This is a genomic window from Martelella radicis, assembly GCF_014196625.1.
GTDB lineage: Bacteria > Pseudomonadota > Alphaproteobacteria > Rhizobiales > Rhizobiaceae > Martelella > Martelella radicis.
On record NZ_JACIDZ010000017.1, the window covers coordinates 1 to 56303 of the forward strand.

The window sequence follows — 56303 nt, forward strand, 5'->3', positions numbered from 1 at the left end:
CCGCTCAAAACATGCGAGGGAAGGTTGGAACATGGGTCAATTCTCAATGGAAATATCAGGCCACACCGGGTCAGTTCTCAGTGGCAATCAACAAAATTTTCTCACTGCCTCGCTATGTTGATCCACCGAAAGGATTGGATGTTTACAACACCGCCACATACCTACCGATAACCTTCGAGGACACGCAAAAAGCAACCGCCCATCCTATGGCCCACTTAGTGAAAACGAGGCTCCTTACGCCATGGTGTCCGGCTCTCGTCGTTGAACGATACTTTTATCCGCACCTGCCGGCTCTGGAATCTGCAGCCGAATGTCGCCAAAAGCTCGGTTCTTCTCCAATGTTAGGGACGCAGATTGGCTACTACGCGGATCGTATCGAGGTTTTTGATAGAGAATGTTCGCTTGACTTCGATGCGCTTCAGGATGCCCCTACCGACACAATCCGCTTTGTATCCTTCATCGACAAAACCGATGCATTCAGTATGGCCCAGCAAGATTTTGTGCGCATAATGGCGATCAACCTCAAGCAGACGTTCCGGAGCAACAGTTTCGAAATTGTCGAAATCATAATCAAGGATGAAGGTGGCAAGACGCCCCATTACGATCTATTTCTTCAAGAGCATCGGCGCAACTTGCTTCTCAACAGCCAACCCGGAGACAGTTTTGGCAGTCTGCCAAAGTCTTTTTCTGTTTTGATCGGTACGCCGAGCACCGATGGTAATAAACGGGCGCAGATACTCATGTGCTTTGATCTGTTTAAGGGATGTGTATACGGTCACCAACTTCCTCACGAATTCAGCGCGCACCGCACTGTCAGACAACACCGTCTCAGCGAGCGAAACAATACAATCTTTCAGAGCAATATAAAATATCTCACCCATACGCTTATGGCTCTTACGGGGTATTGTGCGCCAAAAGCATCCTCCCGCAGCTTCGACATGAGAGGCCGGGAAGATATAGATTTAGCCTCCGCCTATGTCATGCTTGGAAAACACGCTGTCGTCGTCACCGTTGCCGACGAGAAAGGCTCACGCGCCGAAAAGCTTGCTCTCAAAGCTGCGGACCACATGGCCCTGCGCGGCTATCCGCACGTCATGACACTGCTGATAGACAGACACGACAAGGATGCCGATGTGGTGGAAGTCCATATCGCCGATGAATATTGCTATTACGGACACTCAGCGGAAAAGCTGGAAAACCGCGACGACGACGAATTCGCTATTGGCATATGCATTGACATAGAAAGAGCCTACAAAGCCACTCAAGCGCTGAGCAGCCTGCTGCCGGAAAACCACCCTGATCTAACCGTCGACAATTACGTCAAGCCCAGACTGTTTAACGACCCGCAGCGCCAGATGGGCTTTCTCGAAAAAGAACGCCCGAAGAGTTGATCGTATCGGTCGCAATTCTTCAAGTCAGAGAATACGCCCCACATAAGCTAAGTGCTTGTTATACTTTAGAATAGTATCGCACCTAAGGTACTGATTGTTCAGCGCTTTTTGCATGTTTCCATATTGGAATGCTATCATAGGTATATGAAAGGGCAAAACAATACACGCATAAGAACCAACGCTTCTGCCTCAGATACACCCACACAGTCTACCGATCTAACGGACTTTGGCAAAGACTTCAGGTCCTCTCAAGAGAAAGGTAGATGCCGTGGAGCACGATAAGACCACCAAACGTTTCAACGGAGCTGCCCGCCCGACTGTTCAAGTCGATGTTGGACTATATCAATCTTACCTCGACAACACCAATATGAGCCAAGCGCAGAAAGAAGAATTTCTGCAAGCAATGTGGTCGATCATCTTGGGTTTTGTCGATCTTGGATGGGAGGTGCATCCTGTTCAAGAAGCCTGTGGGCAGAATGACGAAACGAACGATCCACCGCCCGAAAGCAAGCCAGAGCGGCTATACTCGGAGAACTCGAAGATTGCTGAAACATTTAACAACGCGCCCGAAGTGGAATAACCGTAGCGCGAGAAAGGAGGAGTCTTGGAAAAAGTGAAATTACAGCCGGAAATGGTGCCAAAGGCGTTGATTTACTGCCGTGTGTCGTCAACGCGGCAAAAAACTGAAGGTGGCGGGCTCGAAAGCCAGGAACATCGATGCCGTCAATATGCGAGTTCTAAGGGGTATGACGTCGAAGCGGTGTTCCCCGATGACGCATCCGGTGGCGGAGATTTCATGAAGCGGCCCGGCATGGTGGCGCTTCTTAGCTTCCTAGATGCCCAGCCCGGCAAAAACTATGTCATCATCTTCGATGACCTGAAACGCTTCGCCCGCGATACCGAATTCCACATCAAGCTTCGCCGGGAATTTCAGAAGCGCGGTGCGCGGATCGAGTGCTTGAACTTCAAACTGGACGATGAAACGCCCGAAGGTAAGTTCATCGAAACGATCATCGCTGCTCAAGGCGAGCTCGAGCGCGAACAAAATCGTCGCCAGGTTATCCAAAAAATGCGTGCAAGGGTCGAAAAGGGCTACTGGGTCTTTCATGCCCCTGTTGGCTATCGCTACGCCTCTGACCGTATTCACGGCAAGCTGATGGTGCATGACGAACCGTTGGCCTCCATTGTTCGAGAAGCATTGGAAAGCTACGCAATGGGCCGATTCCGTTCTCAGGCAGAGGTCAAACGCTTCCTTGAGGGTAAGCCGGATTTTCCCAAGGACTTGCCAAATGGCGAGGTTCGCCTATGGAAAGTCACGAAGATGCTCAAGCAGCCAATCTATGCGGGCTATATCGAGGTGCCCAACTGGAACATCAGTCTACGTAAAGGTCACCATGAGCCACTGATCAGCTTTGAAAGCTATACGCGCATTCAGGAAAATCTTGATGCAGGGGCAAGGCCCGCAGCTAGAAAAGACATCAATGCTGACTTTCCCTTACGCGGCTTTGTCCACTGCGATGATTGCGGCAAACCCATGACAGCAGCCTGGAGCAAAGGCTGCCGTAAGCATTACGCCTATTATCTCTGCGACACCCGAGGCTGCGAGTCAAAGCGCAAGTCGATCCCGCGCGCGAAGATCGAAGACGGTTTTTCGGAAGTTCTCAAGCGGATGCAACCGTCAAAGAGCTTCTTTGCACTCGCGAAGAGGATGTTCATCGATGCATGGGAAATGCGATTGGCCGAAGCTCATTCGGCAAAGCAGACGCTCGTAAAGCAGCTCAAGGATGTTGAGGCCCAAATCGAGGGGGTTTTGGATCGGCTTGTTGAAGCGAACAGTCCATCGGTGGTTTCGGCGTATGAGAAACGTATTGAACGGCTGGAACGTGACAAGATCATTCTGGCGGAAAGGGTCGAAAACTACATCCCGCCCAAAGGGAGGTTGGAAGAGTTTATCGAACTCTCCCTTCAGTTCCTATCAAGGCCTTGGGATATATACGAAAATGGGTCTCTTGCCGTGAAGCATACAGTGCTCAGATTGGCATTTTCAGAGCCTCTACGCTATAGCCGGGAGAACGGTTATCGAACTACAGAAACCACCTTTCCATTCAAGGTGTTAGCTGGTTTCAACAACCAAAATGATGAGATGGTGCTGCTAGAGAGATTTGAACTCTCGGCCTCTCCCTTACCAAGGGAGTGCTCTACCCCTGAGCTATAGCAGCCCGACTTCGGCCTTGCGAAGCGCGCCCGGCACTGTTTGGTGCAGGCAAGCGGCCTATTGCCATAGCTCCGCTTCAAGTGCAAGACGGGAAACACATTTCTTTTCTCTTATCCGCATTTCGGCGGAAAGCATGCTTTGCGAGAAGGTGGCGAGATGGACAACGCCGATCCACAGAAGAAGAAACCGGATGCCGCGACGCAGCGTCGGGAGCGGGCGGCGCAGAAACTGCGCGAGAACCTGATGCGGCGCAAACAGCAGTCGCGCGCCCGGCGCAAGGGCGCCGCCGACGAGACCGACGGCCTGCCCGCCTCCCGGCAAAAGGACGAAGGCTGAAAACTGCGATCGCTGGACTCCCGGTATTTTAGCGCTCCGGAACATAGACCTGCCATTTTTCGCTGCTTTGACCGGTGCACTCAACAACTTGTCAACCATTGCGATTGATCATGGCCGACGTTTCGTTTAGACGCGCCTAAGCTTTCAAGAAGAGGCCGGGTCCAACCCGGAAAATGTGGAATGGATCAGATCAGAGTCGTCGGCGGCAATCCCCTGAAGGGCGTCATTCCCATTTCCGGCGCGAAGAATGCGGCGCTTCCCCTGATCATCGCCTCGCTTCTGACCAGCGACACGCTGACGCTCGAGAACGTGCCGCATCTGGCCGACGTCGAACTTCTGATGCGCATTCTCGGCAATCACGGCGTCGATATCTCCGTCAATGGCCGGCGCGAGCGCCAGCAGGACGGTTATGCGCGCACCATTCATTTCAACTGCCCGACGATTACCGACACCACGGCCTCCTACGACCTGGTGCGCAAGATGCGCGCCTCCTTCTGGGTCATCGGTCCGCTTTTGGCGCGCGAGGGCATTGCCCGGGTCTCATTGCCCGGCGGCTGCGCCATCGGCACGCGCCCCGTCGACCTCTTCATCGACGGGCTGAAGGCGCTTGGCGCGGAAATCGAGATCGAGCAGGGCTATGTCGAGGCCAAGGCGCCGAAGGGCGGTCTGATCGGCCGCCATTATGTGTTCCCGAAGGTCTCCGTCGGCGCCACCCACACGCTGATGATGGCGGCAACGCTCGCCAACGGAACGACCGTGCTGGAAAACGCCGCGCGCGAGCCGGAAGTCGTCGACCTTGCCAATTGCCTGAAGGCCATGGGCGCGAAGATCGAAGGCGCCGGCACGCCGACCATCACCATTGACGGCGTCACCTCGCTTTCCGGCGCCCGCCACACCGTGCTTCCGGACCGGATCGAGACCGGCACCTATGCCATGGCCGTCGCCATGGCCGGCGGCGAAGTAACGCTGGAAAACACCGATGCCGCGCTTTTGAGTTCCGCCATCGAGGCAATCAGAGCCGCAGGCGCCGAGATCACGCCGACGGAAACCGGCATTCATATCGTCGGCCACGGCGACGATATCCGCCCGGTCGATATCACCACCGAACCCTATCCGGGCTTTCCGACCGATTTGCAGGCCCAGTTCATGGGCCTGATGACGCGGGCCAAAGGCACGTCGCGCATCGTCGAGACAATCTTCGAAAACCGCTTCATGCATGTTCAGGAACTGGCCCGTCTTGGCGCCGACATCTCGCTTTCCGGCCAGACGGCGACCATCAGGGGCGTGAAAGAACTGCACGGCGCGCCGGTGATGGCGACCGACCTGCGCGCCTCGGTCTCGCTTGTCATCGCCGGCCTTGCGGCCAAGGGCGAGACGACCGTGTCGCGGGTCTACCACCTTGATCGCGGCTTCGAGCGGCTGGAAGAAAAGCTCACGCGCTGCGGCGCGGTCGTCGAGCGGATCAGCGACTGAGGCCGCTCACGGCATCATTTTCCTGTCGACACGGGCATTCCCGGCACCACAATGGTTGCGAAACGGCGGCTATCGCCTTATCTCGGTTAAAAACCTCGAACCCGCCGGGAAATTTGTCATGTCCACCGATCAGCTGAAACTCATGGCGCTGGATGAAGAAGACCTCGCCATCATCTCGGCGCATGTCCAGGATGCCGTGTTTCTGTCGAAGGACGTGACCTTCTCCAGGGTGGCGGGCCAGTTCCAGCTCCTGTGCAACCGGTTCGTCTGGGAAAACAAGCGCGGCTTCTTCAAAAAGCCCGAACGGCGGCGCGCGGCGCTGGTGTTCAAACGGGTTACCGCCGTGCGCAGCATCGGGCTCGACCGCAAGGCCGACGACGAAGTCTCCAACCTGCTTTCGGTGACATTCGAAAAGACCGGCGAAGGCCCGGAAGGCTCTCTGATCATCACCCTTTCGGGCGGCGGCGAGATCGTCGCGGATGTAGAATGTATCGAAGTGCTGCTGGCCGATCTTTCGGCAAGCTGGGAAGCGCGCGGCAAGCCGCATCATCCGCGCTGAGGCAGCGCCTGTTTTTTGACCGGAATGAATTCCTACCTGATTGAGTGAGGCAAGCATGGCCATCTGGCTCGATACAGCCGCCGACGATTTTGAAACCGCCTTTACGGCGCTCTTGTCGATGAAGCGCGAAGTCTCCAAGGATGTCGGCGATACCGTCGATGCGATCATCGCCGATATCCGCGCAAACGGCGATACTGCGCTTGCCGCCTATTCGGCGCGCTTCGACGATGTTGATTTTTCCGATCCCGCCACGCCGATGAAGGTTGGCACGGAGGAGATTGAGGCCGCAATCGCCGCCGTCGACCCGAAGGTCATCGACGCGTTGCGGCTGGCCGAGGAACGGATCCGCAAGCACCATGCCCGCCAGCTTCCGCCGGATGATTCCTATGAGGACGAGATCGGCGTTACCCTTGGCCATCGCTGGACGGCTGTCGAGGCCGTCGGGCTCTACGTGCCGGGCGGGACTGCGAGCTATCCAAGTTCGGTGCTGATGAATGCCGTGCCGGCCAAGGTCGCCGGCGTCGAGCGCGTCGTTATGGTCGTGCCGGCGATGAAGGGCAAGATCAACCCGGCAGTCCTGGCTGCGGCCAAGATCGCAGGCATCACCGAGATCTATCGGATCGGCGGCGCGCAGGCGGTGGCCGCCCTCGCCTACGGCACGGAAACCATCGCCCCGGTCTCCAAGATCGTCGGCCCCGGCAATGCCTATGTCGCGGCCGCCAAGCGCGCCGTCTTCGGCACGGTCGGCATCGACATGATCGCCGGCCCCTCCGAAGTGCTGGTGATTGCCGACGGCGACAACAATCCGGACTGGATCGCCGCCGACCTTCTGGCCCAGGCCGAACATGACACCGCCGCCCAGTCGATCCTGATCACCACGGACAAGGCGCTCGGCGAGGCTGTCGAGAAGGCGGTCGAACGGCAGCTGAAGACCCTGCCGCGCGGCGAGATCGCCGGGGCGAGCTGGCGCGACTATGGCGCGATCATCTCTGTTCTTGATCTCGATACCGCGCTTTCGCTTGCCAACCGCGTGGCGCCGGAACATCTGGAGCTTGCGGTCGATGACCCGGAAGCGCTGATCCCGAAAGTGCGCAATGCCGGCGCGATCTTTGCCGGGCACTATACGCCCGAGGCCATCGGCGACTATGTGGGCGGCTCCAACCACGTCCTGCCGACCGCCCGTTCGGCCCGGTTTTCATCGGGCCTCGGCGTTCTCGATTTCATGAAACGCACATCCATCCTTCGTCTGGGGCCCGAACAGCTGAATAGACTTGCGCCATCGGCCATTGAGCTTGCAGAATGCGAGGGTCTGGGCGCGCATGCACGATCGGTTGCCATCCGCCTCAATCGCAAGGAATAGACATGACGACGGGCGAATACAGGCTGAGTGACGTTGTTCTCGATGAGAGCATCGGCCGCGCTTCGCCCGATGTCGAGCATGAGCGTGCTGTCGCCATCTTCGACCTGCTCGAGGAGAACCACTTCCACCCTGTCGGTCATCCGGGCGGCCCTTACAAGCTGACGCTCTCGATCATCGAAAAACGGCTGATCTTCGACATCACGCTCGAAAACGGCGACAAGGTTGCGACCCACATCCTGTCGCTGACCCCGTTCAGGCGGATCGTGAAGGATTATTTCATGATCTGCGAGAGCTATTACGAGGCGATCAAGACGGCGAGCCCGAGCAAGATCGAGGCGATCGACATGGGCCGGCGCGGGATCCACAATGAAGGCTCGCAGACCCTTCAGGACCGCCTCAAAGGCAAGATCGAACTCGATTTCGATACGGCGCGGCGTCTCTTCACGCTGTTCTGCGTGCTCTACTGGCGCGGCTGAGCCCTTGCGTCGCAGGCCATCGAACGACACGTGAACAAAAAACGACGGCGGGAGCAAACATGGTTCACAAACGTTGAACTATTGTGTAGGTTTCGCCGCAATTCAGCAGCGCCGCGCGTTTGTTTTCAAGCGCAGCCGATACGCTGCAGATCATTGAAGCAACAGTGTCCCCGTCTGTCATGCCGGCAATCGGCCGGGCGGGGATTGAAGCGTTCGGGCCGATCCCGGACGCAGAGAAGAAAAGAAACGAACTAAATGGCTAAAGAAGAAGTACTGGAATTTCCGGGCGTCGTCGTCGAGCTTCTGCCGAATGCGACATTCCGGGTGAAGCTTGAAAACGACCACGAGATCATCGCCCACACCGCCGGCCGCATGCGCAAGAACCGTATCCGCGTTCTCGCCGGCGACAAGGTTCTGGTGGAAATGACCCCCTACGACCTGACCAAGGGCCGGATCACCTATCGCTTCAAGTAGAAGCGCTTGCCTCCTTTCAAGCGTTCGGGAACGGGTTTGACCGTGGCAAAGACAAAACTTGTCCTGGCATCGGCTTCTCCGCGCCGGGTGGACCTTCTGGCCCAGATCGGCGTGACGCCCGACCGGATCTTTCCCGCAGATATCGACGAAACGCCCGCCGCAAGGGAGATGCCCCGGCTTTTGGCCGGACGGCTGGCTCGCGACAAGGCCGGCGTTGTCGCCGAAGCGCTAGGCAATGACGCGGCATGGAGCGGAGCCGCGGTTCTCGCCGCCGATACGGTGGTTGCCGTTGGACGGCGTATCCTGCCGAAGGCCGAGAGCCAAGAGGAGGCGATCTCCTGCCTTTCTCTTCTTTCGGGCCGCAATCACCGCGTATTCACGGGTCTTTGCGTCAGGATCGCCGGTGAGGCAACCGAAAGCCTGCGCATCGTAGAAACCCGCGTCAGCTTCAAACATCTTTCCGAAAGGGAGATCGAAGCCTATCTCGCCTCCGGCGAATGGCGGGGCAAGGCTGGAGCCTATGCTATTCAGGGGCGCGCGGCGGCCTTCATCGAACATCTCGTCGGCTCATATTCGGCCGTGGTTGGCCTGCCGCTTTACGAAACGCAGACACTGCTTTCCGGCCGTGGCTATGACATACAGGAACGTTGGAGCGAAGATGGGCACTGACAACGACGCCCGCGTCGAGCCTTTGAGAAAACCCCGCAAATGTCCGGAATGCGGGCGTCCCTCCACGCGGGAGAACTACCCGTTCTGCAGCGACCGATGCCGCCAGCTCGATCTTTCGCGCTGGCTTACCGGATCCTACGCCATTCCCGTCGCCGAGGACGAATCAAAACCAGGTGACGAAGATCAATAGGAAGCAACCATTAGTGGTGCAGATTCCTATCGCTTTCATTTTCCGGTGAATTTTCCCGTTCGCACAGCACCCTGACTACAATTTATGATCGTTTTTTGAAACGAACTGCTCTATACTTGTAGCCAGGGAGGTTCTCGTCCAGCGGACGGGAACAGGAACGACAAGGGAGCGAGGCAGTGAGACGGAAAATCTCAAGCCGCCGGGATTCTGCCGCCACGACAGCGGATGCCAACGTCATCGACGTGCCGGAATTTGATTTCGGCAATCGATTGCGCGCCATGACCAGATGGGGCGCGGACGAGGCGAGGATCATCTATCTTTCAAAACATGCGCGAAACAAAAGCACGAACTGGGCCCTCTGGCTGACCATTTTCGGCAGTCTGTGCTTCTTCGCGGCAAGCCTCGTCGGCCTCTTCGCGCTGGTGAACATTTTCATCGGCGCGCCAAGCTGAATCAGGAAAAGGGCCCTGCTCTAGGATCGAGGCTCAATCATCTCGCCCACCGGATTATGATTGCGGCGATGACGATAGCTGAAGCGAAGTTGGCGGCAAGTTTGTCGTAGCGCGTTGCGACGTGCCTCCAATCCTTCAAACGGCAGAGCATTCCTTCGATGACGTTTCCGGCTTTGCAGGCGGGCCTGCCGAGCGATGCGCCTTTGCTGTCGTGATGTCGATCGCCTGGAATTCGCTTGCACCCATCGCGGTCAAGGCTGCCAGGATGCGGTGCCAGATACGTCGGCCCGACCATCGGTGAAAGCGATTGTCGTTGGCGGCCCGTATTGTGATGGACAATCCTGCCACCGGCAACCTGACTGAAGGACATGGCTGATGCCGCTGATGACACGGCGATCATCGACACGACGCGCGCCAGCAGCATTCTCGGGCAGCAACGGCTCAATCACCGACCATTGCTCATCACTCAAGCAGAACCCGTTTTTCGTAGTCAAAGCCTCCGTTCGGGGCGTTGAATCAGAAATACAACTCTATTCAATAGCGTGGTTGGGTTTTTATCCTGAGGCTGGCCAAGGCGATACGGCCCGGGGGTCTGGGTAAGTCGCAGGCACGGCATCGGACTTTGATGTTCGGCTCAGACCTCGAAAATGCCGAAGCCCTCGATTTCCTTCACGAGATCCAGATGGGGCCAGCGGTCGCTGTCATGCAGGATGATCAGGCGGCTGAGATCGCCTTCGATCGCCTTGTTGATGTTGTCGATGGCTTTCAACTGATCCCATGTGCTGCCGGCGGCATTAGCCAGCGGCGCGTAGACGCCGTCATTGTTGTGCCCGCAGATATTGCGCTTGCCGTAGATGCAGTCGCCGGCAACCACGACCCGTCCGCGTTCCGTTTCAAGAATGACGAATTGCTGGCCGAGCGTGTGCCCCTCACCCAGACGCAGATCGAGACCGGGAAAATAGTCGTCATGATCACCGTCCACCAGATTGAGCCGGTGCTCGAGCGAGGCGTCATAGGCCGTGCGGATATCGTCCGGGTTGATGATTTCGCTCAGCACGGCGAATTGCGGCGGCAAAGCGAGAATCTCCATCCAGCTCAGATATTCCTTCTTCTGCAGATGAATCTTCGCCTTCGGATAGGCGCCGAGCCCGCCCATATGGTCGAAATGGGCGTGGCTGAGCACAACGTCGGTCACGTCGTCAGGCTCGACGCCCAGTTCGGCAAGCATGGTCAGTGGCGAAATCCAGTGGGGTATCCCGAATTTCTCGGCGAAGGCGGCGCCGCTGCCCTCACGCAGGAAGCCGGTATCGATCAGCACGACCTTGCCAGCGCTGCGAGCCAGAACGAAGGAAAACGGCAGATCGACAACCCCGCCGTCATGCGCGCCGTGAATGATCCCGGCCACAAGCTGGTCCTTGGAGCGCGCATATTCGATAACGTGGACATCCCAGAGCGTATTGGTCATTCGAATCTCCTTTATGGTTCAGCTTTCGGCAAGAGACCGGCCGAGGCTCGAAAGCCCTACGGCCACGATCAGAATCGCGCCCTGCAGCACATATTGCGAAAAGGTCGGCGCCCCGAAAATGTTGAGGCCATTGAAACCGAACGCGATGATGAGAGCGCCGATCACCGTGCCGAAGATATGGAATTCGCCGTCGCGCAACGTCGCGGACCCCAGGAATACGGCGGCAAAGGCCGTCAGCAGATAGCTGTCGGCAGCACTTGCCGTTCCCGAACCGAGCCGTGAGGCGAGCAGGATGCCTGTCAGCGAGGCACACATGCCGGAGATGACGAAGCCGAGGATCTTGATGCGATCGACCGAAATGCCGGCCAGACGCGCGGCCGCCGGATTGCCGCCGACGGCCTGGATTTCCTGGCCGACGGGCGTGTGTTCGACCAGCACCCAGAGCGCCAGAACGACAAGCACCATGAAGACGATATTGTTGGGAATGCCGAACAGCCAGCGTCCGAGCGAGATGTCGAGGAAGGCGTCCGGAACGCCGGAAACAATCGGCACGCCCGCGGAATAGGCAAAGGCAAGCCCCGTCAGAATGGTGCCGATGCCGAGCGTCGCGATCACCGAATTGACCTTGAGCTTGGTGACCACCAGCCCGTTCACCAGACCAACCAAGGCGCCCGCGGCGATCACCACGATGATGGCGACCGGGATCGGCAGCCCGGTGCTGACGATCAGGCCCGTCACCAGAATGCCATGCAGGCTCGCGGCAAAACCGACGGAAAGGTCGAGCTCGCCGACGATGACCGCCATCGTCAACCCGCTGGCGATGATCATCGTCAGCGACGCCTGGTTCAGCACGTTGGTGAAATTGTAGACCGTCGGAAAGGCGTTGGGCGAGAGAAACGAAAACAGCACGATCATCGCGAAGAGGCCGATAATGGTGGCGTAACGCGCAAAGAAGCCCAGTCGCGCCTTGGCCTGGGCGGAAAGTCTGCGGTTGCCCGCATTGGTATCAGTCATCTGATCATTCCTGAAATTATGACGCCTGAGCGTAACTTGCCTCGATGATGGCGTTGCGGTTCATCTCTTCGCCGGTAAGCTCCCGCGTGATCAGGCCTTCGACCATCACGAGCACACGGTCGCATAGATCGGGCAGCTCATCAGGCTCGGAAGAGATCACAAGCACCGCCATGCCTTCTGCGGCCAGATCGCGGATAAGCCGGTGAATTTCACCGCGCGCGCCGATATCGACGCCCCTTGTCGGCTCATCGAGAATGAGCACGTCCGGCCGACGCAAAAGCCAGCGGCCGATCACCACCTTCTGCTGATTGCCGCCCGAAAGCCGGCCCACCGGCGTATCGACGCCATCCGTCTTGATCGCGAGATCGCGGATGATTTCCTCGCTTTTCGTCCGGCGCTTACGATAATCGATCAGCGGCAGAGCCGGAGATCGTATGATATTGGAAAGATTGGCGATCTGCATGTTGAAGGCGAGGCTTTTGGTCAGGAGCAAAGCCTCGGAGCGCCGTTCCTCGGGCACGAAGCCCAGCCCCTTGTGAACCGCCTCGCTCGGCGAACGCGGCGCGAAGGGGATGCCGTTCAACTCCATCTTCCCGCCGTCAACCCGATCAGCGCCGTAGATCAGGCGCGCAAGCTCGGAGCGCCCTGCCCCGACGAGACCGCCTATGCCCAGCACCTCGCCCTTCCTGAGGCTGAAATCAACGCCCCTGACCCTGGGCAGGCGCTTGAGCCCGCTGACGGAAAGCGCGACCGGACCGTCGATCGCATGCCGTTCCTCGCGCACCAGCGGCTCGACGGCGCCGCCGACAATCGCCTCCACAAGATTTTCCCTGGTCAGCGTCTCGCCTTCAAGGCAGGCGACCGACCGGCCATCGCGAAACGCCGTGACCCTTGAGCAGAGCCGCATGATTTCATCCAGCCGGTGCGACACGTAAAGCACCGCTACGCCGGAACGCGACAGATCCTCGATGATCGCGAACAGCCGCTCCGCCTCATTGGCCGAGAGCGATGCGGTCGGCTCGTCCATCACAATCAGGCGGGCCTTGCGCACCAGCGCCCGGCAGATGTTGACCAGCCAGTTTTCCGCCGTCGACAGGGTTTTGACATTGGTCGAAAGCGAAGCCTTGAGGCCGACGCGCGCGGCAATCGGCGCAATGTCCTTTTCGATCGCCGCCCAGTCGACCCAGCCAAAGTGGGTCTTCTTGGGCAGGCCCAGCATGATGTTTTCCATCACGGTCATGGACGGGATGAAGGCAAGTTCCTGATGAATGAAGTTCATTCCAAGATCGCTTGCCTGGTGCGGCGTCGCCACCTCGACGTCCCGCCCGTCGATCCGGATCCGACCGCCATCGGCGCGGGTCAGGCCGGCAAGAACCTTGATGACGGTGGACTTGCCGGCGCCATTGGCGCCGACGAGGCCGTGAACTTCGCCGGCGCGCAGCGTGAGCGAAACGCCCTTGAGCGCATGGACGCCGCCATATGACTTGACGATATTTTCAGCTTCCAGAAAGACTGCGTGTTCTTCTGAATTTTGTTTTGCGCTTTCCGCTTTTAAGTCAGTCATTTGAACGGCCCCTGCCGGTCCTTCCTCAATTGCCGTAGGCGTCGGGATGCTCCTTCAGGAACGTCTCGATATTGTCCTGCGTGACCAGAATGGCCGGAACCTCGACCGCTTTCGGCTCCCAGGCGTCGCCTTCATCGATGATCTTCTCGAGCAGCATCACCATATCATAGCCTTCGGTGTAGCTGTCCTCCCAGGCGGTGGCGGTCATGTGGCCGCGACGGATATTCTCAAGCGCCTGGGCATTGCCGTTGACACCATAGACCTCGACATCGGTGCGCCCCTGCTGGCGCAGCGGCCCGATCGCGCCAATGGCCGGATCGTCCCAGCAACCCCAGATCGCCAGGTTCTCGTCCCCGGGCGGACGCGATGCGAGCCAGGCATTGGCATATTGCGCGCCGTCTTCCAGATAGCCGGGAATACGAACTTCGTTCTTGGTCACATTGATATCGGGATAGTCCTTGAGCTTTTCGTCAAGCAGGACTTCGCGATTGCGGCAAACCTCGCCGGTGCGATAGGTCAGCGCCAGAATGTCGCCCTTGCCGTTGAGATCCGCGATCATCTTGTCGATCACCGGCGCGGCGATCGGCGCGCCTGAACCATTGGTCGAGGCAACCGAGCGGCCAAGACCGCCGCCCCAGGTAACGACGGGGATGCCGGCGCTGTCGGCGGCGGCAAGACCTGCCCCGATCGACGAATAGGGAAACACCATGTCGATGATCGCGACGGCGCCGCGGCCGGCGAAGTTCTGGATCGCGGAATTGGCCTGGTCGGCGCTGCCCGCCGCATCGACGACATCCACATCCCATCCCAGTTCTTCGGCAGCCGCCTTGGCGCCGTTGATGTAGCGAACATTGTTGGCCTCGTTCGCTGCGATCGAGACGATGCCCAGAAGCTTGCCGTCATCGGCCAGGCTCGGCGACGCCGTCGCCACAAGCGCGCTTGCGACAAGCGCCGAGAAGATTGCGGTTTTCATGTTTTCCTCCCTTGGGTCTCCACCCTTCGCTCTGGCGAACGCCAGAAAAACGTTTCGCCAGATAAGCCCAAAATTATCTTTCGGGCAAGACTGAATTGAAGAAAAACCTTTCGAATACGCTGAACTTGCTCTATTTATCGATTTGATTTTATCAGCGAACCGTTTTGCGGAGGCCAATTTGGCGAACATCAAGGACGTTGCAAAGGCTGCCGGCGTGTCACCGGCTACGGTATCCGCCGTCGTCAACGACACGGCCTATGTGAGCCCGGCCCTGCGCGCCCGCGTCCTCGAGGCCGTCGAGAGCCTCAACTACTCGCCGATGTCGGCGGCCCGCAACCTGAAGCGCGGTCGCAGCCAGCTGATCGCGCTCGCGGTTGCCGATCTGCAGAACCCGTTCTTCTCCCGCATGGTCTGCGCCGCAGAGTCCGCTGTCAGTGCCTGGGGTTACAGCCTCGTCGTCTTCAACAGCGACGAGAAGCCTGAAAACGAGCGCACCATCCTCGGCAGGATCCGCTCGCTGTCCTGCGACGGCGTGATCCTCGTCCCGATCGGCAGTCCGGAGCGCTATCAGCAGTTCTGGCGCGACCCGGCCGCGCCGCCGCTCGTTCTCTTCGGCCGCGAGATCGGCGACAATCGCTTCGATGCTGTCACGCTCGACAATGTTCTGGCCGGGCGACGGGCGACGCGCTACCTGCTGGATCTCGGCCACCGCAGGATCGGCTCGATCACCGGCCCCACCTTCTTGAGCACCGGCGCCGGTCGATTGCAGGGCCTCATGCAGGCCATGGAGGAGCGCGGCTTGAAGCCCGATCCTGCACATATCCGGTCCGGCGATTTTCGCGAGGAAATCGCCTATTCCGTCGCCATGGAAATATTGCAGAGACCCGATCGCCCGACGGCGCTTTATGTGGCCAACGGCCTGATGGCGCTCGGCACGATGCGGGCGATCAACGATCTCGGCCTCAGTTGTCCGGAAGATATTTCGATCGCCTCCACCGACACCTTGCCCGGCGTGGGGGGCTTAAGGCCCCGCCTCACCCGCACGGAACATCCGATGGGGGACATGATTGACCAGGCGGTCCGGTTCCTGATGGAGCGGATCGGCAATGAGGACACGCAGATCCAGGGCCGCCGGGTGACCTTCCCGCCGGAGCTTCTGCTCGGCGACAGTTGCGCGCCGCCTCCTGCGGAAAAATGACGCGCGGTGGCGGGCCGGCGCGAAGCAGCTAGCGCTGATCGATGGCTTGCCGCGTTACCGCCTCCAGCAGATCCATGAGGCCGGAATTGTGCCTTGCGGCCATCTCCTGATCGCCATCGGCAATCGCCCGCAACGTGTCGGCATGGCAGACCGCGGCCTTGGAAAAGGAATGCGTGTCGGAAATGAAGGAAAACCAGAACCGGCGCGACAGGTTGTGAATGACGTTGATCTGGCTTTGTAGAAACCGGTTGTTGGCCGCCTCCGCCTCCAGCAGGTGGATCGCCTTGTTGATCGCCAGGTAGCGGGACCGATCAGCCTCCGCGATCGCGCTTTCCAGCCGGTCGGCGAGCGAACGCATCTCTTCACGCTGGGCATCGCTGGCGCGCTTGCAGGCAAGGGTGACGACGAGGTTTTCCAACGGACGCCGCGTTTCGAGGAGCTCGAGCTGTTTCGACACGTCAACGGCGGTCACCAATATGCCGCGTCTGGGCAGGATCTCGACGAAGCCCTCGAACTTCAGTCTTTGCAGCGCCTCGCGCACGGGCGTACGCCCGCAATTCAGTTCGCGGGCGATCTCGCTTTCGGACAGAAGCTCGTGCGATTTGAGCGCGCCCGTGACGATCTGGTTCTGAATCGTGTCATAGGCGACATCCGTCATGGAACCGTTTGCCGACGTTTTTTCCACTCTCGTCTCCTTCGCCCCCTAAGGCAGTGCGATTTGCCAGAACATAGCGGTTGACTTCGTTATCCGCAACAGATAGTCATCAGATCAACATGTAATATATCAGACGGTTGTGGAGGAGGAACCATGCCTGTTTCGATGGACACGCGAGAGCGCCAGCGGCTCGATTGCGACCTGGTCGTCATCGGCGGCGGCGCCGCAGGCGTGACGGCCGCGACAATTGCCGCCCGCAATGGTCTTTCCGTCATCATCGTGGAGCGTCACGGCTTTTGCGGCGGCGGCGCGGTTGCCGGGCATTCCGGCACGATCTGCGGCCTTTACGAGGCGAGCGACAATCCTGAAAACGGGCCCATCCCGGCGGTCTTCGGCTTTGCCGGCGAATTCGTCTCGCGCATGGAAGATCGCGGTGGCCTCGGCGAACCCGTGCGCTACGGCAAGACCTTCACCCGCGTCCACGACCCCATCGTGTGGCGGGAGGTTTCCGACGATCTTCTGAGCGAGGCGGGCGTGACGGTCATCTATCACGCCGTCGCGACCGAGGTGCTGATGGAGGGCGACCGGATCGAGGGCGTTCATGTCTGGACCAAGGAGGGCCCCCTCGACATCCGCGCCAAGCGCACCATCGATGCCTCCGGCGATGCCGATCTCGTCGCCATGGCTGGCCTTCCGAGCTTCATCGGCGACAATGGCCGCGTTCAGAATCCGACCATGATCTTCCGACTGCAGGGCGTGGATGTCGCAGCGTTCCGCGCCGCTTATGGCGAGGACACGATCATGCCGCCGGAGGTTTCGGAAATGATCGTCACGGCAAATCAGAGCGGAGACTACGCCCTGCCGCGCGCCAAAATCTGGCTGTTCCCGACCACGCGGCCCGGCGAACTGCTCTGCAATTGCACCCGCATCGTCGGCGCCGACGGACGCGAGCTCAATCCTCTCTTCTGGCGCGACTTTTCAGAGGCGGAGACGCAGGGCCGCCGGCAGGCGCGCGAATATGCGCGTTTCTTCCGCGATCACCTCACCGGCTGCGAGACATCCTTCGTCAATGACATGGCGGTGCAAGTCGGCGTCCGTCAGACCCGCCAGGTCGAAGGCGTCACAAAACTCATGAATGCCGATGTGACCGGCGGCACCAAATTCGGCGATGGCATTGCCCGCTCGCCCTGGCCGATCGAGCTCCACGCCGGCGCGAAGCCGAAGGTCGAGTGGCTGCTGAACGACGTCTACGAAATTCCCTACGGCTGTTTCGTGCCTCAGAGGGGCGAGAACCTGCTCGTCGCCGGGCGCTGCCTTTCCGCCGAGCACGAGGCGGTCGCCTCTGCCCGGGTGACGGCGCAGTGCTTCAGCTATGGTCATGCCATCGGCCACGCGGCGACGATCTCGGTGAAGGATGGGATTGCGCCCCGCGACATTTCCGGGGCCGACATCCGCGCCATCCTCAACCGTGAAAACGCGCATCTGGACGGGTAAGGCATGAGCGAGGAAATCACTGTCGAAAGGCGCGAAGGCTTCGCCATTCTCACCATGAACCGCCCTGCGCGCCGCAACGCACTCGGCGCGACAAGCATGGCCGCGCTGTTTGAAAATCTGAAGGCTCTTGCCGTCGACCCCGAATGCGCCGCCGTGGTGCTCACCGGCGCACCGCCGGCCTTCTGCGCAGGATCGGACCTGAAAGAACTTGGCGGATTGTCCGTTGCGGACATGTGCGAACACGAGGCCGAGACAGCGCGGATCGCGCGCGCGATCGGGCTTCTTCCGATTCCGGTGATCGCGGCGGTGGAAGGTTATGCGCTCGGCGGCGGCTTCATCCTGGCCGTCTCCTGCGACATCGTCGTCTCGGCGGCAGGCGCGAAATGGAACATGCCGGAAGTGCGCAATGGCTGGCTGCCGCCATGGGGGCTGCAGGCGCTTCTTGCCCGCACGAGCGCCGCCAATGCCCGCCTCATCACCTGGGGCATTATGGAAATCGACGGGAACGAGGCCAGACGACTTGGCATCGCCGATGCGGTCGCCCCCGACGGCGCCGCGCTTGAGACCGCCTGCACGCTGGCCGGCCGGCTAGCGGCTCTGCCTGCCAATGCCGTCGCCTCGGCCAAGCGGTTCTTCGAAATCGCGGCGAGCGCCGATGCCGAACGCAAAGATGCGGAAGCGGGCAGGCTCTTCGCGCAGGATTGTGAAAGTGTGGCGGCGAAAGCCGTCCTCTCCAGATTTACGGTGAAATGACATGCAGAAGATCGTCACGGCCGAGGAGGCCGTCGCCAATATCAAGAGCGGCGCAACCGTCGCAAGCGCCGGCGTAATCGGCTGGGTCACGCCCGACGCCATCCTGAAGGCGCTCGGCGCGCGCTTCGAAAAGACCGGTTCGCCCGGCGACCTCACCTTCTATTTCCCCTGCGGCACCGGCGATGCCATGGGCATCAAGGGCATGGACCACGTGGCCCGCGAAGGGTTGATGAAACGCATCGTCTCGGGAAGCTACATCAACCCCGTCGACCCTCAGACCGGCAAACGCCCCGAACTGATGCGGCTGATCCGCGAAAACAGGGTCGAGGCCTATAGCTGGCCGATCGGCGCTTCCATGCACTGGCTGCGCGAGGTCGCGCGCAAGTCGCCCGGCTACATCACCCGCGTCGGTCTCGGCACCTATGCCGATCCGAGACTGGGCGGCGGAAAGTTTACCGAAAAGGCGAAGGACGACCTGATCCGGGTCATCGAGATCGATGGTGAGGAACTGCTTTATTATCCCACATGGCCGGTCGATATCGCGATCCTGAGGGCCGCCAGCGCCGACAAATACGGCAATCTGAGCTGGGAGGACGAACCGCTGACGACCGCCAATATCGCGCTGGCGCTGGCCGCCAAGGCGAGCGGCGGCAAGGTCATCGTTCAGGTGCGGCGCATCGTCGAGGCCGACAGCCGGCCGGCGACGGTCAACCGCCTGCCCGGCGTCTTCGTCGACCAGATCGTCGTGGACGAAGACATGATGATGACCACGGATGTGGCTTATGAGCCGGCCTATTTCGGCGGCCAGCGCCGGGATCTTACGACGCTCGAGCCGCCGCCCTTTTCGGCGGACAGGATCATCGCGAACCGCATCGCCGCCGAGGTCCGCAGCCAGGAGCTTGCGATCTACGGTTTCGGCGCGGCGACCGATGTGCCTCTGGTCATGGCAGAGCAGGGTCTTTTTGCCGGCGAGGCGATCCACGACTATCCGGCAACGACAGAACACGGCGCCTATGGCGGCATCGTCATGCCGGGCTGGCAGTTCTCCGCCAATATCAACCCGGACGCGCTGCTTGACGGTCCGACCCAGTTCGATGTCATCGACGGCGGGCTGTGCACATTCACGGCGCTCTCCTTCGCCGAATATGACAGCGACGGCGTGGTCAACGTCTCGAAGTTCGGCAAGGCCAATCCCGGCGCCGGCGGCTTCATCGATATCGCCCAGAATGCGCAACGGCTGATTTTCGCCGGCACCTTCACCACCGGTGGACTGAAGGCCGATGTCAGTGACGGCAGGCTTGAAATCCTGCAGGAGGGCAAGGTCCGCAAATTCGTCAACGCGGCGGCGTCCGTCACCTATCGGGTCGAGGAGGGGGTGCGCAAACGCGGCCAGGAGGCCCTGATCGTCACCGAGCGCGCCGTCTTCCGCTGCGCCGGGGACGGGCTTGAACTGATCGAGATCGCCCCGGGCATCGACCTTCAGAGCCAGGTGCTCGACCTGATGGATTTCGCGCCGGTCAGGATCAGCGATCCCCTGCCGCTCATGGACGAAAAGCACTTCGCCCGAACGCTGAAAGAGGAGCGTGCAGACGCATGAAGTTCACCGACATCCCCGAAGGCTCTCGTGCCCTCCTGAGAAAGGGCACCGTCCTGCCCGCCCACCCGCTTCTGCTCACCGCAGAACGCAAGCTTGACGAGGCGCGCCAGCGCGCGGTCACCCGATACTATGTCGATGCAGGCGCCGGCGGCATGGCGGTCGGCGTCCACACCACGCAGTTTGCCATCCGCGATGTCGGGCTCTACGAGCCGGTCCTGCGCCTTGCCGCGGAAACGGCCTACGCCTGGACCGACCGGCCGCTTCTGATGGTTGCCGGCGTCACCGGCAGGACCGAGCAGGCGCTCAATGAAGCCCGCATCGCGCGCGGGCTGGGCTATCATGCGGTTCTCCTGAATCTTGCGCGCCTGAAAGGCCAGTCGGAAACCGAAATCCTCGACCATTGCCGTGCCATCGCCGCCGAAATGCCCGTGGTCGGCTTCGCCCTTCTGCCCGAGGTCGGCGGCTTTCATCTCTCCTACGATTTCTGGCGCGCCTTTGCGGAAATCGACAATGTGGTGGCGATCAAGATGGCGCCGTTTGATCGCTATCGCACCATCGAGATCGTCCGCGCGGTCTGTGACGCAGGGGCTCAGGATCGCGTCACGCTTTATACCGGCAATGACGATCACATCATCCTCGACCTTGTCCAGCCCTTCGTCGTGCGATCGGCCGACGGCAAGAGCGAGCAAAGGCTGCGCATTCGCGGCGGCCTTCTGGGGCACTGGAGCGTGTGGGCGGAAAAGGCAGTGGAACAGCTCGAGCGCATCCATGCCATTCCCGATGGCGCAGCCATTCCCGAAGACGTGCTGGCGCTCGACAGCGTGGTGACCGACTGCAATCTCGCCATCTACGACGCGCTGAACAATCTGGCGGGATGCATTCCGGGCTGCCTGGAAGTGCTGCGTCGCCAGGGACTGGCCGCCGGAACCTGGTGCCTTGATGAGAAAGAGATCCTGAGCCCCGGCCAGAGCGAACAGATCGACCGGGTCTATGCCATGTATCCCGAAATGAACGACGACCTCTTTGTGAAGAAGAATTTGACGCGCTGGCTGAGCGGCGACGCCGCCGCCAATCCGCTTGAGCGATGAAACAGGTTTGGGAGGAAACCGAAATGAACAAGACGATTGAGACCCTTCATCCCGGCATGTTTCCGGACACATTTCGTGACGTCGAGCATCTCGAGGATTTCATGTCGGTGCCGACGGCCGAGGTGGTCGAGGACCTGAACGCGCTCGACGGCGACATCATGATCCTCGGCGTCGGTGGCAAGATCGGCGTCACCATGGCGCGCATGGCCAAGAAGGCCTGCCCCGACAAGCGGGTCATCGGCGTGTCGCGCTTTTCCGAAAAAGGCGTCGAGGAACGCCTCAACGCCTGGGGCATCGAGACGATCGCCTGCGACCTGCTTGACCGGGAGGCGGTGAACGCGCTGCCGAAGGTCGCCAATGTCATCTACATGGCCGGCCTCAAATTCGACTATCGCGGCCGCGAGGACTTTCTCTGGGCGATGAACACGATCGCGCCGCAAATCACCGCGGAGGCCTTTCGCGACAGCCGGCTGGTGACCTTTTCGACGATCCATGTCTATCCCTGGTCGAACCCGCTTCACGGCGGCGTGACGGAGCGGGACCTGCCCATGGCCCGCCCCGGCGAATACGCCAATTCGGTCGTCGGCCGCGAGCGCACCTTCGAGCATTTCTCCAAGAAATACGACACGCCCGGGCGCGCCATGCGCTTCGTCTACGCGATCGACCCGCGCTACGGCGTCATGCAGGAGATTGCGAGCTGGGTCTTCGCCGGCAAGGAGGTTCCGCTTGCGACCGGCCATGTCAACATCATGTGGCAGGGCGATGCCAACGCCCAGTTCCTGCGCATGCTCGGCCAGTGCACAGTGCCGGCAAGCCCGATCAATGTCGGCGGGCCCGAGACCATGTCGGTTCGCTATCTCGCCAACCGTTTCGGCGAGGCCTTCGGCATCGAGCCACGCTTTACCGGCACGGAACAGGATAATTGCCTGCTCGTGAACTGCGACAAGGCGAACGGCATTTTCGGCAATCCGGTCGTGTCGGTCGATCCGATGGTCCGCTGGGTGGCCGACTGGGTGAAAACCGGAAAGCCCGTCCATGGCAAGCCGTCGAAATTCGAAGTCCGCTCCGGTGAGTTTTGAGCCAACGCCATGACCCTACGCCACTATTCCTACGCCATCGCTTCCCATATCGGCTTCATCCTGCTGTGGCAGGCGGTCGTCGTGCTCGCCGATGTGCCGACCTATATCCTTCCCACACCGCTGCAGACCATCGCCGAGCTTTCGGAGGGGTCTTATAACTGGGGCATGCAGATCTGGGTGACCACACTCGAGATCTTCGGCGGCTATGCGCTGGCGGTTGTCGTCGGCGTGGCGCTTTCGGTCCTGTTCGTGTGGATCCCGGCTCTCAACAATTCGCTGATGCCCCTGCTCGTCACGCTCAACATGGTGCCGAAAGTGGCGATGGCGCCGCTGTTCATCATCTGGTTCAGCTACGGCATCGTCCCCAACATGATCATCGCCTTCACGATCTGCTTCTTCCCGATCGTGCTGACGACCTATCGCGGACTGATCGAGGTCGAGCCCGACCTCATCAATCTGGTCAAGGCGCTGAAGGCCAGCCGCTGGCAGATCTTCGTCAAGATCCAGCTTCCCGGCTCCCTGCCCTATCTGTTCTCCGGCATGAAGGTTGCCGCCATCCTGGCGGTCGCCGGGGCCGTCGTCGGCGAGTTCATCGCCTCCGACAAGGGGCTCGGCAATTTCCTGCTGATCCAGCAGAACGCGCTGAACACACCCGCGATGATGATGGCACTGCTTCTGATCACGGCGATCGGCATGGCGCTCTACGGTTTCGTGCTGGTGCTCGAATACATCTTCATCACGCGCAAGGAGATAGCGGCATGACCCAGATGGACCAGAAGCCCTTCATCAGGCTCGATGGCGTCAAGAAGGTGTTCAATGTCGGCGGCAGCGAATTCCTTGCCGTGCAGGACGTTTCGCTCGAAATCCGGGAGGGCGAGCTCGTCTCGATCGTCGGGCCATCCGGTTGCGGCAAGTCGACGGTGTTGTCGATCCTTTCCGATCTCAACAAGGCCACCGAAGGCACGATCGAGATCGGCAATGAACACTCGCCGTTCACCCCCGGCCGGGATGTCGGCATGGTGTTCCAGAAGGCGCTGCTTCTGAAGTGGCGCACCATCATCGACAATGTACTTCTACCCGCCGAAATCCTCGGCCTGCCTCAAAAGGAAAGCCGCGAACGCGCCGCCGACCTTCTGGACATGGTCGGCCTTGCGAAATTCGCCGACGCCTACCCGCAGCAGCTTTCCGGCGGCATGCAGCAACGCGCCTCGATTGCCCGCGCCCTGGTTCACGATCCACGCCTCATCCTGATGGACGAGCCCTTCGGCGCGCTCGACGCCCTGACGCGCGAGCGCATGAACCTCGAACTCCTGCGCATCTGGAAGGAAAGCCGCAAGACGATCCTGTTCGTGACCCACGGCATTCAGGAAGCGGTGTTCCTCGGCTCGCAGGTCGCCGTCATGACTGCAGGCCCTGCCCGCATGGCGGCGCATTTCGATATCGAGCTGCCGGAGCCCCGAACGCTCGACGTCAAGACGACCGAGAAATTCGGCGCCTATACCCGCGACATCTACCATCTGCTCGGACTGAACTGAAACTGGTTTTAAGGGAGGAAACCATGCGAAAGTACATGACATTTCTGATGGCAACCGCGCTTTGCGGAACCGGCGCCAGCGCCGCCATGGCCGAGGATTTGAGCCTGCAGCTCAACTGGAAGGCCGGCGGCGACCATGCCCCGATCTATTATGCGCTGGAACAGGGCTGGTATGAGGAGGCGGGCGTCGACCTCGACGTGCGCCAGGGCTCGGGCTCGGGCGCCTCCGCCAAGGCGCTCGCCGTCGGCCAGGCGGATCTCGCCATCATCGACACGCCGACCGCACTTCAGTTCATCGGCAATGACACGCCGATCAAGGGCGTGTTCGTCGCCTATAATGACAGTCCCTATGGCATCTACTGGAAGAAGAGTTCAGGCATCGAGACGGTGGCCGACCTGAAGGGCCGCAAGATCGGCGCTCCGGCCTTCGATGCCGCGCGTCAGATGTGGATCCCGATCGCCAATGCGCTGAACCTCGATCCCGATTCCGTCGAATGGGTGAACCTGCAGCCGACCGCCAAGGTTGCCGCACTTCAGTCAGGCGCGATCGACGCGACAACGCATTTCTATTCGGTGCACTTCATCTATGAGGATGTGCTCGGAGACGATCTGGGCTATGCGCTGCTGCGCGACGAGGGACTGAACCCATACGGCCTCGCCTATTTCGCCAGCGACGATTCCATCGCCGAAAAACATGATGCGATCGAGGCCATGGTGCATGTCACCCAGCGCGCCTTCTCCGCCTGCCTTGAAGACCCCGCCCCCTGCGCCAAGGCGCTGTCGCAGGCCGTCAGCATGAAGGAAAGCGACGCCGCCCGCGAGCTCGAATATGCCTCGCGCGTCATTCCCGGCATCGATAATCCGCTGGCGATCGGCGAATGGGACATCGAGCGCGTCGCCGCTGACTATGATCTCGTGGAGGCTTCCTTCGAGATCACGCCGTTTGACCCGAAGACCGCCGTTACCAATGAATTCATCGACACGTCGATCAAATATCCGACGACGAATTGACCCACGGCATTAACCGGCAGGCTGCAGAAGGCCCCGCGCTCAGCGCCGGGGCCTTTACTTGCACAGGAACAGAGCGCCTGACGACGACGCTTAGCAAAATCTGCGGCTCGGACGCAGGCGCCCGGGCAAGGGCTGGCGGCGGGTTTCACCTTCTGTGTCGGTGAAGGCAATTCATCTGCACGCAGCCGCGGCTTTGCCCCACATTTGCGCCGTCCGTTCTGCTCCCGGAGGCCGCTCCATCCTCCTCGCCCGCTGCGTTGTTCGCCTGACGCACGGAAACGATCTCTATTTGAACAAAATTCATAATGCGAACTTTTGCGCTGACATGAGACCGCCTTGTTCCTAAAGTTCCTCCGTCGGTAGGAGGTCGACAAAATGGACAAGACAATTCCCACACTGGAAGCGGCCGTCGCCCCTATCTTTGACGGCGCGACCGTCATGATCGGCGGTTTCGGCGGGTCGGGCGCGCCGATCGAGCTCATTCACGCGCTGATCGACCAGGGCGCAAAGGACCTCACGGTCATCAACAACAATGCAGGCAACGGTCATGTCGGGCTCGCCGCCCTGATCGAGCAGAACCGCGTGCGCCGGATGATCTGCTCGTTTCCGCGCTCCTCAAACGCCACCGTGTTCAACGAGCGTTATCTTGCCGGAAAGATCGAGCTGGAACTGGTGCCGCAGGGCACGCTTGCCGAACGCATTCGCGCCGGTGGCGCCGGCATTCCGGCCTTCTACACGCCGACCGGCTACGGCACTGAACTTGCCGACGGCAAGCCCACGGCGGAGTTTGAAGGGCGGCCTTATGTGCAGGAACGCTGGCTGAAAGCCGATTTCGCCCTGATCAAGGCGGAGACTGCCGACACCCACGGCAACCTCACCTATCGCATGGCCGCGCGCAACTTCAATCCGCTGATGGCGATGGCGGCCGCGACCACCATCGTCCAGGCAAGCCGCGTTGTCGCGCCCGGCGGCATCGACCCCGAACAGGTGATCACGCCCGGCATCTTCGTTTCCTCCGTCGTCGAGGTCGCCGCGCCCGCGCAGGAGGAACTCCTCACCTGGCAGGAGGCCGTCTACCCATGATTTCCGTCGACGACATCAAGCTTTCCAATGCCCAGATCGCCTGGCGCGCCGCCCAGGACATCGAGGACAGCGCCTACGTCAATCTCGGCATCGGCTTCCCCGAAATGGTCGCGAAGTTTCAGCCGGAGGGCCGGCAGGCGATCTTCCACACGGAAAACGGCGTGCTCGATTTCGGGCCCGCGCCGGAGCCGGGCGAAGAGGACTGGGACCTCATCAATGCCGGCAAGAAGGCGATCACGCTGCGCCCCGGCACGGCTTTCTTCCACCACGCCGACAGTTTCGCCATGGTGCGAGGCGGCCATCTGGATGTCGCCATCCTCGGCGCTTATGAAGTGGCCGAAAACGGTGATCTCGCCAACTGGTCAACCGGCAAGGGCGGCGTTCCCGCCGTCGGCGGGGCGATGGACCTTGTCCATGGCGCAAGGCGCGTCGCGGTCGTCACCGACCACGTGACCAAGAAGGGCGCGCCGAAACTGGTGAAACGCTGTTCACTGCCGCTGACGGGTGTGGCCTGCGTCACGCGGGTCTACACCTCGCTTGCCGTCATCGACATCGCAGACGGCCATTTCGTGCTGCGCGAAAAACTAGCCTCGCTGTCCTTCGATGATCTGCAGGCGCTGACGGGCGCGCGCCTCCTCACCGAGGGCGATGTGGCAGACCTCTCCGTACCGGAAGTGTGATCCATGAAAGACGTCTATATCTGCGACTATATCCGCACGCCGATCGGCCGTTTCGGCGGCGCGCTTTCCGCCGTCGGAGCCGATGATCTTGCCGCGATCCCGATCCGCGCGCTGATGGAGCGCAACGCGAACACCGATTGGGCCGCTGTCGACGAGGTGATCCTCGGCTGCGCCAACCAGGCCGGCGAGGACAACCGCAATGTGGCGCGCATGGCCGCGCTTCTTTCCGGTTTACCGGTGGAAGTGCCGGGCACGACCATGAACCGGCTTTGCGGCTCGGGCATGGACGCCGTCATCACCGCCGCGCGCGCCATTCGCGCCGAAGAGGCGGAACTGATCATTGCCGGCGGCGTGGAATCCATGTCCCGCGCGCCCTTTGTCATGCCGAAGGCGGAGACCGCCTTTTCGCGCCATGCCGAAATTTATGACACCACGATCGGCTGGCGTTTCGTCAACCCGTCGATGAAAGCGCGCTTCGGCGTCGATTCCATGCCCGAGACGGGCGAAAACGTGGCCGAGGATTTCGCGATAAGCCGCGCTGACCAGGACGCGTTTGCCTGCGCGTCACAGAAGAAGGCGGCACGCGCCGCCGAAAGCGGGAGGCTTGCCCAGGAGATTACCGCCGTTACCATTCCGCAACGCCGAGGCGATCCGAAGATCGTTGAGCACGACGAGCAGCCCCGCCCGGAAACGACCGTCGAGGTGCTGTCGCGCCTTCCAACGCCCTTCCGCGCCGGCGGCACGGTGACGGCAGGCAACGCCTCGGGCGTCAATGACGGAGCAGCCGGGCTCATTCTCGCAAGCGAGGAAGCCGCCGTCCGGCACGGCCTCAACCCGATCGCCCGCGTGCTTGGCGGCGCAACCGCCGGGGTCACGCCGCGCATCATGGGCTTCGGCCCGGCGATTGCGGCGCGCAAGCTGCTGCGCCGGCTCGGGCTTCAGACCGGCGATTTCTCCGTGATCGAGCTCAACGAGGCCTTCGCCTCGCAGGCGCTGGCGACACTGCGCGACCTCGGCATTGCCGATGACGACCCGCGCGTCAATCCGAATGGCGGGGCGATTGCGCTTGGCCATCCGCTTGGCATGTCCGGCGCGCGCATCACCGGCACCGCCATGCTGGAACTAAAGCCGGGCGAAAAGGCACTTTCGGCCATGTGCATCGGTGTCGGTCAGGGCATAGCGGTGGCACTGGAACGGCTGTGACAGGAGACGCATCGGTAGTGGCGACAGACCCGGTTCCCCGCCAAGGGGAACCAGGCCGGCGGACATGCCGCGGCCGGCAGGACAGCCGATCACCTCAGTAAGGCAGGCCGATATAATTTTCGGCCAGTTCCCGCCGCGCGGTTTCCGACTGCGAGAGATGAAGCAGACTTGCCTTTCGCATTTGCGCGGCGAAGCTGTCCTCCTCATCGAAACGGTGCAACAACATGGTCATCTGCCAGCTGAACCTCATGGCCTTCCAGATGCGCTGGAGCGCACGGGCGGAATAGGCATCGATGCCCGCCGCCGTGCCCGAGGCAAAACGCTCGACCAGCGCATGAAAGAGATACCAGACATCGGAGGCGGCAAGGTTGAGCCCCTTGGCGCCGGTCGGCGGAACGATGTGCGCGGCATCACCGACGAGAAAGAGATTACCCCATCTGAGCGGCTCGGACACGAATGAACGTAGCGGCGCGATGCTCTTTTCGATCGACGATCCTGTCACCAATCGTGCAGAGACATCGCTCGGCAGGCGGCATTTCAGTTCGTCCCAAAAGGCCGCGTCCGACCAGTCCTCCGCCTTGTCGGAAAGTGGCACCTGCACATAGTAGCGGCTCAGAGCCTTGCTGCGCATGGAGGCGAGCGCGAAGCCGCGATCGGAATTGGCGTAGATCAGTTCGTCATGCACCGGCGGGGTGCGCGACAGGACACCAAGCCAGCCGAAGGGATAGACGCGTTCGAACTCCCGTCTCTTTTCCTGCGGTATGGTTCGGCGCGAGATGCCATGAAAGCCGTCGCAGCCGGCGACATAAGAACACGTTATCGTCTTGCGTTCACCCTCATGGGTGAAGCCGACCGTCGATTGCGCTTGGTCGAGGTCACTGATGACGACATCCTCCACGCCGTGGAATATCGGAGTTTCCATGTCCTCCTGTGCGCGATAGAGATCGGCGGTCACCTCGGTCTGGCCGTAAACCATGACCCGGGCTCCCGTCAGCCCCGCGAAATCGATGCGGACCTGAAGATCATTGTCGGAAAGCACACAGCCGTCATGGGCGATGCCCTCTGCATCCATGCGTTCGCCAACGCCGGCCTCGCGCAGAAGCTTGACCGCCCCCCATTCGAGAATGCCAGCGCGAATGCGCGAGAGAACGTGATTGCGGCTTGCTCGCTCCAGGATGACGGTTTCGATCCCCTGCCGGTTCAGAAGCTGGGACAGGAGCAGGCCGGATGGCCCGCCCCCGATGATCGCTATCTGGGTTTTCATGAAAGACCTCCTCCCGTCTTTGACCTTTCAAGGCTAGCGCCGCCTCACCGAACGGGAAATGCACGGAATCGGCAATGGATGGCACCAATCGTGCATTAATGCGAATTATCAAAAAATACGCGTTTTGGAAAACTGTTCATTGACAAAACAATTTATTCCAGGCTCTACTCTCGCTTGGGAGTTGAGGATATTTCATGAAGATCGAAGGCGAAGTGGCGCTGGTCACAGGGGCGGCAAGCGGCCTCGGCGAGGCGACGGCAAGGAGACTTTCCGCTCGCGGCGCGAAGGTCGCCGTCGTTGATCTGTCCACCGAAGCCGCCGAAAGGACGGCGGCAGATATCGGCGGCATGGGCTATGGCGCAGATGTTTCCGACACATCGGCTGTCGAGGCGATATTCGCGGCGTTCACGGCAAAGCACGGCACACCGCGCATCGTGGTGTCCTGCGCCGGGATCGGCACCGCGTCGCGTATTCTGCCGCGCGACGGGTCGCTGACGATCGGCCTTTTCGAACGCACGCTTCGGGTCAATCTTCTGGGCACTTACACGGTGATGAACATAGCCGCTCGGGCCATGGCCGCTGCCAAACCGGTCGATGAGGATGGCGCGCGCGGCGTGATCGTCAACACCGCGTCGGTCGCCTATGAGGACGGGCAGATCGGCCAGGCTGCCTATTCCGCCTCCAAGGGCGGGGTTGCTTCCATGACTCTGCCGGCTGCCCGCGAGCTTGCCCGTTTCGGCATCCGCGTCATGACCATCGCGCCCGGCCTTTTCGAGACGGGCATGAGCTCGGGCCTGCCTGATGATATCCGCGCCGAAATCCTCGCCAACGTGCCCTTTCCGAGCCGAATGGGACTGCCCGATGAGTATGCCCGGCTGGTGGAGCAGATCGTCGAAAATCCGATGTTGAACGGTTCGGTGATCCGGCTTGATGCGGCCGCGCGGATGCCGGCGAAGTAGGGCCGGCAGAGACAAGGACGAGAAAGAGCGAAACGCATGACGAAGACCCATTTTGACAGCACCGACATTCTGACGATCGACGTCGACGGTCCGGTCGCGACGCTCACCATGAACCGGCCTGAAAAGCGCAACGCGATGTGCGACGCGCTTCTGGAAGCGCTCGACGCCTTTTTCTGCAAACCGCCGGAAGACGTGCGCGTCATCATCCTGACTGGCGCCGGCGGTCATTACTGCTCCGGCCTCGATCTTGCCGAACACATCGCCCGCGATGCGGAGGGTACGATGCACCATTCGCGCAACTGGCACCGGGTGATGGAGCGCATCCAGTTTTCCGGTCTTCCGGTCGTCTCGGCCATGTTCGGCGCGGTCATCGGCGGCGGACTCGAGCTGGCGTCTGCCACCCATGTGCGCATCGCCGAACCCTCGACGATCTTCCAGTTGCCGGAGGGCATGCGCGGCATCTTCGTCGGCGGCGGCGCAACGGTCGGCGTCGGCCGCATTCTGGGGCCCGACCGGATGCGTGAGATGATGCTGACGGGCCGAAAATACGATGCTGAAGAAGGGCTGATGCTGGGTCTGACCCATTACAGTGTCGGCGAGGGCGAGGCGCAGCCGCTGGCGCGCAAGCTTGCCGCGAAGATCGCGAAGAATGCCCAGCTCTCGAACTACATGATGATCCAGGCGATCAGCCGGATCGCAGACATGCCGCGCGCCGACGGGCTCTTTACCGAGAGCCTGTGCGCGGCGGTTTCGCAGACGAGCGCGGATGCCGAGGAAGGCCTCAACGCTTTTCTGCAGAAGCGCGCGCCGGTCTTTCGCTAGGCCGGATTTCCCCGCCCGCAGGGAGTGAGCGGTCGGGAGAACCACGCACGCATCGTCAAGTCGGTCTACAGGGAGGAGAACCGTTATGACTGATAAGCTGAAAATGACCCGCCGCACGGCGCTGGCGGCACTGGGAACGGCGCTGGCCGCCCCCGTCTTCCTGCGCCAGGCGCATGCGGCGGAGGTGACGCTGAAACTGCATCACTTCCTGCCCGCCATGGCGCCGGTGCAAAGAAACGTGTTCGAGCCCTGGGCCAAGGAGATCGCCGAGGCCTCCAACGGGGCGATCGAGGTGCAGATCTTTCCGGCCATGCAGCTTGGCGGCAAGGCGCCGCAGCTTGTGGACCAGGCCCGCCAAGGCATCGTCGACATCGCCTGGACGCTGCCGGCCTATACACCGGACCGTTTCCCGGTCGGCGAAACCCTGTCGCTGCCCTTCATGGTCACAGATGCGGAGAAGACCTCCGTGGCCATGGACACGCTCATGCGCGAATACGGCCAGAACGAATACAAGGGCATGAAACCGCTCGCCTTCCATACCCATGCCGGCGGCAAGCTGCACACCCGTGAGAAGGCCATCACCTCGACCGCGGATATGGCAGGCATGCGGCTTCGCGCCCCGAGCCAGTCGACCGGCGCAATGCTGAGCGATCTCGGCGCGGAAGTCGTGTTCTTCCCCGTTACCGAAATGGTGGTCGGCCTTTCGAACGGCGTGATCGACGGGTGCTGCCTGCCTTTTGAAGTGGTGCCGGCCTACAAGCTGCAGGAACTGACGAGCTATTCCGCCATGCCCGCCCCCGGCAATCGCGGCATCTATACCAATACCTTCTCGCTGGTGATGAACGAGCGCGCCTATGAGGCCATGCCCGACGACGCCCGCAAGGTGATCGATGCACATTCGGGTCCGGCACTGTCGAAGCGTCTTGGCGCATCCTTCGACATGGCGGAGGCCCACGGCGAAAAGATCGTCAGGGAGAACGGCAACACGATCGTGGAGATCCCCTCGGGTGTGATCGCCGAATGGCGCAAGGCTTCCGAGCCGATCACCGCCAACTGGCAGAAGAAGCTCGATGACAAGGGCTACGACGGCGCGGCAATCCTCAAGCGCGCAAACGAACTGCTGGACCAGGGCTGATCGATGGCGGAAAAAGCTCCGTCCGGTCCCGTGGAGCGGGGGGCATCGCGCCCCCGCTTCGTCTGGCTTTACCGGCTTTGCCTCATCTCCGCCGGCGCGGGCGGCCTGGCCGCCTTCGCCGCGGCGCTGATGGTCACGCTTTCGGTGCTGATGCGCATTTTCGGCTTTGGCGGCATCCGAGGCGATTTCGAGGCGGTCGAACTCGTCTGCGCGGCCTGTGCCTCGCTGTTTCTGCCCTATTGCCAGTTCACGAAAGGGCATGTGATGGTGGATCTGTTCACCAACTGGCTGTCCGCCGCCGGCCAGAACCGTCTCGACGGCTTCTGGACCGTGCTGTTCGGGCTCGGCTGGTCGGTGATCTGCTGGCGACTGACCCATGGCCTGGAGACGATCTACGGCTATGGCGACCGCACCATGCTGCTCGGCTTTCCCGTGTGGATGATCTACCTGCCGGCCGTTGCCGGAACCGGGCTTTCGGCTCTCGTCGCCTTCGTCACCGGCATTGACGACCTGGTAAACGCCCGTGCGCCCGCCCCCTTGAAGGAGGGCGTCTGATGGATCCATTGGCCATCGCGCTCGGCATGATCGTCATCCTGCTGGCGCTGATCTTCGTCAGGATGCCGATCGCGCTCGCCATGGGCGGCGTCGGCGCTGCCGGCTATATCCTGCTTGGCGGCTCTTCGAGCCTGATCTTCTATCTCGACACCGCATGGGTCGACAAGTTCATGTCCTATGAGCTGGCGATCGTGCCGCTCTTCATCCTGATGGGTCACATCGCCACCCGCAGCGGCATTTCCGCGAAACTCTTCGGCGCATCGAACGCCTGGATCGGGCATTTTCCCGGCGGACTTGCGATGGCGGCCGTTGCCGGCTGCGCCATGTTCGGCTCGATCTCGGGCTCTTCGCTCGCCACCGCCTCGACCATGGCGCGCGTGGCGCTGCCGGAAATGCGCCGCCACGGCTATTCGGGAGCGCTTTCGGCCGGATCGCTTGCCGCCGGCGGCACGCTTGGCATCCTCATCCCGCCCTCGGTGGTGCTGATCATCTACGCGCTTTTGACCGAGCAGAACATCGTCAAGCTGTTCCTGGCGGCGACGGTCCCGGCAACGATCGCGGTTATCGGCTTCTTCCTCGCGATTGCCATCTTCGTGCGGATTTTCCCCGAACAGGGCCCGACCCACGACCCCGTGCCCTATCGGGAGCGCTTTCGCGCCGTGCTCGGCATCTGGCACATCGTCGGCATTTTCGTCGTCGTGCTCGGCGGCATTTATGGTGGCTTCTTCACGCCAGCGGAAGGCGCATCGGTGGGCGTGGTGCTGACGCTCCTTGTCGGCGTCCTGAGCGGCGGCCTCACATTCCGCGCTTTGATCGGATCACTGATCGACACGGCTGCGGCCTCCGCGATGATTTTCGCCATCGTCTTCGGCGCCGATATTTTCAACGTCGCCCTCGCCTTGAGCCGGATGCCAACGGATATCGCCGCCTGGTTCGGCCAGTCGGGCCTGCCGCCGATGATTGTGATGCTAGCGATCGTCGTCTTCTATCTGATCATGGGCTGCGTCATGGACAGCCTCTCTATGATTCTTCTGACCGTGCCCGTGTTCTTCCCGACCGTAATGGCGCTCGATTTCGGCCTGACGGCAGAGCATACGGCATTGTGGTTCGGCATCATCACGCTTGTGGTGGTCGAGGTGGGCATGATCACGCCGCCGGTCGGGATGAACCTCTTTGTCATCTCGTCCATGGCAAAGCATATTCCGTTGAAAACCATCTTCGGCGGCACCATCCCCTTCATCCTGTCGGAGCTTATACGCATCATCTTGCTGATAGCATTTCCCGCGCTCAGCTTCTGGCTCGTGGACCTCGTCGCGGGCTGAGAGAAAGGACAGAAATGGCCAGACCCGAAAAGACAGCAATTCCGGAAACCGACCGCAACGCGCCGGCCGTCGGCGACGAATTGCTGCGCCAGTTCATCGGCTACAACATGAAGCGCACCTTTCTCGTCGTTCGCGAGGACATGCACCGCGTGCTGGAGCCGCTCGGGCTCAAGGTCGCGACCTTCTCGGTGCTTTCGGTGGTTGTCGAAAATCCTGACATCTCCCAGTCGCAGCTCGCCCAGGCGCTGAAGCTGGAGCGCTCCGGCATGGTGGTTCTGGTCGATGCGCTGGAAAATGACGACCACATTTCACGCAATCGCGTGCCGGGCGACCGGCGCACCTATGCGCTGCGCGCCACGCCGAAGGGACGAAGGCTTTGGGAAAAGGCGCGGACCGTGGTCGAGGCGCATGAAGAAGCGCTGTTTGGAGCCGTCTTGAACGAAGAGGAGCGCGCTCTTCTTCTGAACCTGCTCCAGCGGGTAAGCCACGCGCTCTAACAACAAGACGACGGCCGCCGGCGGTCGCAAGCGGGAGGTCGGCCGATCCGGAGGGGGGCTTACCGCCGCCATCGAACCGACACGAGGAGAGGCTTTCCGCGCGGCACCGCCCGGACGCCCGGGGAGGAGAGAAATGAACGTTCTCGCAAAGGAACTGACGCTTGTTCCACATTCGGTGAACATCGAAAGGCGGGGGGACGGAGCACTGTTGGCAACGACCAATGTGCCCCTCGATCCGGTTGTGGAGCATACCGGCAAATGGCTGGAGAAATGGGCAAAGGAAACCCCGAACCGCGTTTTCCTGGCCGAGCGGTCCGGAAGCGGCTGGCGCGCGCATGGCTACCGCGAAGTGCTGGAGATCGTTCGCGCGCTTGCAGCCGGTCTTCTTGCGCGCGGCCTCGGACCGGAGCGACCGATCCTGATCATGTCCGGCAACGGCGTCGACCACGCGCTTTTGTCGTTTGCCGCGCAATATGCCGGCATACCGACAGCACCGCTCGCCGAACAATACTCGCTGATCGAGGAGGCTCACGGACGGCTCGCCTACGCGATCGCCAAGATCAATCCGGCGCTCGCCTTTGTCGATGATGCGGGCAAGTTCGCCGCCGCCCTTTCGCGGCCGGAGTTTGATGATATCCCGGTCGTCGCGGTAAAGACCGAAGGCGCGCCGCGCGCCGTCATTGCCTTTTCCGACCTGATGAAAGGCGATCCGGGCGTGGACCTTGAAGCCGCTCATGCGAAGGTCGGACCCGACACGCTCGCGAAGCTGCTGTTCACATCCGGATCGACCTCCAACCCCAAGGCGGTGATGACCACCCAACGGATGATGTGCGCAAACCAGAGCCAGATGGCCTCGGTCCTGCCCTTCATCAAGGAGCGCCCGCCGGTGATCTGCGACTGGCTGCCGTGGAACCACGTCTTCGGCGGCTCGCACAATGTCAACATGATGCTCGCCCATGGCGGCAGCCTCTATATAGACCACGGCAAGCCGACGGCGCGCGACATTTCAACCAGCATCGAGAACATCAAGATGCATCCGGGTAATCTCGCCTTCAACGTCCCGGTGGGCTTTTCCATGCTGGTTCACGCCATGGAGAAGGATCTTGCGCTGCGCGAAGCCTTCTTCGGCGATCTCGACATGCTGTTTTACGCCGGTGCCTCGCTGCCGCAGGACATCTGGACAAGGCTTGAGGATATGGCGATGGAGGTGCAGGGCCGCCTGCCGCTGATGATCGCCTCCTGGGGCATGACCGAGACCGCGCCCGCCACCATCATGCTGCACGAACAGATCGGCCGCTCGGGCGTGGTCGGCGTCCCGCTGCCCGGCACCGAGCTCAAGCTGATGCCGGACGAGGAGATGCGCTGCGAACTCAGGGTCAAGGGCATCAACGTCATGCCCGGCTATTTCGGCGATCCGGAAAAGACCGCCGAAAGCTTCGATGAAGAAGGTTTTCTCATCACCGGCGACGCGCTGCGCTTCGTTGACCCCGACGACTACGACCGGGGGCTTTATTTCGATGGCCGCGTCTCGGAGGATTTCAAGCTGATGACGGGCACCTGGGTGCAGGCCGGGCGACTTCGTCTCGATGCGCTCGATGCTCTCAAGGGGCAGGTGCGCGATGTCGTGATCTGCGGCCACGATCGAGGGGAGATCGGCCTCTTCATCTTCCCACTGCCCGACGCCGTGCATGACGGCAACACATCGGAGGGCGCGGTCATCGACGCCCATCTGCAGGCCGCGATCCACTGGGAGCTCAGGCTCCTGGCGCGCAAGGCCACCGGCTCTGCCCGGCGCATCGCCCGCGCCATCATCCTCTCCGAGCCGCCGAGCCTGAAGGATGGCGAGATCACCGACAAGGGCTCGCTCAACGCCCGCAAAATCATTACCCGCCGCGCCACATTGCTGGAACGGCTTTATGATAATCAGGACCCGGCCCTGATCCGGGTCTGAAGGACAAAGACATGGTTGATTTTTCCAAGGTACGCGCCATCGATTTCCATACCCACGCCGAGGAAAGCTGCGGCTGCCACGCCGATGACGGCTATGACGATCTGCAGTCGGCGATGGCCAAATATTTCAACGCGCCCTGGTCCCATCCGCCGACCATCCCTGAGACCGCTGCGCACTACCGCGAAATGAACATCGCGGCCGTGATCTTCCCCGTCGACGCCGAACGCGAGACCGGTTATCGCCGCTACAACAATTACGAGGTGGCAGAGGCCTGCGCCAAGGAGAGCGATATCCTCATTCCCTTCGCCTCCATCGATCCGGCCAAGGGCAAGCTCGGCGCGCGCGAGGCTCGCGATCTGGTGGAAAACCACGGCGTCCAGGGCTTCAAGTTCCATCCCACCATGCAGGGCTTCTATCCCAATGATCGGATGGCCTATCCGCTCTATGAGGCGATTGCCGAGACCGGCAAGCCTGCGCTGTTTCACACCGGCCAGACCGGCGTCGGTTCCGGCATGAAAGGCGGCAACGGCATGCGGCTGAAATATTCCGATCCGATGTATATCGACGATGTCGCGGTCGACTTTCCCGACATGCCGATCATTCTCGCCCATCCCTCCTTCCCCTGGCAGGAGGAGAGCCTGTCGGTCGCCCAGCACAAGCCGAATGTCTATATTGATCTCTCCGGCTGGAGCCCGAAATATTTCCCGGAGATCTTGGTGCGCTACGCCAGTACGCTGTTGAAGAAGAAGATGCTGTTCGGTTCCGACTGGCCGATGATCGCGCCGGAAAAATGGCTCGACGCCTTCGACAAGGCGGCCTTCCGCGACGAGGTGCGCCCGCTGATCCTGAAGGAAAACGCCATGCGGCTTCTGGGCGTGGAGGCCTGAGATGATCCCGTTTACGGCCCCCGTTGACGATATCCTGTTCTCGCTGCACGATGTCGCCCGCGCCGACCGTCTGCCCGATTGGGACGAGGCGCTGGCCAGCGAGATTATCGGCCATTTTGCAGATTTCGCCGAAGGCGTGATCGCCCCGATCAATGCCACGGGCGATGCCGAGGGCTGCCGTCTGGAGAATGGCCGGGTGAAGATGCCGGAAGGCTTCGCCGATGCCTTTCGCCAGTTGGCGGACGGCGGCTGGCAGGGGCTGACCGCACCGGAAGATTTCGGCGGCATGGGGCTTTCGCCGGTTATCGCGTCCGCCGTTTCGGAGATATTCTCCGGCGCCAACCACGCACTGCAAATGGTCTCGAGCCTCGTGCCGGCAGCCGTCGAGACGCTGTTGCGCTTCGGCACAGAGAAGCAGCAGCAGGACTGGATCCCGTCGCTGATCTCGGGAGAGACGCTGTCGACCATGTGCCTGACCGAGCCCGGCGCCGGTTCCGACCTCGGCCGCATTCGAACCACGGGCCGCAGGGACGGCGAAGCCTGGCGGCTGAACGGCGAGAAGATCTTCATCTCCGGCGGCGATCAGGACATCTCCGACAACATCCTGCATCTGGTCCTCGCCCGCACTGGCGCGCCCGATACCGGCGTGAAGGGGCTGTCGCTGTTCCTCTGCGACAGACAAGGCGCCGGCGACGCGATCAAGATCACCCGGATCGAGGAGAAGCTCGGTCTCCATGCCTCGCCCACCTGCCAGATGGCCTTCGACGATACCCCTGCCGAACTGATCGGCGTCGAGGGCGAAGGCCTGAAGGCGATGTTCACGGTGATGAACCACGCCCGCATCGATGTTTCGCTGCAGGGCGTCGCCCATGCCGCCCGCGCTTCCGCGATCGCCACAGCCTATGCCGGCGAGCGCCAGCAGGGCCGCAAGAAAGACGGAAGCCCGGCCATGCTCTCGGACCATGCCGATGTGCGGCGCATGCTCGACGAACAAAGGGCGCTTGCGCTCGGAAGCCGCGCCATGTGCCATGTGGCGCTGGTGGAAATGGCGCTTGGCGAACGCCCGGCGCTCGTCGATTTTCTCACCCCCGTGTGCAAGCTGTTTTCCTCCGAGGCCGGCATCCGCGCCGCCGATCTCGGCATTCAGGTGCTCGGCGGCTATGGCTATCTGACCGAATACGGCCTGTCGCAGGTCTGGCGCGATGCCCGCATCACCGCCATCTACGAGGGCGCGAACGGCATCCATGCCCTGACCACGGCAACGCGCGGCCTGCGGCTTGAAGGCGGTGCGGGGGCAGATGCCTTCTCCGACCTGATCGGCGAGCTTGCGGGAGAAGAAGACGAGGTGATCACGCTTGTCACCGCCTGGCAGGACTGGCGCAAGCGGCTTCTTGCCGCCGACGACCCCTCCGAGGACGCTCACAACTTTTCCGTGTTCACGGCGAACCTCTTCTACCGGGCCATCTGGTGCCGGATCGGAGCCGTCTCGGAGGACCCGGCCATGGCCGCGCTGAAGCGCCGCGTTCTTTCAGCCTCCCTGCCCGTGCGTCTCTAGAGCATCGGGTGGTTAGCGGGCATTGCCCGGCGCTTCGGCCACCTTCGCATCACACACGCCGGTGCAGCACTTGCCGGGGGCGGCAGATCCGCGCACAATGCGTCCATTGTTCACAGTCCGCACAATGGAGCAACCGTGGACCGGCCGACCGACATCATCGCCTCCTTCGCCAAGGGCCTGCGCGTCATCACCTGTTTCGGCGCGGACACGCCCCGGCTTTCGATCGCAGAAGTCTCGGCGGCGACCGGGCTCGACCGGGCCACGGCGCGGCGCTGCCTGCTGACGCTGCATGCCGAGGGTTACGCGAGCTATGACGGCAAATATTTCGCGCTGACCCCGCAGGCGCTGAGGCTCGGCATGAGCGCGCTCAACGCGCTGCCGCTGCCGCAACTCGTCCAGCCCTGGCTCGACCAGTTGTCCGAGCGGATCGGCCAGTCCTGCTCGGTCGCGATCCTCGACGGAACCGAGATCGTTTACATCGCCCGCGCGGCGCAGCGGCGGGTGATGTCGATCGGGCTGATGCCGGGCTCCAGGCTTCCCGCCCATTGCACCTCTATGGGCAGGGTTCTGCTAGCTGCCCTCCCCCAGGCCGAGGCGCGGACGCGGATCGACGCCACGGACCTCTCGCCGCGCACGCCGGCCAGCCTCTCCTCGCCCGACGATATCATGGAGAAGATTGCCGCCGCGCGGCGCGACGGCTTTGCGCTCATCGACCAGGAAGTGGAAACCGGCCTGCGCTCGATCGCCGTCCCCGTTATCGACGGTCGCGGTCGCACGCTTGCCGCACTCAACACCGGCATGGCCGCAACCGCGGAACCTGCGGAAACCCTGATCGAAACCTATCTTCCGCAATTGTTGAAGATGCAGCAGAACCTCCGCCGGATCGTCTAGCGCCTAATCCGCGTTGGTCGAGAAGCGCTCGCGATAGTCGCTTGGCGTCACACCCTGCAATGCGCGGAAGCGGCGCGAAAAATAGGAGGGATCACGGTAGCCGAGCCGGTAGCCGATCTCGGCGACGGCCTCGCGCGTAAAGGCGAGCAGGCGGCAGGCCTCTGCAAGAACGGCGTTCTCGATATACTCCGTCGCGCTCTGGCCCACGGTTTCGCGGCAGATCCGGCTCAGATGGCCCGTGGTGATGGAAAGCGCGCGGGCGTAGTCTCTCGGGCGCCAACGATCGGCCAGATGTTCGGCCAGAAGCGCATCGAGACGCTGACGCTGGCGATCATACCCGGAAGCCGCGGGATCGCGCGCGCCAGCCTTTCCGGCTGCGATCGCCGCAAGGAAGGCCTGGGTAAGGCCGACCAGCAATGCGCTGCGATGGAAGCGCGCGACATGGAAACACTCGCTCAACTGGCCCAAAATACCGAGCACGGTATCATCCGCCGCCCCCGAAAAGGACCGCGAAAACCGATCATTGAGCTCTGCCGAAGCAGACGCGACGCCGGACACCACGAAGGCGGGAATCGAGATCACATGCCCGTCCGAACCGCCAGCGATGCTGAGCGAATGTACCGCCTGCGGCGCGATATAGAGAAACTGCCCGTCGCCGAGAAGGCTCCTCTCCTGATCGATACGGATCGCGGCCTCGCCGCGATGCATGATGAAGACCTGCGACATCTGTCCATGACGATGCGCGCCGATATGCCAGTCATGGAGCGGCGCGCGATCGCGAAAGCGTTCGCAGTGAACAACATCCGGAAAGGGAGCAGTCTCCCCGAACAGGCTGAAAACCGGTATGTCGCGTGTCTTTTCCATGCACGCTTTCTACCATCATCCACACGGCCTGTCGCCTTCTGGATCCTTCAGCGACGGTTTCTCAGCCCGCCGTCGAAGTCGACGACATTGCCGGAGATGTAGCCGAGCGCCGGCGAGGCCAGCGACACGATCAGCCGGGCAACCTCGTCCGGCTCGGCAAGGCGGTCGAAGGGAAGGTTCTGCAAGACATCGCGCCAGCGTTCTTCGTCGCCATAGATGCTTTTCGCCCGGCCGCGCGCCACCTTTTCCACCCTTTCGGTCCCCGTTCCGGCCGGATTGATGCCGAAGACCCTGACATTCCAGTCGGTCGAACGCGACCCGACGGCCTCGGTAAAGGCGATCAGCCCCGCATTCGCGGCGCTGCCGGCGACATAGTCGAAGCGCGGCGCGCGGCCGAGATCGCCGATGATGTTGATCACCGTCCCGTCCCGGCGCGCCTTCATGGTTTCAAGCACAAGCTGGGTCAGGTGGATATAGCCGAAGACCTTCAGCTGCCAGGCCTTTTCAAGCTCGGCAAAGGGAAGACTCAGGATATCGCCGCCGGGAATGGCGCCGGCATTGTTGACGAGGATATCGACCGGGCCTGCCTCCTTCACCAGTCTTTCGCGCTCGCCTGCCTGCGAAAGATCGGCGGCGATGATGCGGACGTCAAAGCCGGAAAGCGCGGCTTGCGCCTTTTCCAGCGCCTCCCCGGAGCGCGCGGCCAGAACGAGCGAGCAGCCTTCCCCGGCAAAGGCTCTGGCCGCCGCGAAGCCGATGCCTTTCGAGCCGCCGGTGATCAGGACGGTCTTGCCTTGGAGTTCGAGATCCATTCAGACGGCCGCCGCTTTGGGGACGGCCGCAGCCTTGGCATGGGCATGGCGCATCTCGTGCATGATCTCCGCCTTGTAGGCGACGAATTCCGGCGAGGTCAGGTCATCAATGCTGCGCGGGCGGGCAAGCTCGATGTCGATCTCGCGAGCGATATGCGCCGGACGCGCCGACATGACGCAGATGCGATCCGCCAGAAGCACCGCCTCGTCGATGTCATGGGTGACGAACACCACCGTCGTCTTGTGCTTTTGCCAGATCGACAGCAGAAGCTCCTGCATGGTCAGCCGCGTCTGGGCATCGAGCGCGCCAAACGGCTCGTCCATCAACAACGCGCGCGGCTGCATCACCAGTGCGCGAGCGATGCCGACGCGCTGGCGCATGCCGCCGGAGAGCTGCGAGGGATAGGCATGCTTGAAATCCGTCAGCCCGACCATGTCCAGCATGGCATTGACCTCGGGCTCGTAGTTCATGCGGGTCGAGCCCTGCAGCCTTCGGCCGAAATTGACGTTGTCGAACACCGTGAGCCAGGGGAAAAGGGCCGCCTCCTGAAAGACGACGGCGCGCTCGGGCGCGGGCTTGGTGATCGGTCCGCCGTCGAAACGAACCTCGCCTTCCGTATTCGCCTCGAAGCCTGCGAGGATATTCAACAGCGTCGACTTGCCGCAGCCGGAGGGGCCGAGCAAAGCGACGAACTCTCCCTCGCGGATCGAAAGGTCGACATTGTCGAGCGCGCGCACCGGTGGGTTTCCGGGATAGGTCTTGGCGACGTTGGTAATTTCGATATTGGCCATGATCTTGTCCTTCACCGCGTCCCGCCGGCAGCCTGCCAGGCAAGAAGGCGATGCTCGATGATGAGAATGATCCGGTCGCTCAAAAGGCCCATCAGGCCGATCGTCGCCATGTCGGCGATCACCACATCCATGCGGCCGACATAATAGGCATCCCACAGCACATAGCCGAGGCCGGATTTGACGGCGACCATCTCGGCGACGATCACCGCCGTCCAGCCGATGCCGAGGCCGATGCGCAGCCCGGTGAAGATCGACGGCAGGGCAGAGGGCACGACCACCTTCAGCAGCACGTCGCGACGGTTGGCGCCCAGCATGCGGGCGGCCCGCACCAGGTTCTTCTCGACATTGCGCGCGCCCTGTGTGGTGTTGATGACGATCGGATAGAACGCGCCGAGCGCGATCAGGAAAATGGCACCGAAGCTGGAAATGCCGAAGACGGCGATCGAAAACGGCAGCCAGGCGGTGATCGGGACCGGGCGCAGAAGCTGGATGGTCGGGTCGACGGCTTCGGCTGCAAGCCGGCTCCAGCCGATGAAGATGCCGGTCGGGATGGCGACGACGATTGCGAGCGCGAAACCCTGGGCGACGCGGATGGTCGAAAAGCTCAGACTGTCCCACCAGGTACCGCTATAGGGATTGAGCCCCATGCCGGAGGCGCCGAAAGCCCAGGTCTGCCAGCCTTTCCAGACGCGATCCGGCGTCGGCAGAACGCCGCCGAAAAGCGAGCCATTCGTGCCGCTCACCTGCCAGATGACCAGAACGGCAATCGGCAGGATCAACGCGATCAATGTACGCCGGATATTGAAACCGCGAACGGCTTTCCAGGCTCCGCTCGCCCGTCTTGCGGTCATCGAGCCGGTCGTGCCGAGCGCTGCGCTTGTCTGTTCCATTCTGTTCTTTTCCAGCGGCAGGCTTCAGCCGCATTTCAATTGGCGTTCGGCAGGCGCAGCCAGAGCGCCTGCCGGTTGCTTGGGTCGAAAGGTCAATAGGACTTTGCTTCCTCGACGATGGTCTCGTCCCAGTGATCGGGAATGTCGCCGGAGACATCTTCCTGGATGACGCCGAGTTCGGCGAAGGCCTTGGCCTGGGCGGCGGCCTGCTCGGGCGTGACGACGGAACCGAGGGTGATCGCCTTGGAGGCCTGTTTGGAAAGCTCGAGGTCAAGGCCGGTATGGGCCGCATAGGCCTCGGCAAAGGCCTCCGGATCATCGGCAAGCGCCTGCTGCGCCGCAAGATAGGCCCAGACGAACCGCACGACGGCATCGCGCTTTTCCTCCAGCGCGTCCTTGGAGGCGACCATCATGCCGAGCTCGGCGCCGACGGACTGAGACGTCGAATAGTCGAGATTGGTGGCGAAATGGCCATAGCCTTCCAGAACCGGGATGGATTCGAAGGGCTCCCAGGTGATGATCGCATCCACATCGCCGCGTTGCAGCGCCTGGTCGAAGGCGGCGCCGCCGCCCTGAATGTTCACGGCCTCGAAGCTGTCATAGGGAATATCGTTCTCGATCAGCGTCGCGGCGAACTGGAACCAGACGGCGGAGCCGGGCGCGATGCCGACCTTCTTGCCGGCAAGGTCGTCCCAGCTTTCCATTTCAACGCCGTTGCGCACGACGGGATATTTGGCAGAGGAGCCGACGCCCATGATGCCGTAGACCGCATCCGAGCCCTGAGCGAGCGCGATCGGAAGGTCCGCCGGGCCGACGGTTGCAATATCGAGCGAGCCGGCGAGAAGCGCGGTGCGCGTATCGGCATAGCGCGAGAATTCGACCATCTCGATCTCGACATTGAGCGGATCCAGCATCTCCTGGACGAGCTGCAGCGGCGCCAGATGGCCGACCTTCTGATAGCCGACGGTCAGCGTGGTTTCGGTCTCAAGCGGCGCCGGCTCTTCGGCATGCGCCGTGATGGCAGGGGTCGCGATCAGGCCTGCCGAAACGGCGGCTATCGCGAATGCATTCGACAGATTTCTCATCAATCACCTCTGGAGTTGTTTGTTCTTGTCCGGCGCCCTGGCCCCTGCAGCACGAGAAAGGGCGGAAGCCTCGCGACGGCAGGCTATCGAGCAACCGCTCCCTGCAGGTTTCTGCGGAAGCGCATGAGCAAAAGCGCCGTGAAGACTAAACATTGACACGGGCGATGCCGTCCATGACGCACGCGCTCTAGCAGCTATGCCGCAATGCATGATCGGCTGTCCGGGCATGATCGACGGGAGAGGGACGACGCCACCGCTTGTCCTCAGACGGTCTCGCTTTCCGCCGGCTCATCGACCGCAGAAGCGGCAGCAATCTGCAGCTGTATGGCGCGGCGAACCTCGCGCATGGCGGAGGTGAACGGCTTGTTGGGGACGCTTGCCATCAGCATGACATTGAGGAGTTCCGGACTGGTGATGCGCCAGGCCGAGAACTCGCCATCGGCAAGCTGACGGTTGACGCAGCCGATCGGCAGGATGCTGAAGAACGGCTCGACCTGGACGAGCTTGGTGATGGCGGCGATCGCGTCGATCTCGATCTCGATATCAAGCGTGACGTTCATCTCCCGCGCGGTGCGGTCAATCAGCCGCCGGAGACCATGGCTGTCGCCCTGCAGGATCAGCGGCAGGTTGGCAACGGTATCGAAGGACACGGTTCCGATAACGCCTTGCGGATCCGGCAGGATATCCGTCGCGGACGGTCGCCCGACCAGATAGAGCGGCTCGGACATCAGCGGCTCGAGCAGAAGCCCGGAGGACTGGCGCGATTCGTGGACGATGCCGATATCGATCTTGCCCGCGGCCATCCATTCGCAGATATGGCCGGAAAGCCCGTCGATGATGTGCAGCTTGATGTCGGGAAACTGCCGGCGAATGCTCAATAGCAGCGAGGTCGCGATCATGGCGCTGACCGACGGCGGCATGCCGACCGTCACCGTTCCCGACGGCGCATCGCGATCCTCGGCCAGTTCGGCGCGAATGCTTTCCAGATCGCCGAGCACGCTGTCGGCCACGGCGAGAAAGCGCTTGCCGGCATCCGTCAGCGCCACGCCGCGTCCGTTGCGGTAGAAAAGCTTGGTCGACAATTCGCTTTCAAGCCGGCCGACCTGTCGGCTGAGCGCCGGCTGCACGACCATCAGCTCCGACGACGCCCTGGAAAAACTGCCCGCCCGCGCAACGGCGCAGAAATATTCAAGCTGCTTCATTTCCATGATGCGTGATTGCTCCTTCGGGCATAGCTGTTAGACCGGTGAGATCGGCTCACAATCCCGTTTGCCCATAATAAGTTCGTCGCCGACGGACCGGTCGGATGATCCGGCGCCCGTCGCTGAATGAACACTATGCAAGTTTTGCGCCAGACGGACCGCTTCGCGCGGCATCGTTTCGCACGATGGCGAAACGGCTGGCTCGCAGGCCTTTTGCCAGAAGGGAAGAGCTCATGATCGCCTCCAATCCGCGCATTCCATATCGATTGGCCGATGACCATGATGCCCTGCCCGCTTTCAACGACCGGCGCATCGTTGTGCAGTTCGTCGTCAATATGGAGCACTGGCGCTTCGACCATGCGATGCCGCGCGGCATTTCCACGCCGCCGCAGGGCCGCGCCGCCATTCCCGACATTCCCAATTTTGCCTGGGCCGAATATGGCATGCGCGTCGGCATGAAGCGCTTCTTCGATCTCTTCCGCTCGACCGGCCTGCCTGCCTCCGCCAGCCTCAACGCCAATGTCATCGATGTCTATCCCGAATGCGCGGAGCAATCCGTCGCGCTCGGCTGGGAGTTCATCGGCCACGGGCTTTACCAGCAGGCCGTCCATACGGAACCGAACGAGGCGGAGATCATCGAAAGAAGCCTTGAGCGGCTGAAGGCCTATACCGGCGTCAAGACGCGCGGCTGGCTCGGACCGGGCCTTGGCGAAAGCGAGAAGACGCCGGATATTCTGAAAGGCCTCGGCATCGAATATCTGCTCGACTGGGTGCTGGATGACCGCCCCTGCCGGATGGAGACGAAGAATGGCCCGCTTCTTTCCGTGCCCTATACGCTGGAGCTGAACGACAGCACCGTCTACGCCGTGGAAAAACACCGCACCGGCGAATTTCTGAACCGCGTCAAGCGTACGCTCTATGCCTTCGAGCGCGAAGAAGCCAGCGGCACGGTCATCATGACGATCGCGCTTCATCCGCATCTCATGGGCGTTCCCCACCGGATCACCGAGCTCGTCGAGATGGCCGAGGCGCTGATGGCCCACCCCGATGTGACTTTCGCCCAGCCGGGAGAGGTGGCAAGCTGGTTCGAGGCGCTCTGCAGCGATACGGCAAAACAGAAGACGGCATGAAGCTCATGGATGAGAAGGACACTGTGCGGGCGATCGCCGAGGCCGCCGGCCTCACCCGCATTCTGGCGATGGATGAGGAAGATATTCAAAGCGCAGCGGCGAGCGCCCGCGCCTTTCGCTCCGCGCTTGTCGAAAAGGACACGCCAGCCGATGAGCCATGGCCGCCGATGACCATCGGGAGGCCTGATGACCGCACCTGAATTCGCCTCTGCAGAAGAAATCGGCGCGCTTTATCGCGACCGCAGGCTTTCGCCTTGCGAATATGTCTCCGACCTTACCCGGCGCATAGAAAGGCTGGACCCACATCTCAACGCCTTCATCCATTTCGATGCAGAAACCGCCGCAAGACAGGCCGAGGCCCTGACGGCGGAGCTTGATGCCGGAAGGACGCGTGGACCGCTTCACGGCATCCCCGTCGCCATCAAGGACATTATCGATGTGGAAGGCGTTCCCACCACCTGCGCCTCGCACACGCGACAGAACGCGATTGCGGCGGACGATTCCCATGTTGTTGCCCTTCTGCGACGGGCCGGCGCCATCATTTTCGGCAAGACCAATACGCATGAATTCGCCTGCGGGCGGCCGAGCTTCGACCTTCCGGTTCCCCCGGCGCGCAATCCGTGGAACCCGGATCATCACCCCGGCGGCTCCTCGTCCGGCTCCGGTGCGGGCGTGGCCGCCGGCCTGTTTCCGCTGGCCTTGGGAACGGATACGGGCGGCTCCGTGCGCCACCCGGCAAGCGCCTGTGGCATTGTCGGCTTCAAGCCCACCTATGGCGCGGTGTCACGGCGCGGCGTGTTTCCGCTCGCCCAGACGCTCGATAGCATCGGCGCGCTTGCCCGCACCAGCGCCGACGCCGCGCTGCTGATCGATGCCATTGTCGGCGTGGACACAAAAGAACCGTCAACCACGCCCATGCCGTGGAAGACCTGCGCGGAGGGCGACACCTCCTCTCTCAAGGGCCTGAAAATCGGCTATATCCGTCAGTTTCACACTGAGGATCTTGTCGCGCCCGACGATACGGGGAGGCTGATCGACGGCGCCGCCGCAACCCTTGCCGCGCTTGGCGCAGAGGTCGAGGCGGTCCGCCTGCCGCCGCTTTCCTCCTTCTTCGCGGTCAACCGCATTCTTCTCTCGGCTGAGGGGTTTGCTGTCCACGCCGACCACCTGCGCACCCGCCACGAGGACTATGGCCGCCTGACACGCCGGGCATTGCTCGCCGGCGCTTTCCTGACGGCGGAAGATTATGTGCGGGCACAGAAGCAGCGCAAACGCCTCGTCGAGGCCGTCAACGATGCTTTCTCGCGCTATGACATCCTGATTTCGGCGAGCTCGATGGAGGCCGCAGCACGGCTGGACGATCCGGCGGAGACGGCCCGCACCTATACGCGACAGGCGCGAACGCCGTTCAGCGTCACCGGCCATCCGGCCTTGAGCGTCATGGCGGGACTTTCCGATGATGGCCTGCCGATCGGCGTCCAGCTTGCGGGCCGCGCTTTCGAAGAGCCGAAGCTGATTGCCGTCACCCGCGCATTTGAAGACGCGCGCGGTCTGCCGATGACGCCGCCTGCCCTATGACGCGGGACCGGATGATCTTCGGTGCGGGGCGCATGGCCGCAACCGCGATTGCCGCTGCGATCGGCGGCGGCGTCGCAAATGCCGCCGGCATTCCGCTCGGCTTTCTGATCGGCGCGATGTTCGCGACGGCGGCCCTCTCGCTCTTCAACCTGCCCGTCGCCGTGGTGCCCAACAGCCGGCAGGCGGCGCAGGGGCTGATCGGCATTGGCGCCGGCCTTCGTTTGACACCGGAGGTCGCCGAGCGTCTGGCCGGCCTCTTCCCGGTCATGCTGGCCTCGGCCTTCGCCCTCATCCTGGCGGCCTGCCTCATATCGCTTGCCATCAGCCGCCTCACCCGGCTTGACCCGGACACTGCCTTTTTCATGAGCCTGCCCGGCGGTATCGCCGAAATGGCCGTGCTCTCCGAGCGCTATGGCGGCGTGCCCGGCCTGGTCTCGATCGGCCAGTTCCTGCGCATCCTGTTCGTCACGCTCACCATTCCGCAAATCGTCTTCGCCTTCGGGCGCGACGGAGCGGTGCAGCCGGAAATACCCGTCCCCCACGCGGAGGTCGTGATCCTTCCGCTGATCGTTCTGTGCATCGCGGCTATCGTTCTGGCGCGGCTCTTGAGCGGAAAGCGCGTGCCCAATGCCTGGCTGCTTTCCGGCATCATCGCCGGCGCGGTGGCGGCGCTGTTCGAGTGGCATACGGCCGTGCCGGTGGAAGGACTGGAACTGGCGCAGACCTTCATCGGCATCTCGCTCGGCGCGCGCTGCACCCGCGCCGTCTTCCGCGACGGCTATCGCTTCCTGCCGGCCAACCTCGCCGGCACCGCCACGCTCGTGGCGTTCTCCACGGCTCTCGCCTTCGTCATCGGTCGCGCCTTTAACATCGACACGATCTCGCTCATCCTGGCGCTGGCGCCGGGCGGCATTGCCGAGATGTCGCTGGTCTCCGGCCAGATCGGCGCGGATACCGTGCTCGTCGTCGCCTTCCATCTGGTCCGGGTGGTGATGGTGCTGTCGCTTGCCGTCCTCCTGCGGCGGATTTTCCTGCCGAAAGAGCGGAACGGATAGGCAGACGGAGCGCGCGCCGTCCGCGCCGAAATCCGTTTTCTTCAACGCAGAACGGCGTTTGGCCGCCATGTAATCCCGTGCCGAATGCAGCCTTGCGCCTGCCCCCGACTTTTCCTGCGAAAGCGCGTGCTTCACCAGGCGGGCTGCTCATTTCCACGATGTCCTATATAGGACTTGCCAATATTTTAAACATGTGCGTTAATTTAGGCAGAAAAACCTACGAAGGACATCCTCATGCCCTCTGGTATGCCATCCCGCTCCAATATGGCGCTCCATCGCCGGATCTCGGAACAGATCCTGACCGATGTGGAAAACGGCCGCTGGCTTCCCGGCGATCAACTCCCATCCGAGGATCAGCTTGCCAGCGAGATGAATGCCAGTCTCGGCACCGTGCAGCGGGCGCTGCGCTCGCTGGTGCAGATGGGCGTTGTCGAACGCCATCACGGGCGCGGCACCTTCGTTTCCGGCGCCCGCGCGCTTGAGGAACAGCTCCAGCATTTCCGCTTCCACGCCGAAGGCAGCGAAAAGCTGCTGCCGGTCTATTTCAAGATCATCAGCGTTGAGGAAACCACGGAGACCGGCCCCTGGAGCCATTTTCTCGATGAGGGCGATCCCAATTTCCTGCACATCAGCCGGATTGTGTCCGTCAACGACGAATTCGAGGTCTACAGCGAGATCTACCTGCCGGCCGAACGCTTCGCCGATATTGCGCGCATGAGCGAGAAGACGCTGAACGGCGTCTCCTTCCGCGACCTTCTGGCCGAGCGGTTCAACGCGCCAACACTCAACACCCGCCAGACCATGTCGTGCCAACCCTTTCCGCCACGCGTTGCCCGCAGACTTTCGGTGCCAGCCGGCCAGTACGGGCTTGTCTGGACCATATGCGGCATGAGCTACCGCGACGCCCCGATCACCTGGCAGCGCATTTTCGTGCCGCCGAGCGACCGTGTCATCGAAATCGGTTCGTTCTCGCCCAAGAACGCCAACAGCAACAAGAGTTCCGCCTGACCGTCAAAAGACGGCGGCGACACAAGCGGGCAAAGATCCGCATCAACGACCCATATAACCAGGAGAACAGCAATGAACGCATTCAGCATGGAATTGTCGCATCTTGCGACCGGACTGACCCGTACGGCGAAGGCAGCGGCCTTCGGCGCCAGCCTCGCCATCGCCGCCCTCTCCTCCTCCGCGCTCGCGCAGGACTACCCCGAGATGACGCTCAAATTCGGTCATCCCTACAATGAGAGCCATCCGCTCGCCCAGGGCGCCCAGATGTTTGCCGATATAATCGGCGAAAAGACCGGCGGCAATGTCGATATCGAGGTCTATCCCAACTCCACGATCGGCTCCTCGCGCGAGCTTGTCGAAAGCATGCAGATCGGCGTCGTCGATTTCGCACTGGTGCCGACCACCAATGTGGCGAGCTTCTATCCGCCGCTCGACATCTTCTACCTGCCCTTCCTGTTTCGCGACAGCGAACATGCCTATGCCGTCTCCGACGGCCCCGTCGGCGAAGAACTCTATGCCGGTCTTCTGGCGGAAACCGGAATCCGCACGCTCGGCATGTTTGAAAGCGGCTTCCGCACCATCACCACATCCGACAAGAAGATCGAAGCGCCGGAAGACATGCAGGGCGTCAAATTCCGCGTCGTCAACAATCCGCTGAACGTTGCCACCTTCAAGGCGCTCGGCGCAAACCCGACGCCGATGCCGCTGTCTGAAGTCTTCACCGGTCTGCAGCAGGGCACGGTCGAAGGCCAGGACAACCCGGTCGGCAACGTCAAGGCCTTCGGCTTCGACAAGGTGCAGGACTATATCACGCTCTCCAACCACCAGTGGGCCGGCATCATGTTCCTGGCCGACGACAAGATGTGGGAAGTCCTGCCGGAAGATCTGCAGGCGCTGTTTGCCGAGACCGCTCTTGAAACGCAAACATGGGAACGCGCCGAGTTGCAGAAGGTCGAACAGCAGTATCTCGACGAAATGGAAGCCGACGGCATGACGGTGACCGTGTTGACGCCCGAACAGGCATCGGCCTTCCAGGAGGCGATGGAGCCGGTCTGGGCCGAATACGGCCCGAAGATTGGCCAGGAACGCATCGATGCCGTCGTTTCCACCCAGTAAGCCGCCGCATCGCGGTCAGGAGGCGGTCATGCCCAATCTTGTGAAGTCGCTGGATCTGTCGGAACGTCTCCTGACGGTGCTCTGCGTCGTTGCCTTCATCGCGATGTTCGTGCTCGGCATCGCGACGGTGGTCTTCCGCTTCATCATCGAAAGCTCGCTCGCCTTTCCGGACGAACTGATCCGCTATCTGTTCGTCTGGATGATCGCGCTTGGTTCGGCGGTTGCCTTCAGGCGCAACATGCATGCCGCCATCGGCGTCGTCGTCGAGCGGTTCCCCGTGCGCCTGAAGAGGGGCAGCCTGTTGTTTTCAACGGGCTGCAGCCTCGTCTTCTTCGTGCTGGTCTTCTGGTATGGCCTGCATCTGATGCTCAGGGTGAGGCCGCAGATTTCCCCGGCGCTCGAGATATCCATGGCCTGGGTCTATGCCGCGATCCCCGTCGGCATGGCCTTCCTGGCGGTCTATGCGGTCGAACTGTTCGTCCGCCAGACGCGTGCGCCCGCCGACGAACTGACCGCCCAGAGCGCCTGATGCCTTTTCGTTTTTCCGTTTGCAAGGATAGCCGCTGATGGTTACCGCAGCGATCTTCATCTGCCTGCTCGTACTGATGCTGCTGCGCGCACCGATCGCCGTGGCGCTCGGGCTCTCGAGCGTCGTCGCCCTGTTGATGAGCGATATCAGCCTGGAAATGGTGGTGCAGCGCATGCTGTCGACCAACAATTCCTTCCCGCTTCTCGCCATTCCCTTCTTCATTCTCGCCGGCGAGATCATGTCCATCGGCGGCATGTCACGCCGCCTTGTCGCCTTCGCCAACGCGTTGGTCGGTCACCTGACCGGCGGGCTTGGCGCGGTAGCCATTCTCGGCTCCAGCTTCTTTGCAGCGCTTTCCGGCTCGAACGCGGCAACGGTCGCCGCCATCGGCGGCGTGCTGAACCAGCCGATGGCGGAAAAGGGCTATCGCCCGTCCTTCACCGCGGCAACGATCGCGGCAGCCGGCGTCACCGGCATGATCATCCCGCCGAGCATCCTGCTCATTCTCTACGGCGTGGTCACCGGCGTTTCCATTTCCGACCTGTTCCTGGCGGGGCTGATGCCGGGTATCGTGATCTGTATCAGCCTGCTCATCCTCAACCGCTTCCTGGCGGTCAAGGAGAACATCGCACTGCAGCCCTATGAGGGCGTCGGCGAGATCGCCCGGCAATTCCGCTCCGCCTTCCTGCCGCTGATGATGCCGGTGATCATCCTGTCGGGCATTTACGGCGGCGTTTTCACCCCGACCGAGGCGGCGATCGTCGCCGTGCTCTATGGCCTCGTCGTCGGTCTGATCTACCGCGAGCTGACGCTTGCCGCGCTCTACACCGCCTTCCGCCGCGCGGTCTTGTCCTCCGCCGTCGTCATGTTCATCATGAACGCTGCCGGCATCTTCGCCTGGACGATCACCATCAACCAGATCCCGCAGAGCATCTCGCTCTGGCTCTCCGAAATCGCGGGCTCGCAGATCGTCTACCTGTTGCTGGTCAATGTCTTCCTGCTCTTCGTCGGCTGCCTGATGAACGCGGCGGCCGCGATCGTCATCTTCACGTCGATCCTTTATCCGGCGGCCATGAGCTTCGGCATCGACCCGGTGCTCTTCGGCATCATCATCTCGGTGAACCTGTCGATCGGCACGGTCACGCCGCCGCTCGGCGTCGACCTGTTCATCGCCTCCGCCATCACCAAGGTCTCCATGGAACGCATCGTTGCGGCCATCTGGCCCTATATCCTGGTGCTGCTCATCGATCTCCTCATCATCACCTTCTTTCCGCCGCTCTCGACCTTTCTTGTCAGCGTCTTCTCCTGAATTTCCGGACCCTTTGAAACATGACTGAACCCGCCAAGACCGAAAAACCATGGGCCGCGATCAACAGCGGCGTCATCCGCGCGCCGATCGGGACCGAACATCTCGGCCATGCCGTCATCGACCCCTCCGGCGCCTTCGAGGCGGGATCATACGCATCCTTCACGCTCACCTATACGGCGGGCACGTTCGGTATTGACGATTCAGGCAGTCTCAGGGTCTGCTTCCGCTTTGCCTCCGACCAGAGCAGCCCGCAATTCGATGATCCAAAGGCCGCCAATTACTGCACGGTGGAGGCCTCGAATGGCGCCGTGCTGCAGGTCCGCTTCGATCCCAAGGGCAATGTCCGCCCATGGGACCGGACCATCTGGATCAAAGTGGTGAAAGGTTACCTGCAGGAGGGCGACCACATCACCATCCGCTTCGGCGTCACCGACCACGGCGGCCCCGGCATGCGACTTCAGACCTTCTGCGAGAAGAATTTCGAATTCCGCGTTCTGGTCGACCCGATCGCCACCTTCAACTTCCAGACGCTTCCGGTCCAGCCTTCGATCTCGATCGTGCCGGGAGCCCCGGAGCGCTTCGCCGCCGTTCTGCCGACGCTCAAGCGCCCCGGCGAACGTTTCACTCTGAAGGTCAGAGGCGAGGACAAGTGGGACAATCCCTCAAACCGCTGCAACGCGGTCTTCACCGTGGAAGCCGAGGGCAGGATCGAGGGTCTGCCGCAAACCCTGACGTTGGGCGAGGGCCCCTATGCCTTTGAGATCGGAGACCTCGTCTCTCCCGAACCCGGCAAGGTCGCGATCACGCTGAAGGACGAGAGGGGCAATGTCGTGGCCCGGTCCAATCCGCTGATCATCGAGGACCGGCCGCTGATGCATTTCTGGGGCGACATGCACGGCCAGTCTGGAGAGACCATCGGCACCGGCTCGGCGGAGGAGTATTTTGCCTTCGCCCGCGACCGCGCCTTTGTCGATGCCTGCGGCCATCAGGGCAATGACTTCCAGATCACCGACGCCTTCTGGGAGGAACTGAACGCCATCACCGCCCGCTTTGACGCCCCCGGCGAGTTCGTTGCGATGCCCGGCTATGAATGGTCGGGCAACACCGCGCTTGGCGGCGACCGCAACGTCTTCTTTCCGGAGGAAGGCCGCATCATCCGACGATCGTCCAAGGCCCTGATCGAAGGCGGCGCGGATACCGACTGCGTGACCGCCGGCGCGCTTTTCGAATCGCTCGCGAGAAACGGCGAATTCGATGTCGTCTGCTACGCCCATTGCGGGGGACGCTACGCCGACATTGCGCTGGCCCATGACGGAAGGTTCGAGAAATCCGTGGAGGTTCATTCCTCATGGGGCACGTTCGAGTGGCTGCTGCAGGATGCGCTCAGGCTCGGTTACCGTGTCGGCGTTGTCGCCAATTCCGACGGCCACAAGGGGCGACCGGGCGCAAGCTATCCGGGCGCGGGCAAATTCGGCGCGATCGGCGGGCTGACCTGTTTCCTGACACCGGAACTGAGCCGTGAGGCGCTGCTTGATGCCATGCGCAAACGCCATCACTACGGCACGAGCGGCGGTCATAGCGGCCGCATGGCGATCGACCTTGCCATAGGTTTTGACCGGCCCGCGACGCTTTATCACGACGACCCGAAGCTTGGACCAACTGAGGGCATCGCCGCCAGAACCGCGATGATGGGCGACATCATTCACCTGCCCGAGGGCGGCGCGAGGCTTTCCGTCAGCATAGCCGCGCGCGCGCCCGTTCTCCGGGTCGACCTCTTCAACGGCCTCGACCATGTGGAGACGATCCGCAACTACCGGCAGGAAGACCTTGGCAAGCGCATCCGCATACGCTGGGAAGGCGCGGAATATCGCGGCCGTTTCCGCCAGGTCGTCTGGGACGGCAAGGCCATGCTTTCATCGAACAGCATCGTCTCGGCATCACCGCTCAATTTCTTCAACCACGACAAGACGGTTGAACTGACCGGACCGCGCGATGTCAGATGGAAAGCCCAGACAACCGGCAATTTCGGCGGCGTCGACCTGGTGTTGGAAAACGAGACGGACGGCGCGCTTGCAATCGAGACGCCGCTGGTCAGCGCCGAGATTCCCATCTCGGAAATCGGTTATGACGGCGTCATCTTCGACAAATCCGGCGAACTGCCGCGTTTTCTCTCCGTAACGCGGCTGCCCGATGCCGGTATTGCCGCGGAGATTGCCTTCACGCGCGAACTCGACATCCGCCCCGAAGGCGACAATGCCTGGTATCTCCGCGTCGAACTCGAGGACGGCACCTGCGCCTGGACCAGCCCGGTCTACCTCTTCCGCGATTGACCGCGTGGCGTTCTGCGGGACCCTTCCGATCATATGTAGCTGCCGAGACGTCAATTGAGGCAGAAATGGCCGGGCGAGACTTCGCTGTAGTTCTGCTTTTTCGCTGCATAGTCAAGCGGACGGATCGGGCTTTTCAGATCATCGACCTGTCCGCCGCGCTTCATGCCGAGACGGGCGGGATCGGGGATCGGCACGGCCTGCATCAACTTGCGCGTGTAGGGATGCTGCGGATTGGAGAAGACGGCATCGCGCGGGCCGATCTCGACGATTTCGCCGAGATACATCACCGCCACCTGATGGCTGACGCGTTCGACCACGGCCATGTCGTGGGAGATGAACAGGAAAGCGATATTCATGCTCTCCTGCAGGTCGAGCATCAGGTTGATCACCTGCGCCTTGATCGAGACATCGAGGGCCGACACGCTTTCATCGGCAATGATCACCTTCGGATTGAGCGCAAGCGCGCGGGCGATGCAGATGCGCTGGCGCTGGCCGCCGGAAAACTCGTGCGGATAGCGTTTCGCCATATCCGGCGTCAGGCCGACCTTGTCGAGAATGTCGGAAACCATGTCGCGGGCTTCCTGCCGTGTGCCCAGTCTGTGTTCGAGATAGGGCTCGGCAACCGCCTCGCCGACGGTCATGCGCGGATTGAGGCTTGCGAAGGGGTCCTGAAAGATCATCTGCACCGACTGGCGCAGCTTGCGCATCGAGCGTCCGTCATAACCAAGCACGTCTTCGCCATCGACCAGCACCTCACCGCTGTCCGGTTCAAGCAGACG

The 56303-nt window shown here is 61.9% G+C and carries 55 protein-coding genes, 1 tRNA gene and 2 pseudogenes (1 of these 58 running past the window's edge); 43 read left to right on the forward strand and 15 right to left on the reverse strand.

The window, feature by feature from the left end:
• The 3 genes and pseudogenes from GGR30_RS19980 to GGR30_RS23760 all read left to right on the forward strand — a co-directional run.
• The coding region (locus GGR30_RS19980) for a hypothetical protein (protein ID WP_183490334.1) at positions 1-1391 on the forward strand (1391 nt) is incomplete at its 5' end.
• 268 nt (positions 1392-1659) lie between these two features.
• Positions 1660-1971, forward strand: a complete 312-nt coding sequence (locus tag GGR30_RS19985) for a hypothetical protein (protein ID WP_183490336.1) — start codon at positions 1660-1662, stop codon at positions 1969-1971.
• Between the two features lie 51 nt (positions 1972-2022).
• Positions 2023-3042 (forward strand): annotated as a pseudogene (locus GGR30_RS23760) (recombinase family protein); the annotation flags it as partial.
• A 493-nt stretch (positions 3043-3535) separates the two neighbouring features.
• Here GGR30_RS23760 and GGR30_RS20000 read toward each other — a convergent pair.
• Positions 3536-3610: transfer RNA gene (locus GGR30_RS20000), tRNA-Thr, on the reverse strand.
• Between the two features lie 152 nt (positions 3611-3762).
• Here GGR30_RS20000 and GGR30_RS20005 point away from each other — a divergent pair.
• The 9 genes from GGR30_RS20005 to GGR30_RS20045 all read left to right on the forward strand — a co-directional run bounded on the left by GGR30_RS20005 (position 3763) and on the right by GGR30_RS20045 (position 9595).
• Entirely contained in the window at positions 3763-3942 is a 180-nt protein-coding gene (locus GGR30_RS20005) for a hypothetical protein (protein WP_183490339.1), read from the forward strand.
• Positions 3943-4122: 180 nt separating this feature from the next.
• Entirely contained in the window at positions 4123-5415 is a 1293-nt protein-coding gene (gene murA, locus GGR30_RS20010; protein WP_183490344.1) for a UDP-N-acetylglucosamine 1-carboxyvinyltransferase, read from the forward strand.
• Positions 5416-5533: 118 nt separating this feature from the next.
• Entirely contained in the window at positions 5534-5974 is a 441-nt protein-coding gene (locus GGR30_RS20015) for a DUF2948 family protein (protein WP_183490347.1), read from the forward strand.
• Positions 5975-6029: 55 nt separating this feature from the next.
• The gene (gene hisD, locus GGR30_RS20020; protein ID WP_183490350.1) at positions 6030-7334 is read left to right on the forward strand and encodes a histidinol dehydrogenase; all 1305 of its coding nucleotides are present in this window, start codon (positions 6030-6032) and stop codon (positions 7332-7334) included.
• A 2-nt stretch (positions 7335-7336) separates the two neighbouring features.
• Positions 7337-7810, forward strand: a complete 474-nt coding sequence (locus GGR30_RS20025) for a UPF0262 family protein (RefSeq protein WP_183490353.1) — start codon at positions 7337-7339, stop codon at positions 7808-7810.
• 255 nt (positions 7811-8065) lie between these two features.
• A complete protein-coding gene (gene infA / locus GGR30_RS20030) occupies positions 8066-8284 on the forward strand; it encodes a translation initiation factor IF-1 (protein WP_024708546.1) in 219 nt (72 codons plus the stop codon).
• Between the two features lie 36 nt (positions 8285-8320).
• Positions 8321-8953: a Maf family nucleotide pyrophosphatase gene (locus GGR30_RS20035; protein WP_210288119.1), complete on the forward strand. Its 633-nt coding sequence runs from the start codon at positions 8321-8323 to the stop codon at positions 8951-8953.
• On the forward strand, positions 8943-9143 hold the full coding sequence (yacG, locus tag GGR30_RS20040; RefSeq protein WP_183490359.1) for a DNA gyrase inhibitor YacG: 201 nt from the start codon (positions 8943-8945) through the stop codon (positions 9141-9143). Before GGR30_RS20035 ends, yacG begins: the two co-directional genes overlap by 11 nt.
• 176 nt (positions 9144-9319) lie before the next feature.
• On the forward strand, positions 9320-9595 hold the full coding sequence (locus tag GGR30_RS20045) for a hypothetical protein (RefSeq protein WP_183490362.1): 276 nt from the start codon (positions 9320-9322) through the stop codon (positions 9593-9595).
• Between the two features lie 290 nt (positions 9596-9885).
• Here GGR30_RS20045 and GGR30_RS23765 read toward each other — a convergent pair.
• The 5 genes and pseudogenes from GGR30_RS23765 to GGR30_RS20070 all read right to left on the reverse strand — a co-directional run.
• Positions 9886-10089: pseudogene (locus GGR30_RS23765) on the reverse strand (transposase); the annotation flags it as partial.
• Positions 10090-10229: 140 nt separating this feature from the next.
• Positions 10230-11060 carry an N-acyl homoserine lactonase family protein gene (locus tag GGR30_RS20055; protein ID WP_183490365.1) on the reverse strand — a complete coding sequence of 277 codons (831 nt, stop codon included), beginning with the start codon at positions 11058-11060 and terminating at the stop codon, positions 10230-10232.
• An 18-nt stretch (positions 11061-11078) separates the two neighbouring features.
• Positions 11079-12074 (reverse strand): ABC transporter permease, encoded by a 996-nt coding sequence (locus GGR30_RS20060; RefSeq protein WP_183490368.1) that lies wholly within the window; start codon positions 12072-12074, stop codon positions 11079-11081.
• Between the two features lie 16 nt (positions 12075-12090).
• The gene (locus GGR30_RS20065; protein WP_183490371.1) at positions 12091-13638 is read right to left on the reverse strand and encodes a sugar ABC transporter ATP-binding protein; all 1548 of its coding nucleotides are present in this window, start codon (positions 13636-13638) and stop codon (positions 12091-12093) included.
• 25 nt (positions 13639-13663) lie between these two features.
• Positions 13664-14611 (reverse strand): sugar ABC transporter substrate-binding protein, encoded by a 948-nt coding sequence (locus GGR30_RS20070; RefSeq protein ID WP_183490374.1) that lies wholly within the window; start codon positions 14609-14611, stop codon positions 13664-13666.
• 178 nt (positions 14612-14789) lie between these two features.
• On the opposite strand from GGR30_RS20070, the gene GGR30_RS20075 reads away from it, so the two are divergent.
• A complete protein-coding gene (locus GGR30_RS20075; RefSeq protein ID WP_183490377.1) occupies positions 14790-15809 on the forward strand; it encodes a LacI family DNA-binding transcriptional regulator in 1020 nt (339 codons plus the stop codon).
• Between the two features lie 28 nt (positions 15810-15837).
• Here GGR30_RS20075 and GGR30_RS20080 read toward each other — a convergent pair whose 3' ends face one another.
• Positions 15838-16494 (reverse strand): FCD domain-containing protein, encoded by a 657-nt coding sequence (locus GGR30_RS20080; protein WP_183490380.1) that lies wholly within the window; start codon positions 16492-16494, stop codon positions 15838-15840.
• A 123-nt stretch (positions 16495-16617) separates the two neighbouring features.
• On the opposite strand from GGR30_RS20080, the gene GGR30_RS20085 reads away from it, so the two are divergent.
• The 11 genes from GGR30_RS20085 to pcaF all read left to right on the forward strand — a co-directional run bounded on the left by GGR30_RS20085 (position 16618) and on the right by pcaF (position 27986).
• Positions 16618-17958 (forward strand): FAD-dependent oxidoreductase, encoded by a 1341-nt coding sequence (locus GGR30_RS20085; RefSeq protein ID WP_246414056.1) that lies wholly within the window; start codon positions 16618-16620, stop codon positions 17956-17958.
• Between the two features lie 3 nt (positions 17959-17961).
• The gene (locus GGR30_RS20090; protein WP_183490383.1) at positions 17962-18711 is read left to right on the forward strand and encodes an enoyl-CoA hydratase/isomerase family protein; all 750 of its coding nucleotides are present in this window, start codon (positions 17962-17964) and stop codon (positions 18709-18711) included.
• Position 18712: 1 nt separating this feature from the next.
• The gene (locus GGR30_RS20095) at positions 18713-20308 is read left to right on the forward strand and encodes an acyl CoA:acetate/3-ketoacid CoA transferase (protein WP_183490386.1); all 1596 of its coding nucleotides are present in this window, start codon (positions 18713-18715) and stop codon (positions 20306-20308) included.
• On the forward strand, positions 20305-21396 hold the full coding sequence (locus GGR30_RS20100; RefSeq protein WP_183490388.1) for a dihydrodipicolinate synthase family protein: 1092 nt from the start codon (positions 20305-20307) through the stop codon (positions 21394-21396). The genes GGR30_RS20095 and GGR30_RS20100 overlap by 4 nt, the downstream gene beginning before the upstream one ends.
• A 23-nt stretch (positions 21397-21419) precedes the next feature.
• A complete protein-coding gene (locus tag GGR30_RS20105; RefSeq protein ID WP_246414057.1) occupies positions 21420-22475 on the forward strand; it encodes an NAD-dependent epimerase/dehydratase family protein in 1056 nt (351 codons plus the stop codon).
• 9 nt (positions 22476-22484) lie between these two features.
• Positions 22485-23237 carry an ABC transporter permease gene (locus GGR30_RS20110; protein WP_183490391.1) on the forward strand — a complete coding sequence of 251 codons (753 nt, stop codon included), beginning with the start codon at positions 22485-22487 and terminating at the stop codon, positions 23235-23237.
• Positions 23238-23242: 5 nt separating this feature from the next.
• The gene (locus GGR30_RS20115; protein ID WP_425488369.1) at positions 23243-24010 is read left to right on the forward strand and encodes an ABC transporter ATP-binding protein; all 768 of its coding nucleotides are present in this window, start codon (positions 23243-23245) and stop codon (positions 24008-24010) included.
• A gap of 23 nt (positions 24011-24033) precedes the next feature.
• A complete protein-coding gene (locus GGR30_RS20120) occupies positions 24034-25020 on the forward strand; it encodes an ABC transporter substrate-binding protein (RefSeq protein WP_183490397.1) in 987 nt (328 codons plus the stop codon).
• Between the two features lie 375 nt (positions 25021-25395).
• Positions 25396-26103 (forward strand): 3-oxoacid CoA-transferase subunit A, encoded by a 708-nt coding sequence (locus GGR30_RS20125; RefSeq protein WP_183490400.1) that lies wholly within the window; start codon positions 25396-25398, stop codon positions 26101-26103.
• The gene (locus GGR30_RS20130) at positions 26100-26783 is read left to right on the forward strand and encodes a 3-oxoacid CoA-transferase subunit B (protein ID WP_183490403.1); all 684 of its coding nucleotides are present in this window, start codon (positions 26100-26102) and stop codon (positions 26781-26783) included. The genes GGR30_RS20125 and GGR30_RS20130 overlap by 4 nt, the downstream gene beginning before the upstream one ends.
• A 3-nt stretch (positions 26784-26786) precedes the next feature.
• Positions 26787-27986 (forward strand): 3-oxoadipyl-CoA thiolase, encoded by a 1200-nt coding sequence (pcaF, locus tag GGR30_RS20135; RefSeq protein ID WP_183490406.1) that lies wholly within the window; start codon positions 26787-26789, stop codon positions 27984-27986.
• Positions 27987-28080: 94 nt separating this feature from the next.
• On the opposite strand, the gene pobA is transcribed toward pcaF, so the two are convergent.
• The gene (pobA, locus tag GGR30_RS20140) at positions 28081-29250 is read right to left on the reverse strand and encodes a 4-hydroxybenzoate 3-monooxygenase (RefSeq protein ID WP_183490409.1); all 1170 of its coding nucleotides are present in this window, start codon (positions 29248-29250) and stop codon (positions 28081-28083) included.
• A 194-nt stretch (positions 29251-29444) separates the two neighbouring features.
• Here pobA and GGR30_RS20145 point away from each other — a divergent pair, with 194 nt between their 5' ends.
• From GGR30_RS20145 to GGR30_RS20190, 10 genes are all read left to right on the forward strand, one after another.
• Positions 29445-30209, forward strand: coding sequence for an SDR family NAD(P)-dependent oxidoreductase (locus GGR30_RS20145; protein WP_183490412.1), 765 nt, complete (start codon positions 29445-29447; stop codon positions 30207-30209).
• 36 nt (positions 30210-30245) lie between these two features.
• Positions 30246-31031 (forward strand): crotonase/enoyl-CoA hydratase family protein, encoded by a 786-nt coding sequence (locus tag GGR30_RS20150; protein WP_183490416.1) that lies wholly within the window; start codon positions 30246-30248, stop codon positions 31029-31031.
• 85 nt (positions 31032-31116) lie between these two features.
• A complete protein-coding gene (locus tag GGR30_RS20155; RefSeq protein WP_210288120.1) occupies positions 31117-32166 on the forward strand; it encodes a TRAP transporter substrate-binding protein in 1050 nt (349 codons plus the stop codon).
• A gap of 3 nt (positions 32167-32169) precedes the next feature.
• On the forward strand, positions 32170-32721 hold the full coding sequence (locus GGR30_RS20160) for a TRAP transporter small permease (protein WP_183490419.1): 552 nt from the start codon (positions 32170-32172) through the stop codon (positions 32719-32721).
• Positions 32721-34043 (forward strand): TRAP transporter large permease, encoded by a 1323-nt coding sequence (locus tag GGR30_RS20165; RefSeq protein WP_183490423.1) that lies wholly within the window; start codon positions 32721-32723, stop codon positions 34041-34043. The genes GGR30_RS20160 and GGR30_RS20165 overlap by 1 nt, the downstream gene beginning before the upstream one ends.
• A 14-nt stretch (positions 34044-34057) precedes the next feature.
• On the forward strand, positions 34058-34540 hold the full coding sequence (locus tag GGR30_RS20170) for a MarR family winged helix-turn-helix transcriptional regulator (RefSeq protein ID WP_183490426.1): 483 nt from the start codon (positions 34058-34060) through the stop codon (positions 34538-34540).
• Positions 34541-34673: 133 nt separating this feature from the next.
• Positions 34674-36491 carry a feruloyl-CoA synthase gene (locus tag GGR30_RS20175; protein WP_183490429.1) on the forward strand — a complete coding sequence of 606 codons (1818 nt, stop codon included), beginning with the start codon at positions 34674-34676 and terminating at the stop codon, positions 36489-36491.
• A gap of 11 nt (positions 36492-36502) precedes the next feature.
• On the forward strand, positions 36503-37378 hold the full coding sequence (locus tag GGR30_RS20180) for an amidohydrolase family protein (RefSeq protein WP_183490432.1): 876 nt from the start codon (positions 36503-36505) through the stop codon (positions 37376-37378).
• Between the two features lies 1 nt (position 37379).
• The gene (locus tag GGR30_RS20185; RefSeq protein WP_183490435.1) at positions 37380-38933 is read left to right on the forward strand and encodes an acyl-CoA dehydrogenase family protein; all 1554 of its coding nucleotides are present in this window, start codon (positions 37380-37382) and stop codon (positions 38931-38933) included.
• 135 nt (positions 38934-39068) lie between these two features.
• Positions 39069-39824 carry an IclR family transcriptional regulator domain-containing protein gene (locus GGR30_RS20190; protein ID WP_183490438.1) on the forward strand — a complete coding sequence of 252 codons (756 nt, stop codon included), beginning with the start codon at positions 39069-39071 and terminating at the stop codon, positions 39822-39824.
• A gap of 3 nt (positions 39825-39827) precedes the next feature.
• On the opposite strand, the gene GGR30_RS20195 is transcribed toward GGR30_RS20190, so the two are convergent.
• The 6 genes from GGR30_RS20195 to GGR30_RS20220 all read right to left on the reverse strand — a co-directional run bounded on the left by GGR30_RS20195 (position 39828) and on the right by GGR30_RS20220 (position 45475).
• Complete coding sequence (locus GGR30_RS20195; RefSeq protein ID WP_183490472.1) at positions 39828-40688, reverse strand: helix-turn-helix domain-containing protein; 861 nt, start codon at positions 40686-40688, stop codon at positions 39828-39830.
• A gap of 47 nt (positions 40689-40735) precedes the next feature.
• Positions 40736-41500 carry a short-chain dehydrogenase/reductase gene (locus GGR30_RS20200; protein ID WP_183490475.1) on the reverse strand — a complete coding sequence of 255 codons (765 nt, stop codon included), beginning with the start codon at positions 41498-41500 and terminating at the stop codon, positions 40736-40738.
• Positions 41501-42292 (reverse strand): ABC transporter ATP-binding protein, encoded by a 792-nt coding sequence (locus tag GGR30_RS20205; RefSeq protein WP_183490478.1) that lies wholly within the window; start codon positions 42290-42292, stop codon positions 41501-41503.
• 11 nt (positions 42293-42303) lie between these two features.
• Positions 42304-43182 (reverse strand): ABC transporter permease, encoded by an 879-nt coding sequence (locus GGR30_RS20210; protein WP_210288121.1) that lies wholly within the window; start codon positions 43180-43182, stop codon positions 42304-42306.
• 92 nt (positions 43183-43274) lie between these two features.
• Positions 43275-44267, reverse strand: a complete 993-nt coding sequence (locus GGR30_RS20215; protein ID WP_183490481.1) for an ABC transporter substrate-binding protein — start codon at positions 44265-44267, stop codon at positions 43275-43277.
• A 263-nt stretch (positions 44268-44530) separates the two neighbouring features.
• Positions 44531-45475 carry a LysR family transcriptional regulator gene (locus tag GGR30_RS20220; RefSeq protein ID WP_183490485.1) on the reverse strand — a complete coding sequence of 315 codons (945 nt, stop codon included), beginning with the start codon at positions 45473-45475 and terminating at the stop codon, positions 44531-44533.
• A gap of 227 nt (positions 45476-45702) precedes the next feature.
• Here GGR30_RS20220 and GGR30_RS20225 point away from each other — a divergent pair, with 227 nt between their 5' ends.
• The 9 genes from GGR30_RS20225 to GGR30_RS20265 all read left to right on the forward strand — a co-directional run bounded on the left by GGR30_RS20225 (position 45703) and on the right by GGR30_RS20265 (position 55524).
• Positions 45703-46599, forward strand: a complete 897-nt coding sequence (locus GGR30_RS20225; RefSeq protein ID WP_183490488.1) for a polysaccharide deacetylase family protein — start codon at positions 45703-45705, stop codon at positions 46597-46599.
• Complete coding sequence (locus GGR30_RS20230) at positions 46596-46799, forward strand: hypothetical protein (protein WP_183490491.1); 204 nt, start codon at positions 46596-46598, stop codon at positions 46797-46799. Before GGR30_RS20225 ends, GGR30_RS20230 begins: the two co-directional genes overlap by 4 nt.
• A complete protein-coding gene (locus GGR30_RS20235; RefSeq protein ID WP_183490494.1) occupies positions 46786-48177 on the forward strand; it encodes an amidase in 1392 nt (463 codons plus the stop codon). Before GGR30_RS20230 ends, GGR30_RS20235 begins: the two co-directional genes overlap by 14 nt.
• Before the next feature lie 32 nt (positions 48178-48209).
• Complete coding sequence (locus GGR30_RS20240) at positions 48210-49232, forward strand: AbrB family transcriptional regulator (protein ID WP_183490497.1); 1023 nt, start codon at positions 48210-48212, stop codon at positions 49230-49232.
• A gap of 234 nt (positions 49233-49466) precedes the next feature.
• The gene (locus tag GGR30_RS20245) at positions 49467-50240 is read left to right on the forward strand and encodes a GntR family transcriptional regulator (RefSeq protein WP_183490500.1); all 774 of its coding nucleotides are present in this window, start codon (positions 49467-49469) and stop codon (positions 50238-50240) included.
• A gap of 72 nt (positions 50241-50312) precedes the next feature.
• Positions 50313-51356 (forward strand): TRAP transporter substrate-binding protein, encoded by a 1044-nt coding sequence (locus GGR30_RS20250; protein WP_183490503.1) that lies wholly within the window; start codon positions 50313-50315, stop codon positions 51354-51356.
• 28 nt (positions 51357-51384) lie between these two features.
• Positions 51385-51885 (forward strand): TRAP transporter small permease, encoded by a 501-nt coding sequence (locus GGR30_RS20255; protein ID WP_183490506.1) that lies wholly within the window; start codon positions 51385-51387, stop codon positions 51883-51885.
• Between the two features lie 37 nt (positions 51886-51922).
• Positions 51923-53194, forward strand: a complete 1272-nt coding sequence (locus GGR30_RS20260) for a TRAP transporter large permease (RefSeq protein WP_183490509.1) — start codon at positions 51923-51925, stop codon at positions 53192-53194.
• 20 nt (positions 53195-53214) lie between these two features.
• Positions 53215-55524, forward strand: coding sequence for a PHP domain-containing protein (locus GGR30_RS20265; RefSeq protein WP_210288122.1), 2310 nt, complete (start codon positions 53215-53217; stop codon positions 55522-55524).
• A 50-nt stretch (positions 55525-55574) separates the two neighbouring features.
• On the opposite strand, the gene GGR30_RS20270 is transcribed toward GGR30_RS20265, so the two are convergent.
• Positions 55575-56303, reverse strand: partial view of an ABC transporter ATP-binding protein gene (locus GGR30_RS20270; protein ID WP_246414058.1) — the 3' end only. It continues 1107 nt past the right edge of the window; only the last 729 of its 1836 coding nucleotides appear in the window; its start codon lies off the right edge, out of view — the gene reads right to left on this strand; its stop codon occupies positions 55575-55577.

Excerpts from the sequence above, each read along its gene's own strand:
- GGR30_RS20055 (WP_183490365.1), bottom strand. The coding sequence starts at position 11,060 with ATGACCAATACGCTCTGGGATGTCCACGTTATCGAATATGCGCGCTCC.
- GGR30_RS20065 (WP_183490371.1), bottom strand. The coding sequence starts at position 13,638 with ATGACTGACTTAAAAGCGGAAAGCGCAAAACAAAATTCAGAAGAACAC.
- GGR30_RS20095 (WP_183490386.1), top strand. The coding sequence starts at position 18,713 with ATGCAGAAGATCGTCACGGCCGAGGAGGCCGTCGCCAATATCAAGAGC.
- GGR30_RS20175 (WP_183490429.1), top strand. The coding sequence starts at position 34,674 with ATGAACGTTCTCGCAAAGGAACTGACGCTTGTTCCACATTCGGTGAAC.
- infA (WP_024708546.1), top strand. The coding sequence starts at position 8,066 with ATGGCTAAAGAAGAAGTACTGGAATTTCCGGGCGTCGTCGTCGAGCTT.
- yacG (WP_183490359.1), top strand. The coding sequence starts at position 8,943 with ATGGGCACTGACAACGACGCCCGCGTCGAGCCTTTGAGAAAACCCCGC.
- GGR30_RS20265 (WP_210288122.1), top strand. The coding sequence starts at position 53,215 with ATGACTGAACCCGCCAAGACCGAAAAACCATGGGCCGCGATCAACAGC.
- GGR30_RS20100 (WP_183490388.1), top strand. The coding sequence starts at position 20,305 with ATGAAGTTCACCGACATCCCCGAAGGCTCTCGTGCCCTCCTGAGAAAG.
- GGR30_RS20255 (WP_183490506.1), top strand. The coding sequence starts at position 51,385 with ATGCCCAATCTTGTGAAGTCGCTGGATCTGTCGGAACGTCTCCTGACG.
- GGR30_RS20115 (WP_425488369.1), top strand. The coding sequence starts at position 23,243 with ATGGACCAGAAGCCCTTCATCAGGCTCGATGGCGTCAAGAAGGTGTTC.
- GGR30_RS20155 (WP_210288120.1), top strand. The coding sequence starts at position 31,117 with ATGACTGATAAGCTGAAAATGACCCGCCGCACGGCGCTGGCGGCACTG.
- GGR30_RS20240 (WP_183490497.1), top strand. The coding sequence starts at position 48,210 with ATGGCCGCAACCGCGATTGCCGCTGCGATCGGCGGCGGCGTCGCAAAT.
- GGR30_RS20160 (WP_183490419.1), top strand. The coding sequence starts at position 32,170 with ATGGCGGAAAAAGCTCCGTCCGGTCCCGTGGAGCGGGGGGCATCGCGC.
- GGR30_RS20090 (WP_183490383.1), top strand. The coding sequence starts at position 17,962 with ATGAGCGAGGAAATCACTGTCGAAAGGCGCGAAGGCTTCGCCATTCTC.
- GGR30_RS20145 (WP_183490412.1), top strand. The coding sequence starts at position 29,445 with ATGAAGATCGAAGGCGAAGTGGCGCTGGTCACAGGGGCGGCAAGCGGC.
- GGR30_RS20105 (WP_246414057.1), top strand. The coding sequence starts at position 21,420 with ATGAACAAGACGATTGAGACCCTTCATCCCGGCATGTTTCCGGACACA.
- GGR30_RS20225 (WP_183490488.1), top strand. The coding sequence starts at position 45,703 with ATGATCGCCTCCAATCCGCGCATTCCATATCGATTGGCCGATGACCAT.
- GGR30_RS20230 (WP_183490491.1), top strand. The coding sequence starts at position 46,596 with ATGAAGCTCATGGATGAGAAGGACACTGTGCGGGCGATCGCCGAGGCC.
- GGR30_RS20205 (WP_183490478.1), bottom strand. The coding sequence starts at position 42,292 with ATGGCCAATATCGAAATTACCAACGTCGCCAAGACCTATCCCGGAAAC.
- GGR30_RS20260 (WP_183490509.1), top strand. The coding sequence starts at position 51,923 with ATGGTTACCGCAGCGATCTTCATCTGCCTGCTCGTACTGATGCTGCTG.
- pobA (WP_183490409.1), bottom strand. The coding sequence starts at position 29,250 with ATGAAAACCCAGATAGCGATCATCGGGGGCGGGCCATCCGGCCTGCTC.
- GGR30_RS20130 (WP_183490403.1), top strand. The coding sequence starts at position 26,100 with ATGATTTCCGTCGACGACATCAAGCTTTCCAATGCCCAGATCGCCTGG.
- GGR30_RS20245 (WP_183490500.1), top strand. The coding sequence starts at position 49,467 with ATGCCCTCTGGTATGCCATCCCGCTCCAATATGGCGCTCCATCGCCGG.
- GGR30_RS20215 (WP_183490481.1), bottom strand. The coding sequence starts at position 44,267 with ATGAGAAATCTGTCGAATGCATTCGCGATAGCCGCCGTTTCGGCAGGC.
- GGR30_RS20220 (WP_183490485.1), bottom strand. The coding sequence starts at position 45,475 with ATGGAAATGAAGCAGCTTGAATATTTCTGCGCCGTTGCGCGGGCGGGC.
- GGR30_RS20200 (WP_183490475.1), bottom strand. The coding sequence starts at position 41,500 with ATGGATCTCGAACTCCAAGGCAAGACCGTCCTGATCACCGGCGGCTCG.
- GGR30_RS20120 (WP_183490397.1), top strand. The coding sequence starts at position 24,034 with ATGCGAAAGTACATGACATTTCTGATGGCAACCGCGCTTTGCGGAACC.
- murA (WP_183490344.1), top strand. The coding sequence starts at position 4,123 with ATGGATCAGATCAGAGTCGTCGGCGGCAATCCCCTGAAGGGCGTCATT.
- GGR30_RS20170 (WP_183490426.1), top strand. The coding sequence starts at position 34,058 with ATGGCCAGACCCGAAAAGACAGCAATTCCGGAAACCGACCGCAACGCG.
- GGR30_RS20110 (WP_183490391.1), top strand. The coding sequence starts at position 22,485 with ATGACCCTACGCCACTATTCCTACGCCATCGCTTCCCATATCGGCTTC.
- hisD (WP_183490350.1), top strand. The coding sequence starts at position 6,030 with ATGGCCATCTGGCTCGATACAGCCGCCGACGATTTTGAAACCGCCTTT.
- GGR30_RS20195 (WP_183490472.1), bottom strand. The coding sequence starts at position 40,688 with ATGGAAAAGACACGCGACATACCGGTTTTCAGCCTGTTCGGGGAGACT.
- GGR30_RS20250 (WP_183490503.1), top strand. The coding sequence starts at position 50,313 with ATGAACGCATTCAGCATGGAATTGTCGCATCTTGCGACCGGACTGACC.
- GGR30_RS20070 (WP_183490374.1), bottom strand. The coding sequence starts at position 14,611 with ATGAAAACCGCAATCTTCTCGGCGCTTGTCGCAAGCGCGCTTGTGGCG.
- GGR30_RS20005 (WP_183490339.1), top strand. The coding sequence starts at position 3,763 with ATGGACAACGCCGATCCACAGAAGAAGAAACCGGATGCCGCGACGCAG.
- GGR30_RS20025 (WP_183490353.1), top strand. The coding sequence starts at position 7,337 with ATGACGACGGGCGAATACAGGCTGAGTGACGTTGTTCTCGATGAGAGC.
- GGR30_RS20185 (WP_183490435.1), top strand. The coding sequence starts at position 37,380 with ATGATCCCGTTTACGGCCCCCGTTGACGATATCCTGTTCTCGCTGCAC.
- GGR30_RS20150 (WP_183490416.1), top strand. The coding sequence starts at position 30,246 with ATGACGAAGACCCATTTTGACAGCACCGACATTCTGACGATCGACGTC.
- GGR30_RS20180 (WP_183490432.1), top strand. The coding sequence starts at position 36,503 with ATGGTTGATTTTTCCAAGGTACGCGCCATCGATTTCCATACCCACGCC.
- GGR30_RS20060 (WP_183490368.1), bottom strand. The coding sequence starts at position 12,074 with ATGACTGATACCAATGCGGGCAACCGCAGACTTTCCGCCCAGGCCAAG.
- pcaF (WP_183490406.1), top strand. The coding sequence starts at position 26,787 with ATGAAAGACGTCTATATCTGCGACTATATCCGCACGCCGATCGGCCGT.
- GGR30_RS20235 (WP_183490494.1), top strand. The coding sequence starts at position 46,786 with ATGACCGCACCTGAATTCGCCTCTGCAGAAGAAATCGGCGCGCTTTAT.
- GGR30_RS20015 (WP_183490347.1), top strand. The coding sequence starts at position 5,534 with ATGTCCACCGATCAGCTGAAACTCATGGCGCTGGATGAAGAAGACCTC.
- GGR30_RS20125 (WP_183490400.1), top strand. The coding sequence starts at position 25,396 with ATGGACAAGACAATTCCCACACTGGAAGCGGCCGTCGCCCCTATCTTT.
- GGR30_RS20210 (WP_210288121.1), bottom strand. The coding sequence starts at position 43,182 with ATGGAACAGACAAGCGCAGCGCTCGGCACGACCGGCTCGATGACCGCA.
- GGR30_RS20085 (WP_246414056.1), top strand. The coding sequence starts at position 16,618 with ATGCCTGTTTCGATGGACACGCGAGAGCGCCAGCGGCTCGATTGCGAC.
- GGR30_RS20165 (WP_183490423.1), top strand. The coding sequence starts at position 32,721 with ATGGATCCATTGGCCATCGCGCTCGGCATGATCGTCATCCTGCTGGCG.